At 71.2% G+C, this 57,369-nt stretch carries 50 protein-coding genes (1 of these 50 only partly in view); 31 read left to right on the top strand and 19 right to left on the bottom strand.

Annotated elements, in window-relative coordinates:
- A protein-coding gene (locus tag AC07FN_RS34650; protein ID WP_478399428.1) for an MFS transporter crosses the window boundary here: on the bottom strand, positions 1-31 show its 5' end (the start). 1,379 nt of this gene lie to the left of the window's left edge; the window shows 31 of its 1,410 coding nt (coding positions 1-31); the start codon lies at positions 29-31; the stop codon falls past the left edge of the window.
- Between the two features lie 161 nt (positions 32-192).
- Positions 193-1,161 (bottom strand): SDR family NAD(P)-dependent oxidoreductase, encoded by a 969-nt coding sequence (locus AC07FN_RS34645; protein ID WP_478399427.1) that lies wholly within the window; start codon positions 1,159-1,161, stop codon positions 193-195.
- A 124-nt stretch (positions 1,162-1,285) separates the two neighbouring features.
- On the opposite strand from AC07FN_RS34645, the gene AC07FN_RS34640 reads away from it, so the two are divergent.
- The 5 genes from AC07FN_RS34640 to AC07FN_RS34620 all read left to right on the top strand — a co-directional run bounded on the left by AC07FN_RS34640 (position 1,286) and on the right by AC07FN_RS34620 (position 7,024).
- Positions 1,286-1,879: a TetR/AcrR family transcriptional regulator gene (locus AC07FN_RS34640; RefSeq protein WP_478399426.1), complete on the top strand. Its 594-nt coding sequence runs from the start codon at positions 1,286-1,288 to the stop codon at positions 1,877-1,879.
- A 395-nt stretch (positions 1,880-2,274) separates the two neighbouring features.
- Positions 2,275-3,600 carry an MFS transporter gene (locus AC07FN_RS34635; protein WP_478399425.1) on the top strand — a complete coding sequence of 442 codons (1,326 nt, stop codon included), beginning with the start codon at positions 2,275-2,277 and terminating at the stop codon, positions 3,598-3,600.
- A complete protein-coding gene (locus AC07FN_RS34630; RefSeq protein ID WP_478399434.1) occupies positions 3,600-4,805 on the top strand; it encodes a CaiB/BaiF CoA transferase family protein in 1,206 nt (401 codons plus the stop codon). Before AC07FN_RS34635 ends, AC07FN_RS34630 begins: the two co-directional genes overlap by 1 nt.
- Entirely contained in the window at positions 4,802-5,989 is a 1,188-nt protein-coding gene (locus AC07FN_RS34625) for an acyl-CoA dehydrogenase family protein (protein ID WP_478399424.1), read from the top strand. The genes AC07FN_RS34630 and AC07FN_RS34625 overlap by 4 nt, the downstream gene beginning before the upstream one ends.
- A 48-nt stretch (positions 5,990-6,037) precedes the next feature.
- The gene (locus AC07FN_RS34620; protein ID WP_478399423.1) at positions 6,038-7,024 is read left to right on the top strand and encodes a LysR family transcriptional regulator; all 987 of its coding nucleotides are present in this window, start codon (positions 6,038-6,040) and stop codon (positions 7,022-7,024) included.
- On the opposite strand, the gene AC07FN_RS34615 is transcribed toward AC07FN_RS34620, so the two are convergent.
- The 4 genes from AC07FN_RS34615 to AC07FN_RS34600 form a co-directional block, all read right to left on the bottom strand.
- Positions 7,021-7,929 carry a MerR family transcriptional regulator gene (locus tag AC07FN_RS34615; protein WP_478399422.1) on the bottom strand — a complete coding sequence of 303 codons (909 nt, stop codon included), beginning with the start codon at positions 7,927-7,929 and terminating at the stop codon, positions 7,021-7,023. The genes AC07FN_RS34620 and AC07FN_RS34615 overlap by 4 nt on opposite strands.
- Positions 7,930-8,234: 305 nt before the next feature.
- Entirely contained in the window at positions 8,235-9,809 is a 1,575-nt protein-coding gene (locus AC07FN_RS34610; RefSeq protein ID WP_478399421.1) for an MFS transporter, read from the bottom strand.
- Between the two features lie 103 nt (positions 9,810-9,912).
- Complete coding sequence (locus AC07FN_RS34605; RefSeq protein ID WP_478399420.1) at positions 9,913-10,485, bottom strand: NADPH-dependent FMN reductase; 573 nt, start codon at positions 10,483-10,485, stop codon at positions 9,913-9,915.
- On the bottom strand, positions 10,482-11,381 hold the full coding sequence (locus AC07FN_RS34600) for an EamA family transporter (RefSeq protein WP_478399419.1): 900 nt from the start codon (positions 11,379-11,381) through the stop codon (positions 10,482-10,484). Before AC07FN_RS34600 ends, AC07FN_RS34605 begins: the two co-directional genes overlap by 4 nt.
- Before the next feature lie 99 nt (positions 11,382-11,480).
- Here AC07FN_RS34600 and AC07FN_RS34595 point away from each other — a divergent pair, with 99 nt between their 5' ends.
- Positions 11,481-12,020 carry a MarR family winged helix-turn-helix transcriptional regulator gene (locus AC07FN_RS34595; RefSeq protein WP_478399418.1) on the top strand — a complete coding sequence of 180 codons (540 nt, stop codon included), beginning with the start codon at positions 11,481-11,483 and terminating at the stop codon, positions 12,018-12,020.
- Between the two features lie 508 nt (positions 12,021-12,528).
- Positions 12,529-14,166, top strand: a complete 1,638-nt coding sequence (locus tag AC07FN_RS34590; protein ID WP_478399417.1) for an ABC-F family ATP-binding cassette domain-containing protein — start codon at positions 12,529-12,531, stop codon at positions 14,164-14,166.
- A gap of 182 nt (positions 14,167-14,348) precedes the next feature.
- Here the strand turns inward: AC07FN_RS34590 and AC07FN_RS34585 are convergent, their stop codons facing one another.
- Positions 14,349-14,924, bottom strand: coding sequence for an amidohydrolase family protein (locus tag AC07FN_RS34585; protein WP_478399416.1), 576 nt, complete (start codon positions 14,922-14,924; stop codon positions 14,349-14,351).
- Between AC07FN_RS34585 and AC07FN_RS34580 the strand changes: the two genes are divergently transcribed.
- The 4 genes from AC07FN_RS34580 to AC07FN_RS34565 all read left to right on the top strand — a co-directional run bounded on the left by AC07FN_RS34580 (position 14,905) and on the right by AC07FN_RS34565 (position 17,515).
- Complete coding sequence (locus AC07FN_RS34580; protein ID WP_478399415.1) at positions 14,905-15,162, top strand: hypothetical protein; 258 nt, start codon at positions 14,905-14,907, stop codon at positions 15,160-15,162. The two genes, AC07FN_RS34585 and AC07FN_RS34580, sit on opposite strands and share 20 nt — an antisense overlap.
- Positions 15,163-15,234: 72 nt before the next feature.
- Positions 15,235-15,669 (top strand): VOC family protein, encoded by a 435-nt coding sequence (locus AC07FN_RS34575; RefSeq protein ID WP_478399414.1) that lies wholly within the window; start codon positions 15,235-15,237, stop codon positions 15,667-15,669.
- 170 nt (positions 15,670-15,839) lie between these two features.
- Entirely contained in the window at positions 15,840-16,553 is a 714-nt protein-coding gene (locus tag AC07FN_RS34570) for a hypothetical protein (protein WP_478399413.1), read from the top strand.
- A gap of 428 nt (positions 16,554-16,981) precedes the next feature.
- Positions 16,982-17,515: a MarR family winged helix-turn-helix transcriptional regulator gene (locus AC07FN_RS34565; RefSeq protein WP_235883588.1), complete on the top strand. Its 534-nt coding sequence runs from the start codon at positions 16,982-16,984 to the stop codon at positions 17,513-17,515.
- Between the two features lie 107 nt (positions 17,516-17,622).
- On the opposite strand, the gene AC07FN_RS34560 is transcribed toward AC07FN_RS34565, so the two are convergent.
- On the bottom strand, positions 17,623-19,101 hold the full coding sequence (locus tag AC07FN_RS34560; protein WP_478399412.1) for an aldehyde dehydrogenase: 1,479 nt from the start codon (positions 19,099-19,101) through the stop codon (positions 17,623-17,625).
- Between the two features lie 222 nt (positions 19,102-19,323).
- Between AC07FN_RS34560 and AC07FN_RS34555 the strand changes: the two genes are divergently transcribed.
- The 13 genes from AC07FN_RS34555 to AC07FN_RS34495 all read left to right on the top strand — a co-directional run bounded on the left by AC07FN_RS34555 (position 19,324) and on the right by AC07FN_RS34495 (position 30,365).
- A complete protein-coding gene (locus AC07FN_RS34555) occupies positions 19,324-19,845 on the top strand; it encodes a cupin domain-containing protein (RefSeq protein WP_478399411.1) in 522 nt (173 codons plus the stop codon).
- Between the two features lie 76 nt (positions 19,846-19,921).
- Entirely contained in the window at positions 19,922-20,860 is a 939-nt protein-coding gene (locus tag AC07FN_RS34550; protein WP_478399410.1) for a PDR/VanB family oxidoreductase, read from the top strand.
- Between the two features lie 12 nt (positions 20,861-20,872).
- Entirely contained in the window at positions 20,873-21,115 is a 243-nt protein-coding gene (locus AC07FN_RS34545) for a hypothetical protein (RefSeq protein ID WP_478399409.1), read from the top strand.
- 216 nt (positions 21,116-21,331) lie between these two features.
- Complete coding sequence (locus tag AC07FN_RS34540) at positions 21,332-21,556, top strand: recombinase-like helix-turn-helix domain-containing protein (RefSeq protein WP_363902812.1); 225 nt, start codon at positions 21,332-21,334, stop codon at positions 21,554-21,556.
- Positions 21,557-21,558: 2 nt separating this feature from the next.
- Positions 21,559-22,593 (top strand): Rieske 2Fe-2S domain-containing protein, encoded by a 1,035-nt coding sequence (locus tag AC07FN_RS34535; RefSeq protein WP_478399408.1) that lies wholly within the window; start codon positions 21,559-21,561, stop codon positions 22,591-22,593.
- Positions 22,594-22,607: 14 nt separating this feature from the next.
- Complete coding sequence (locus tag AC07FN_RS34530; protein WP_478399407.1) at positions 22,608-23,543, top strand: VOC family protein; 936 nt, start codon at positions 22,608-22,610, stop codon at positions 23,541-23,543.
- Positions 23,540-24,322, top strand: coding sequence for an aspartate dehydrogenase domain-containing protein (locus AC07FN_RS34525; RefSeq protein WP_478399406.1), 783 nt, complete (start codon positions 23,540-23,542; stop codon positions 24,320-24,322). Before AC07FN_RS34530 ends, AC07FN_RS34525 begins: the two co-directional genes overlap by 4 nt.
- The gene (locus tag AC07FN_RS34520) at positions 24,319-25,116 is read left to right on the top strand and encodes an alpha/beta fold hydrolase (RefSeq protein ID WP_478399405.1); all 798 of its coding nucleotides are present in this window, start codon (positions 24,319-24,321) and stop codon (positions 25,114-25,116) included. The genes AC07FN_RS34525 and AC07FN_RS34520 overlap by 4 nt, the downstream gene beginning before the upstream one ends.
- Positions 25,113-25,862, top strand: a complete 750-nt coding sequence (locus AC07FN_RS34515; protein WP_478399404.1) for a 3-oxoacyl-ACP reductase family protein — start codon at positions 25,113-25,115, stop codon at positions 25,860-25,862. The genes AC07FN_RS34520 and AC07FN_RS34515 overlap by 4 nt, the downstream gene beginning before the upstream one ends.
- Positions 25,863-25,872: 10 nt before the next feature.
- Entirely contained in the window at positions 25,873-26,643 is a 771-nt protein-coding gene (locus tag AC07FN_RS34510; RefSeq protein ID WP_478399403.1) for an SDR family oxidoreductase, read from the top strand.
- 25 nt (positions 26,644-26,668) lie between these two features.
- Entirely contained in the window at positions 26,669-28,303 is a 1,635-nt protein-coding gene (locus tag AC07FN_RS34505) for a thiamine pyrophosphate-binding protein (protein WP_478399402.1), read from the top strand.
- 12 nt (positions 28,304-28,315) lie between these two features.
- Positions 28,316-28,846: a dienelactone hydrolase family protein gene (locus AC07FN_RS34500; protein WP_478399401.1), complete on the top strand. Its 531-nt coding sequence runs from the start codon at positions 28,316-28,318 to the stop codon at positions 28,844-28,846.
- 136 nt (positions 28,847-28,982) lie between these two features.
- Positions 28,983-30,365 (top strand): MFS transporter, encoded by a 1,383-nt coding sequence (locus AC07FN_RS34495; protein WP_478399400.1) that lies wholly within the window; start codon positions 28,983-28,985, stop codon positions 30,363-30,365.
- Positions 30,366-30,599: 234 nt separating this feature from the next.
- On the opposite strand, the gene AC07FN_RS34490 is transcribed toward AC07FN_RS34495, so the two are convergent.
- Both AC07FN_RS34490 and AC07FN_RS34485 read right to left on the bottom strand, forming a co-directional pair.
- Positions 30,600-32,579, bottom strand: coding sequence for a hydantoinase B/oxoprolinase family protein (locus AC07FN_RS34490; protein WP_478399399.1), 1,980 nt, complete (start codon positions 32,577-32,579; stop codon positions 30,600-30,602).
- Positions 32,580-32,582: 3 nt separating this feature from the next.
- A complete protein-coding gene (locus AC07FN_RS34485; protein WP_478399398.1) occupies positions 32,583-34,619 on the bottom strand; it encodes a hydantoinase/oxoprolinase family protein in 2,037 nt (678 codons plus the stop codon).
- A 167-nt stretch (positions 34,620-34,786) separates the two neighbouring features.
- Here AC07FN_RS34485 and AC07FN_RS34480 point away from each other — a divergent pair, with 167 nt between their 5' ends.
- The gene (locus AC07FN_RS34480; RefSeq protein ID WP_478399397.1) at positions 34,787-36,370 is read left to right on the top strand and encodes a helix-turn-helix domain-containing protein; all 1,584 of its coding nucleotides are present in this window, start codon (positions 34,787-34,789) and stop codon (positions 36,368-36,370) included.
- Positions 36,371-36,441: 71 nt separating this feature from the next.
- Here AC07FN_RS34480 and AC07FN_RS34475 read toward each other — a convergent pair whose 3' ends face one another.
- Genes AC07FN_RS34475 through AC07FN_RS34460 form a run of 4 tightly spaced genes read right to left on the bottom strand, consistent with a single transcriptional unit; the run spans position 36,442 to position 40,348 of the window.
- Complete coding sequence (locus AC07FN_RS34475; RefSeq protein WP_478399396.1) at positions 36,442-37,173, bottom strand: amino acid ABC transporter ATP-binding protein; 732 nt, start codon at positions 37,171-37,173, stop codon at positions 36,442-36,444.
- Positions 37,173-38,654, bottom strand: a complete 1,482-nt coding sequence (locus tag AC07FN_RS34470) for an ABC transporter substrate-binding protein/permease (RefSeq protein ID WP_478399395.1) — start codon at positions 38,652-38,654, stop codon at positions 37,173-37,175. The genes AC07FN_RS34475 and AC07FN_RS34470 overlap by 1 nt, the downstream gene beginning before the upstream one ends.
- Positions 38,655-39,608: a formimidoylglutamase gene (gene hutG / locus AC07FN_RS34465; RefSeq protein WP_478399394.1), complete on the bottom strand. Its 954-nt coding sequence runs from the start codon at positions 39,606-39,608 to the stop codon at positions 38,655-38,657.
- A complete protein-coding gene (locus AC07FN_RS34460) occupies positions 39,605-40,348 on the bottom strand; it encodes an IclR family transcriptional regulator (protein WP_478399393.1) in 744 nt (247 codons plus the stop codon). The genes hutG and AC07FN_RS34460 overlap by 4 nt, the downstream gene beginning before the upstream one ends.
- Positions 40,349-40,574: 226 nt before the next feature.
- On the opposite strand from AC07FN_RS34460, the gene AC07FN_RS34455 reads away from it, so the two are divergent.
- On the top strand, positions 40,575-44,120 hold the full coding sequence (locus AC07FN_RS34455) for an AAA family ATPase (RefSeq protein ID WP_478399392.1): 3,546 nt from the start codon (positions 40,575-40,577) through the stop codon (positions 44,118-44,120).
- Positions 44,121-44,286: 166 nt separating this feature from the next.
- Here the strand turns inward: AC07FN_RS34455 and aztD are convergent, their stop codons facing one another.
- The 4 genes from aztD to aztB form a co-directional block, all read right to left on the bottom strand.
- Positions 44,287-45,441: a zinc metallochaperone AztD gene (aztD, locus tag AC07FN_RS34450; protein WP_478399433.1), complete on the bottom strand. Its 1,155-nt coding sequence runs from the start codon at positions 45,439-45,441 to the stop codon at positions 44,287-44,289.
- Positions 45,442-45,508: 67 nt separating this feature from the next.
- The gene (gene aztC, locus AC07FN_RS34445) at positions 45,509-46,453 is read right to left on the bottom strand and encodes a zinc ABC transporter substrate-binding protein AztC (RefSeq protein ID WP_478399391.1); all 945 of its coding nucleotides are present in this window, start codon (positions 46,451-46,453) and stop codon (positions 45,509-45,511) included.
- Positions 46,450-47,658 (bottom strand): hypothetical protein, encoded by a 1,209-nt coding sequence (locus AC07FN_RS34440; protein WP_478399390.1) that lies wholly within the window; start codon positions 47,656-47,658, stop codon positions 46,450-46,452. Before AC07FN_RS34440 ends, aztC begins: the two co-directional genes overlap by 4 nt.
- Before the next feature lie 22 nt (positions 47,659-47,680).
- Positions 47,681-48,526 carry a zinc ABC transporter permease AztB gene (gene aztB / locus AC07FN_RS34435; protein WP_478399389.1) on the bottom strand — a complete coding sequence of 282 codons (846 nt, stop codon included), beginning with the start codon at positions 48,524-48,526 and terminating at the stop codon, positions 47,681-47,683.
- A gap of 77 nt (positions 48,527-48,603) precedes the next feature.
- Between aztB and aztA the strand changes: the two genes are divergently transcribed.
- A complete protein-coding gene (aztA, locus tag AC07FN_RS34430) occupies positions 48,604-49,314 on the top strand; it encodes a zinc ABC transporter ATP-binding protein AztA (RefSeq protein WP_478399388.1) in 711 nt (236 codons plus the stop codon).
- A gap of 101 nt (positions 49,315-49,415) precedes the next feature.
- Here aztA and AC07FN_RS34425 read toward each other — a convergent pair whose 3' ends face one another.
- Positions 49,416-50,633, bottom strand: coding sequence for a type VII secretion protein EccE (locus AC07FN_RS34425; protein ID WP_478399387.1), 1,218 nt, complete (start codon positions 50,631-50,633; stop codon positions 49,416-49,418).
- A gap of 133 nt (positions 50,634-50,766) precedes the next feature.
- On the opposite strand from AC07FN_RS34425, the gene AC07FN_RS34420 reads away from it, so the two are divergent.
- The 4 genes from AC07FN_RS34420 (at position 50,767) to AC07FN_RS34405 (ending at position 57,125) form a co-directional block, all read left to right on the top strand.
- Positions 50,767-52,794 carry a fibronectin type III domain-containing protein gene (locus AC07FN_RS34420; RefSeq protein WP_478399386.1) on the top strand — a complete coding sequence of 676 codons (2,028 nt, stop codon included), beginning with the start codon at positions 50,767-50,769 and terminating at the stop codon, positions 52,792-52,794.
- Positions 52,795-52,867: 73 nt separating this feature from the next.
- Positions 52,868-53,821: an AAA family ATPase gene (locus AC07FN_RS34415; protein ID WP_358303905.1), complete on the top strand. Its 954-nt coding sequence runs from the start codon at positions 52,868-52,870 to the stop codon at positions 53,819-53,821.
- Between the two features lie 2 nt (positions 53,822-53,823).
- On the top strand, positions 53,824-54,945 hold the full coding sequence (locus AC07FN_RS34410; protein WP_478399385.1) for a DUF58 domain-containing protein: 1,122 nt from the start codon (positions 53,824-53,826) through the stop codon (positions 54,943-54,945).
- On the top strand, positions 54,942-57,125 hold the full coding sequence (locus AC07FN_RS34405; protein ID WP_478399384.1) for a transglutaminase TgpA family protein: 2,184 nt from the start codon (positions 54,942-54,944) through the stop codon (positions 57,123-57,125). The genes AC07FN_RS34410 and AC07FN_RS34405 overlap by 4 nt, the downstream gene beginning before the upstream one ends.
- The last annotated feature ends 244 nt before the right edge of the window (positions 57,126-57,369 follow it).

The raw sequence follows: 57,369 nt of genomic DNA, 5'->3' as shown, positions 1-57,369 counted from the left end.
GCCACGACCCGGTATCCCGAGTGTTCCCCACGCGCTTTTCCTCACTGTTGAGCGATTGGCGCGTGCATCATGCCGGGCCGGGAACACCCGGTAAACGGACAAAACAGACGTGAAATGCATCACATCTTCTTGAGGTCGCTCGCGATGGGTGAGCATTCGCGAACTGTCCGATGTCGACGGACCAGGGCGGGCTTACCGCCCGTGCTTCGCCGGCCCCTGAACGGCTTCGAAGGGGTCGATGCCGGTGAGGTCCACGCTGGCGGCCCACACGCCTGCGGCGAGCGCGGCGTCGGCGAGCGGCCCCTGAACGGCTTCGCTGCGCGGCTCGCCGCGAAGCCCGAACATGCGAGGCCCCCACAGCTGGCCACCGCGAGCGGATGGATCCAGGGCCGCTCGAACGGCGGGCCATGCGCCGGCTTCCTTGCCCTGCAAGGCGAGACCGGCGGGCAGCCCCCGCAACCGCTGACCGGTGGTCCGGATGTGGACGGGCGGCCGGGAAGGGGTGAGGGAGTCGAGCGCGCCACCGGGGTGGTTCACCACGCTCAGCGCCGCCCCGCCGGTGGCGCGCAGGCGGCGGTCGAGCTCGAAGCCGAACAACATCTGGGCGAGCTTCGACCGCGCGTAGGCGCGTTTGGGTTCGTAGTCCCGTGTGCTCTGCAGGTCGGCGAGGTCCAGGCTCGCCGACTTCGCCACGAAGCTGCCGGTGGTGACCACGCGGCCCGCGCGCGCGGCCAGCAGCGGCGCCAGGTGGCCGACCAGCAGGAAGTGCCCGAGGTGGTTGGTGGCGAACGTCAGCTCGTGGCCGTCCTCGGTCACCTGGCGCTGCGGCCCGTCCAGCAGCATCCCGGCGTTGCAGACGACCGCGTCGAGCCCGTCCGCGTCGAGCTCGTCCGCGGCGGACTTGATCGAGGAGAGGTCGGAGAGGTCCAGGCGGAGGTGGCGCACGCGCGCATCGGGGATCCGGGACCGGATCGATGCCATCGCGGCGTTCGCCTTGGTGCCGTTGCGGCTGCCGAGGACGACGGTCGCCCCGGTGCCGGCCAGCTGCTCGGCGACGAAGTACCCGATCCCGGCGTTTCCGCCGGTCACCAGGAAGGTCTTCCCGTCGGCGCGCGGTGGTCGGCGGACGTCCCACGGCGCGGTCTGGGCGGTGGGCGGCATGGCGGCTCCGGTGGGCTCGGTTTCGGGGCGCGGTGTCGCGACCCTTTCCAGTAAATCGAAGTGGTTCCGACTTTGCAACGACTTCGAATTTGGAGTCGCTCCTGCTCGTCGGTAGCATCGAGGCATGGCACAGACTCCGGCGCGGGTGTCCGACCGGCGTGAACGCAAGAAGGCCGCCACCCGCCAGGCGCTCTCGGCGGCCGCGCGCCGGCTGTTCCTGGAACGGGGCTTCGACAAGGTCACCGTCGCCGAGATCGCCGACACCGCGGACACGGCGGTGTCGACGCTGTTCGCGCACTTCCCCGGTGGGAAGGAAGCGCTGGTCCTGGGCGACGCCGGAGAGCGCGAGGCGGCCCTGGCGGCGGCCGTTCGCAACCGCCCGGAGGGCGGTTCGGTCCTGGATGCCCTGCGCGATTTCCTCGCCACGCGAGGCCCTTTCGTCCCCGGCCCCGGACCCGAGGCCCGGCGAGTCGCCGAACTCGTGGTAGCCACCCCGGCTCTGCGCGCCTACGCCCGGACGTTGTGGACGAGCTGCGAAGCCGCGCTGGCCCGCGTCATCGCCGAGGAAACCGGCCGCGACGCCGACGACCTCGCCCTGCGCCTGCTGGCCCGCTACGTCCTGGAAATCCCCGATCTCGCGGGCACTGAACCCGACCCGCGAGCGGCCCTGGACATCGCGTTCGCCCACCTCGCGCGCGGCTGGCCCGACCTGCCCTGAGCCGAGCCGCGATAGGCGGCGAGCAGATCCGGTTTCCCCGCGGTACTCCGGTTTCTGCGTGTCTCGTCTCTTGTGGACGTCGTCTCGTTGCCGCTCGGCTGCTCTTGCGTCCTCGATGTCAGGGCGGCGTTCTGGAAAGGCTGCGGGCAAGCTCGTCCCCGGTCCCGGCACAGATGGCGATTTCGCGCGAAATCGCCGCCCTGCGTCCTCAGTGGCCACGTGCCCGCACCCCCGATGTCGAAGGTGCACGCGGGGGAGGCGTGCGCGTCGCGCGGATTATCGGCTCTGGCTATAAGCGTGACTCGGGATTCGGCCTTGTTGGTGCCGCCGATCGCCGGTGGAGTTGTTGCTGCGCAGCGCTTGTCAACGAGGTCAAGGCCGTGACGGAGGGTCACATGGCATCAGCCGAAACCGGGACGCCGGTGGTGTCACCGGTGCTCCCACGCCCGGACCGCAAGGCCTGGGGCATCGTCATCCTGCTCTTCGCCTTCTTCACGCTGAACTTCGCGGACAAGGCGGCGGTGGGGTTGGCGGCGCAGCAGATCCGCCACGACCTCGGCCTGACCGCCGGCGACTTCGGCCTGGTCGGCAGCGCGTTCTTCTGGTTGTTCGCCGTCGGAGCGGTGGGGTTGTCCGCCGCCATGCGCTGGATCTCCGCGAAGTGGGCGGCGGCCATCCTGATGTTCACCTGGATCGCCAGCATGCTGCCGCTCGCGGTGCCCACGACGTTCGGGGTGCTGCTGGTGTCCCGGATCGTGCTGGGCTTCTTCGAGGGGCCGGCGCACGCCCTGTGCCAGAGCGTCGTCGCCGACCGGTTCCCGAAGGAGAAGCGCGCGTTCGCCGGGTCGATCGTGAACGCGGGGTCCTCGGTCGGCCCGCTGATCTCCGCGCCGGTGCTGACGTGGGTGATCGTCTCGTACTCCTGGCACGCCGCGTTCCTCGTGCTGATCGCGGTCGGCGTCGTCTGGCTGGTCGTCTGGCTGTGCTACGTCGAGCGGCAGCCGCTGCGGAAGCGCCCGGCGGCTGCGGCGGCGGAGGCAGACCCGAACGGGCACATCGACGTGCCGTTCCTCCGGCTGCTGCGGCTGCGCAGCTTCTGGGGGCTCAGCCTGCTGTCGTTCGCGGGCTACCTCATCACCTCGCTGAAGGTCTCGTGGCTGCCCGCGTTCCTCGGCGAAGGCCTCGGCTACGCGCCGACCACCGTCGGATGGCTGGTCACCGCGCCCTACGCCACGGCGGTCGTCGTCCTCGTCGCCAGCGGATACCTGTCCGGCCGGCTCCTCGCGCGGGGCTGGAGCTCCCGGGCCGCGCGCGGTCACCTCAGCGGCGTCCTGATCGTCTTCGCGGGACTGAGCATGATCGCGTTCGCGCTGGTCGGGCCGGGGACGCTCCAGCTGGTGCTGGTGATCTGCACCTTCTCCATCAACAGCGTCGCGTTCTCGGTCGCCTTCGCGGGCGCCTCCGACTTCCTGCCGCAGCGCCAGCGGACCGCGTTCTTCGGGTGCGTGATCGGGTTCTACAGCATCGCGGGAATCGTCGCCCCCTACGCGCTGGGGCTCATCGTCCAAGCCGGACCGACGCCGTCCGAGGGCTACTCGAACGGGTTCCTCGTCGTCGGCATCGCCATCTGCGCGTGCGCCGTGATCGGCGCGCGGCTGCTGGACCCCGAGGCCGCCCGCCGGACCCTGGAGGCCGAGACCGCGATGAGGAGGGCTTCGTGATGGAGGCACCGCTGACCGGGATCCGGGTGGTGGACCTGGGCCAGTACATCGCCGCTCCCGGGGCCGGCCAGCAGCTGGCCGACCTGGGCGCCGAGGTGATCAAGGTGGAGAGCCCGAGCGGCGACCAGGCGCGATCCGTCGGCTCGTTCGGCCAAGCGATGCTGCACGCGAACAACCGCGGCAAGCGCAGCATCGCGATCGACCTGCGGCATCCCGAGGGGTTCCGAGTCCTCGACGAGCTGTGCGCCGGATCGGACGTGCTGCTGCACAACTTCCGGCACGGCTCGGCCGAACGCCTCGGCATCGGGCCGGAGCGGACGCGTTCGCGCCACCCGCACCTCGTCTACGGGTTCGTCACCGGATTCGGAACCCGTGGCCCCTCGGCGGGACGAGCGGGGCTGGACATCGCGGCCCAGGCCGAGTTCGGGATCATGCACACCACCGGCGACGCCGACGGCGAACCGCAGCGCGTCGGCTTCACCGTCGCCGACGTGCTGGCCGCGAACGCTCTGGCGGCCGGGGTGCTCGCCGCGCTGGTCCGGCGCGGCCGCACCGGGAACGGCGCGGTCGTCGAGACCTCGCTGATGGAAGCGGTGGTGGCGGCCCAGTCGACGCAGTGGACGGGCTACCGCCTCACCGGCGAGGCGCCCCGGCGGACGGGCAACGGCCAGCCCGCGGTGGCACCCGCCGCGGATCTCGTGCAGACCGTCGACGGCGCCGTCGTGGTCTCCGCCTACACCGCGACCAAGTGGGCCGCGCTGTGCTCGGCGATCGACAGGCCGGAGCTCACGACCGACCCGCGCTTCGCGGACAACGGGTCGAGGGTCGCGAACCGGTTGGCGCTGAAGGAAGTCCTGAGCTCCGCGCTCGGCCACCTCACCCGCGCCGAGGCCATCGCGCTGCTGACCTCGCGGGGGATCGTGTGCGGCTCGGTGCGGTCGTTCGACGAGCTCGTGAAGGACGCCGACCTCGCCGCATCAGGACTGCTCGTCGAGCTGGACGAGCTCGGGATCGACGCCCCGGCCGCGCCCTTCCGGGTCGACGGGGCGGCCCGCGGCCGGACGTCGGCCGCGCCCCGGCTGGGCGCCCACACCCGCGACGTGCTGCGCGAACTCGGGCGCAGCGAGGACGAGATCGACCGGCTGGCCGACGACGGCGTCGTCGCCCTGCCGGAGCAACCGCGACCAAGGATGGAGAAACGATGACCCGCGCCGCCGGCATGGCCGACTTCGACGCGTACTTGCGCACGATCGCCGCGTTCACCGACGACGAGCTGATCCCCGCCGAGGCCGAAATGGTCGCCGCGGGACGGGTTCCGGATGCGATCGTGCGGCGCATGGCCGAGCTCGGGCTTTTCGGCATCTCGATCCCGCCCGCCTACGGCGGGCTCGGCTGGACCATGGAGCAGCAGGTGCTGCTGACGCTCGAGTTCACCAGGGCGTCGTGCGTGTACCGGTCCCGCTTCTCGACCGTGATCGGGCTCTGCTCGCAGGCGATCCTCGACCACGGCACGGAGGAGCAGCGCCGCGAGATGCTGCCGGAGATGGCGGCCGGCCGGCGGGTGACCTCGTTCGCGCTGACCGAGCCGGAGGCCGGTTCCGACGCCACCAACGTGCAGACCGTCGCCCGGCGCACCGGCGACGGCTGGGTCCTGGACGGGTCGAAGCGCTACATCACCAACGCCCACTGGGCGGACGCGCTGCTCGTCTTCGCGCGCACCGACGGCGCCGAGGGCCCCGAGGTGTCCGCGTTCATCGTGGACCGGACCGCGCCCGGCGTGTCGACCCGGATCCCGGAGCTCATGAACGGCCACGCCGAGGGCCCCGTCGCCGAGATCGACCTGAAGTCGGTGGTCGTCGCCGAGGACCGGCTGCTCGGCGGGGTGCCCGGCACCGGGCTCGCGGCCGCGATGCGCGGGATCAACCACGCCCGGCTCCACGTCGCCGCGACCTGCGTCGGCCAGGCGACCCGGATGCTGGAGGAGGCCACCCGCCACGTCAGCGAGCGGCACCAGTTCGGCGCCCCGCTCGCCGATCTCGGCGTCGTGCAGGCCGAACTGGGCCGGTGCTACTCGGAGATGGAGGCCGGGCGGGCCCTCGCCCTGGACGCCGCCCGCGCGTTCGACGCCGGAACCGTTCCCCGGCAGCGGATTTCGGCGGCGAAGCTGTACTGCTCGGAGATGGTCGGCAGGGTCGCCGACCGGTGCGTGCAGCTGCTCGGCGGGGAGGGCATCGTCGGGCCGCATCCGGTGCCCCGGATGTGGCGCGACGTCCGCACCCTGCGCATCTACGAGGGCGCCTCCGCGATCCACGAGCGGAATCTGGGCCGCGCGATGATCCGGTCGGTCGCGGCGGACGGGGTGCTGCCGGACATCTACCGCGTACGTTAGGGCTCGTCATCGGGAGCGCGCCGGCCCCGGACGATCGGAGGAGGGACGATGGAGCTGCGCCAGATCGAGTACTTCCTGGCCGTGGTCGAGCACGAGGGCCTGAACCGGGCGGCGCAGCGCCTTTACGTCTCCCAGCCGGCGCTCTCCCAGGCGATCCAGGCGCTCGAACGCGAGCTCGGCGTGGAGTTGTTCCAGCGCGTGGGGCGGCGCAGCCTCGTCCTGACCCCGGCGGGAACGCTGCTGGTCCCGAAGGCGCGGGCGATCCTCGACGGCGTCGTGGCCGCCCGAGATGCGATGAGCCGGGCCCGGGATCTCAAGGCGGGCTCCGTTTCCATCGGCACGATGCCGGAGATGTCCAGCGACGCGGTCGCCTCCTGGATCACCTCGTTCCGGGCCCGGCATCCGGACGTGCGGCTGGACATCGCCGAGGCCGCCGGTGTCCGGGCGCTGTGCGGCGAGGTCGTCGCCGGCCGGTACGAGCTCGGGTTCACCACGCGGCCCGTCCCGACCGAGAGCCTGGACTTCGTCGAGCTCGGCGTGCAGCGGCTGCTGCTGGTGATGCCGTCGGGCTCGCCGGCGCCGCCGACCGGGCGGCTGCCGCTCGATGCCCTCGGTGACCTGCCGCTGACGATCTGCTCGCTGGCGCAGCGCGAGAACGACCGGGTCGCGACGGCGCTGCGGGATGTGGGGGTGGAGCCGCGGCTGATCGCGAGCATGCCCAATCGCCACGCGCAGCTCACGCTCGTGCTCGGCGGCGGCGTGCACGCCTTCCTCCCGCTGCGGATGGCCGTTCAGGCGCGGCGGCTCGGTGCCGTCGTGATCGAAACCGATCCGCTGGTGTCGGTGCCCTTCGGCGTGGTCCACCGGCGTGCCGCGCTGAGCCCGGCGGCGGCGGAGGTGGTCAGCCAGTGCAAGGCCACCCTCGACACCTGGTACGCCGCCATCGCCGGCCTCCAGGCCGAAGGGGCGAGCCTGATCGACGCGGCCGACGCCGCCTACGACGACGTGCACCGCCCGATGAATCCGGGCGGCTAGGCCGTGTTCTGGGTAGCGGGTGAGTCTTGGGCGGATAGCTCTTCGGCCAGTTCCATGCAGCGCAGGCGGGCTGGGGAGAAGTCGTAGGGCATCTTGCCGATGGCTTCGAACGCGCTCATGGAGTCAGCCTCCCGCCTGCCAGAGCTGAGGTCGGCCTCGTCCTCGCCGTCATCGGCGGTAGCAGGGTGCACAGTGTCCCAGGCGTCGAAGAGGGCATCGTCGTCCTTACCCAGGCCGGACTCCTCGATGACGGCCTGCAGGGCGCTTTCGAAGGCGTGCCGCTCGACGGCCACTTGAGCCACCCGTGGATCATCGACGGCGACGCTGTCATCGAGTGCCTCCTCGGCGTCATCGATGCGGTCGGAATCCTCCCGCAGAGCGGGATGCGTGGCCAGGACGACGAAGCGGGTGGCCTGGACGGCTGCGCCGAGCGGGCCGAAGATCCGCTCAGTGACCAGCAGGCTGTCGAGGTCCGCCTGACGCAGGGAGCCCTCGGGCAGGCTCTTGAGGCGTTCGGTGACGAAGTCGGAGAGCAGGCCCATCCGGCTGCCTTCGGTGCGCATCCGCTGCACGGCGGTCCGTTGCCGCCGCAATTCCGCCTCCTGCTCGGCGAGGGTTTCCTCCAACCGCTCCAGGATGCCCTCGATACCGTCTCCGCTGTCCGCACCGGCGGAAGCCGTGCCGGTGGTAAAGGCGTCACGTATGTCGTCCAGGGCGATCCCGGCGTCGGCCATCTTGCGAATCCACAGCAGGCGGATCATGTCCTCGTACCCGTAGCGGCGGCGGTCATCGCCGCCCCGCTCAGGCTCGGGGAGCAGGCCGATCTCGTGGTAATGGCGAATCGCCCGTGGCGTGCTGCCGGCGAAGGCCGCCGCGTCACCGATCTTGACCTGGCGGGGTGGCATGAAAGACGAATGCATGAGCAGGGACCTTTCCTCGAGGGATCGGGGCGTAAGTCCACAGGACCACATGCCGCTACGGAAGGTGCAACCCCATGCACACCGCTCCGCGCCAATGCCGGGAAATGCGCCCTTCCTCCGTAATGACCGCAGGGGCCGTCCTTCCCTGCCGGGGCATCCGCACGACGGCAGGCTGAGGGTTCACAGCCACTGATGAATCGCCGCGATCCTTATCGCCTCGCTCCCGCAGCGGGCGGCTTCTCGGCCGACCGACACCAGGCCAGGGCGCTGGCGTCCTTCATCGTCGCCTATCAGGCGGTCGGAAGGGAGTCCTTGGCTGCCCTTTCCTGTGATGCATCGTTGCCGGGCGGGGCGGGTCTGCGGCGGTTGCGCAGCATGGTGATCGCGATGATCGCGCTGATGGCGGTGAGGGCGGCGCAGGCGAGGCCGATCGTGTTGAGCCCGCTGGTGTACGCCTCCTTGGCGGCGGTCATCAAGTCCTCGGCGGCCTTGGCGGGCAGCTCCCGGGCGGCGGTGATGGCGCCCTCCATGCTTGCCCTGGCGGTGCCGGCCGGGATTCCGGTGGGAGGCGCGATCGATTCGCGGTAGACGGCGGCGCCGAGGCTGCCGAGCGTGGCGACGCCGAGCGCGTTGCCCAGGTCGCCGCTGATGGAGGAGAGGCCCGCTGCGGAGCCGCCCCGCTCGGGCGGGACGGACCCGACGACCAGATTGGTGCCGAGCGAGCCGAAGGTGCCGACGCCGATGAAGATGATCACGAATCCGGTCATCAGCAACGGCATCCCGCCGACCGGGTCGACGAAGACGAGCATCAGGTAGCCGGCCGTGCCGATGAGCAGGGCCACCCCGATCACGGTGCCGAGCTGGAAGTGCTTGGCGAAGATCGGCGCCACCTGCGCGGCGATGATCGAGGCGATGGCCGCGGGCAGCATCCACAGACCCGCCGCCATCGGCGAGAGGCCCTCGACCATCTGGAGGAACCCGGTGATGAAGAGGTAGCCGCCTCCGGTGCCGAGCATCGAGACCATCAGGATCAGCAGCGCGGCGGTGAACGCGCCGACCCTGAAGAGCTTCAGGTCGAGCAGCGGGTGGGCGAGCTTGCCCTGCCGCGACACGAAAGCCGCGCCGATTGCCAGGCCGACGACGATCGCGGCGACCGGCACCGCCGCGAAGCCGTAGCGCGCGAGCTCCTTCAGCCCGTAGATGATCGACAGGATCGACACCAGCGACAGCAGCACGCTCAGCAGGTCGATCCGGCCTGCATCGGGGTCCTTGTACTCCGGCAGCACGAGCGGGGCGGCGATCAGCAGCACCACCATGACGGGCACGCCGAGCAGGAACACCGAGCCCCACCAGAAGAACTCCAGCAGTGCGCCGCCGATGACCGGGCCGAGCGCCGTGCCTCCCATGAAGCAGCCGGCCCACACCGCGATGGCGCGACCGCGCTGGTGCGGGTCGTGGAACATGTTGCTTATGAGGGCGAGGGTGGACGGCATCAGCGTCGCGGCGGCGATGCCGAGCAGGGCGCGGGTGATGATCAGGGCCTCCGCGCTGGTGGAGAAGGCGGCGGCCACCGAGGTGATGCCGACGGCGACGGCGCCGATCATCAGTAGCTTGCGACGGCCGATCCGGTCGCCAAGGGTGCCCATGGTGATGAGGAAGCCGGCTATCAGGAAGCCGTAGATGTCCATGATCCACAGCGTCTGCGTGCCGGTGGGCTGCAGCTCTTCGGCGAGGTGGGGAAGTGCCAGGTACAGCACGCTCTGGTCGAGGGAGATCAGCAGGGTGGGCAGGGCGAGCACGGCGAGCCCCAGCCACTCCCGGGGCCCGGCCTTCCGGACAGGGCCCTCGGGGGCGTTCGACGGCATGGTTTTTCCCTAACTCGTAGCTTGAACCGGTGTCGTGACGTGCGCGCGAGCGAGGTGGCGTCCCGGCCGGGATCGATCGGGACGCTATGACCTCGACTTGACTTCAGGTCAAATCGCTTCGCCCGATTCGCCCGGCCAGTTCTGCCAGGAGGTCGACCAGGAGGTTCCGGGTGAATTCGTCGGTCAGGATCCCGTTTCCGTCGAACCGCTCGTGGGCGCGGAAGACGAGAACCTCCGGTTTGGCGAGCACATCGGCGCCGACGCTCCCGAGAATCTGGCGCAGGGCCAGCTGGGCGCGCACGGTTCCCAGTGCACCAGGCGAGGCGCCGACCACGGCGACCGGCTTGCCGGCCATGCCCGCCCCGTCGGGCATGCGGCTCATCCAGTCGATCGCGTTCTTCAGCGCGGCAGGGATCGACGCGTTGTGCTCCGGGGTCGCGATCAGCAGCCCGTCGGCCTGCGAGACGTACTGGTGCAGGTCGTGCACCGCGGCCGGCAGCGGGCCTCGTTCCAGGTCCTGGTCGTACAGCGGCAGATCGCCGAGGCCGTAGATCTGAATGGACATCGGACCGGGGTTGAACTTGTCGGCCGCGCGCAGCAGCGCGGTGTTGTAGGAGTCGGCGCGCAGGCTCCCGGAGAGGGCGAGAACGCGGTATTCCTTTGCCGGTGCGGTCATTTTGAGCTCCTGTTCATCGATTGGCCCACGACGAGCGCGACGAGGGCGATGGTGAATCCGGTGATCTGGCCGGGAGTGAGGGTCTGGCCGAGGAAGACGAATCCGGCCAGCGTGGCGACGAGCGGGTTCGCGGTCGACAGCAGCGATGTCGAGGTGGGCGCGAGGCGTTGCACGCCGCGGAGCCACAGCGTGTAGGCGAGCGCGGTTCCGATGAGCCCGACGTAGGCGAAGCCGAGCAGGTTCGCGGCGGTGAACGTCGCCGGCAGCCCTTCGGCCGCGAGCGTCAACGGCGTGAGCGCCAGCCCGCCGATGGTGAGTTGCCAGCCGGTCATGGTCAGCGCCGGAACCGGTGAACCCCACTTCTTGCCGAGCACGATCGCCAAGCCCATCAGCGAGGTCGCCGCGAGCATGGCGGCAATGCCGACCGGGTCCGGCATGGTCGCAGCCGCAGTGGTCATCAGTGCGACACCGGCCGCGACCGCGACGCACGCGAGCAGCACTGCGCGCGGAGTGCGGATCTTCAGCAGCGGCACCGCCAGCGCCGCGACGATGAGCGGCTGCAGCGCTCCGAAGGTGGCGGCGAGCCCGCCGGGCAGCCGGTAGACAGCCACGAACAGCAGCGGGAAGAACGCGCCGACGTTGAGCATCCCGAGCGCGGTCGTCTTCCACCACCACGCCCCCTGCGGCAGCGTCCGGGTAAAGGCCAGGATGAGCAGGCCCGCGGGCAGTGCACGGGCGGCGGCGGCCAGCAATGGCCGATCCGGCGGCAGCAGCAGAGTGGTTGCGGCGTAGACGGTTCCGAAGCTCACAGGCGCAATCGCGGTGAGCAGCGCGTCGCGCAGCGGCGTCGCTTCGCGGATGCGCGCCCCCGGCGCCAGGTCTGCGACGGCGACCATGTCACTGCCTCCTCGATCGGGTAATCTCGACGTCGAGATAAAACCAGGAGGACAATCTCGATGTCAAGTCTCTCGACATCGAGTTACCAAGGAGTGGATGTGGCCGACACCGTCGACATGATCATGGATCTCTGGCGCGACGAAGCGCCGGAGCTGGCAGAGGACCTGTGGCCCGTGGCGATCGTGGGGCGAGTGCAACGACTCGCCCGCATCCTCGACCGCGCTTTGAAGGACTTCTACGCCGAGCACGGTCTCGAGGTGTGGGAGTTCGACGTCCTCACCACCCTGCGCCGGTCCGGTCCGCCCTACGAGCTGACCCCCGGAGCGCTGCTCGAAGCGGCGATGATCACCTCGAGCACGGTCACCAACCGCATTGACCGCATGGAAGCGAAAGACCTCGTCGAACGGGTCCGGGACCCCGACGACCGCCGCTCGGTGCGCGTTCGCCTGACCGCACACGGAATCGAGGTCGTCGACCGCGTCTTCCGGCTCCACCTGGCCAACGAGGCACGGCTGCTCCCGGACTACGAACCCGCCGACTACCAACACCTCACCGGCGAGCTCCGCCGCCTGCTCGAGCACTTCGGGGACCGGCTCGACCGCGGCCGGGCCACCGGCAAACCGGCCGAAAACGCCTGAGTCCCGTCTCCGGCGAACCTCGGGGCTGCCCGATGAAAATGTCCCTTCTGGACGGTGGGCCCGCCCGGAAGGGGCGCTGTCGACGAGGAAGCAGGACACGACAGCGGTGCCGGACACCTATCGAGGCGCCGCGGGGAGGGCCTGTCGTCCTGGCGGGTCCTCCCCGTGGGTTCGATCCTGTCGATCGCGAGCCGGGCCTCGCTGCTCGTGCCGATGGAAGAAGGTTCGTTTTCTCCTTGACTTTCTTCCCGAGGTGTCCTTAAAGTAGCCGAGCTTCTGCTGCCGTCGATTGGAGAGGAACGTTGCTCATCTGAGGTCCTGAGACGCCGCGCGTCGCGCTCGTTCACGAAGCGCCGACCCGGTCGCGACCTCTGCGATGTGAGCCGTTCCTCCGCCTCCGTCCCGACAACGGGCCGTGAGTCGGCGTTTCCCGCTTCGCCTGCTGTCGCTCGCGGCGTCTCGAACGCGTTGCAACCACACCGCTACTTCGAGCAACTGCGAGGCCCTCATGTCTACTTCCACGCACCTGCCCGGCATCGCCGCCATCACCTGCACCGAGCTCGGCTACTCCTGGCCGGACGGCAGCCGGGTCTTCGACGGGCTGCAGGCGGCGTTCGGACCCGGCCGCACCGGCCTCATCGGGCTCAACGGGTCGGGCAAGTCCACCCTGCTGAAGCTGGTGGCGGGTGAGCTCGCGCCGACCGCCGGCGCGGTCCGCGTGTCCGGCGATGTCGGCTACCTGCCGCAGAACGTCGCGCTGGACACCAGGATGCGCGTCGACGAGGCCCTCGGCATAGCCGGGATCCGCGCCGCGCTCAACGCCATCGACGCCGGTGACGTGCGCGAGGAGCACTTCGCCACGATCGGCGACGACTGGGACGTCGAGGAGCGCGCCGCGGCCATGCTCGCCGGTCTCGGGCTGGGCCACATCGGTCTCGACCGCACCATCGGCGAGGTCTCCGGCGGCGAGTCGGTGCTGCTGCGGCTGGCCGCGCTGCTGCTGACGCGGCCGGACGTCCTGCTGCTCGACGAGCCGACCAACAACCTCGACCTGCATGCCAGGCGACGGCTGTACGAGGCGGTCGAGAACTGGTCGGGAGTGCTGGTCGTGGTCAGCCACGACCGCGAACTGCTGCAGCGGGTGGACCAGATCGCCGACCTCCGGGACGGCGAGATCGATTGGCACGGCGGCAACCTCGCCGCCTACGAGGAGGCGCTCGCCGTCGAGCAGGAGGCGGCGCAGCGGATGGTCCGCGTCGCCGAGACCGATCTGCGGCGGCAGAAGCGCGAACTCGCGGACGCGCACATCAAGCTGGCCCGCCGGAAGCGGTACGGCCAGAAGATGTGGGACACCAAGCGCGAGCCGAAGGTCGTGATGAGCGAGCGCAAGCGGCAGGCCCAGGTCTCCGCAGGCAAGCACCGCATCATGCACGAGGAGAAGCTCGCCGAGGCGAAGGAGCGGCTCGACGAGGCGGTGGAGGCGGTGCGCGACGACGACGAGATCCGGGTCGATCTGCCGCACACGGCGGTGCCGCTCGGCCGAACCGTCCTGACCCTGCGCGACCTGCGCCTGCGCTACGGGGCGCGGGTGCGGGGCGAGTTCGAACTGCGCGGGCCCGAACGGGTCGCGCTGTTGGGCCGGAACGGCTCGGGCAAGACGACGCTGCTGCGCACCATCGCCGGGAATCTGGATCCGATGGAGGGGGAGGCCACCGCGCACGTACCGCTGCGCTTCCTGCCCCAGCGGCTCGACGTCCTGCAGGAGGAGCTGAGTGTCGCCGAGAACGTGGCGCGATTCGCGCCGGGTTCGACCAACAACGAGATCCGGGCCCGCCTGGCCCGCTTCCTCTTCAAGGGGGCGCGGGCCGACCAGCGGGCGGCGACGCTGTCCGGCGGCGAGCGATTCCGCGCGGCCCTAGCCGCGCTCATGCTCGCGGAACCGGCGCCACAGCTGCTCATGCTGGACGAACCGACGAACAACCTCGACATGGCCAGCGCACGTCAGCTGGTCGCGGCGTTGAGGTCGTACGAAGGGGCGCTGATCGTGGCGAGCCACGACGTGCCGTTCCTCGAATCGATCGGCATCACCCGGTGGGTCCTGCTCGACGAGGAGCTGCGCACGATCCGGGAACCGGCCACGGCCTGATCGCGTCGTAGCCGAACTGTCCCTAGTGGACAAAAGGAGGGGTGGTGGGTCCGCCGGGACCCGCCGCCCCTCCGCACTGCCCGGCCCCAGTGCTCGACGACCTGCCACACCTGGACGCTGCCGTAGCGGCAGTCCCCGCGCCCCGAGCAATCGGACAGCGCCGGTTGCTCGGGGTGGTCGGGTCAGATCGTCTTGGCTGCCTTGATGATGTGCTTGAGGTTCTTGGTGGGGTTGGTCAGGACTGCTATGTCCTCCAGCGGGTTTCCTCCGACCACGAGCAGGCCGGCGTGGGCTCCCTCCGCGAGCGTGCCGATCTGGCTGGTCATGCCCAGCAGGCGTGCCGTCGTCGTCGCCGACCGGATCAGGTCTGCGTTGGGCTGGACCTCCGCGCGCAGTGTGAACTCGTCGAGCTGGTGGGCGTGCATCGGGCCGAGGAGGTCCGAACCGTAGACGATGTTCACCCCTGCTCGGTGCGCCTTCTCCAGCGCGTTGAGTCCCGCGTGCCGCACGTCGGAGATCTTGCGGTACGCGGCCTCGCTCATGCCGGCCTGCCTGCCCATCAGCGCGAGTTGTTCGTAGGTGACGAGCGTGGGGACGAGGAAGGCGTCCTTGGCCAGGAGCAGTTCGATGGTTTCGTCGTCGAGCAGGTTTCCGTGCTCCACGCAGCGCACGCCCGCGCGCAGGCCGCGATTGATGCCGCGCGGGTGGTAGGCGTGGATGGTGACGTAGCGGTTGTGGTTGTCCGCTTCCTGCACCACGGCGCGCGGCGCGACCGTCTGCGTCCTCACCGACCTGCGTTCTTCGCAGCTGGCCGACGACGCGCACCACCTGATCGCCACGCCGATCGAGGGCATCCAGGCGGGCCCGTCGCTCACCGCCATGGTCGCGGCGGTGCAGGCGATCCTCGCGGAGATGGCGGACGACGATTCCGCGCGCGTGTCCGGAGACGTCCAGAAGGTGTGGAGCGACCTCGACCTCATGGACGACCAGCCCTAGGGCGTGTCATCGACCCGCTCGGCGATGGCATCCGGGGCCTCGGCGCACAGCACGCGCCACTATGGTGGACCGATGGCGTCGATCAAGAAGTTCCAAGTCACCTTCGACTGCGCAGAACCCGAGCGCGTCGCTCGTTTCTGGTGCGATGTGTTGGGGTACGTCGTGCCGCCGCCACCGGAGGGGTTCGCCACTTGGGACGATTTCAATCGCTCGCTGCCGCCCGGGGACCGGGATTCCTCGTTCGTCTGCATGGATCCCTCAGGTGAGGGCCCGCGACTGTACTTCCAGCGGGTTCCCGAAAGCAAGGTCGTCAAGAATCGGGTGCACCTCTGCGTGCGGGCCGGCACCGGGCTCGTGGGCGAAGAGCGCCTCGCCGCGCTCGAGGCCGAATGCGCACGACTGGTCCCGCTCGGCGCGGTGCGCGTGCGACTGCTGCTTGCCGATGGCGAGAACGAGTCGTGCATCGTGATGCAGGACATCGAGGGCAACGAGTTCTGCCTCGACTGAGGGGTGTCTTCGTTCTGTCCCCGTGGGCCAGGACGAAGAACTTCTCTGGGCGCACGTCGTCGACGGTTGGGGAGTGCCGTGCGTGGAACCATCCGGTCCTGCGCCACGTCGCAGCAGTTGATCACCGGAACCGGAGTCCGGTGTGACACGCCACCAAGCCGGAGGAACCGATGACGAGCGAGCTGACCGCGTACGAGACGACGTGGCTCGGTGTGCTGGAAGAATTGCGCAGTTGCCCGGGGATCAGGCTGGAAAGCGCCGATCAGGGGCAGCTGGCCGACGCGGACGCCGACCGGGCGTTCGGTGAACTCGCCGACCGGGACGGCATCGTGCTGGACCCGTCGCTGAAGCCCTACCACCTGCGGTTCTCCGGCCTTGCGGCGGTGTGGGACGTGCCCGATCCCAACCCCGACTACGACGACTGCCTCATCGCAGGGGAGTTCCACCTGGACAACATCCACCGGGCGGTCCAGTCGGGTCCGCTGGTGGAGCGCTTGTACGACCCCACGCCCGAGGAGCTGCAGCTGTACTCCGGGTTCCGCTGCTTCGACGGAACCCCGCATGCCGGAGCCGGGCACCTGTCGATGCTGCGGATCCAGCCGGGCGTGGCCAACCCCGAGCTGTGGTTCGACGCGACGACCAAGGGCTACCACCGGATGGACCTCGACTTCCCCGGCTACCTCGAGGCGTTGCGCATCACGAAGGGCGCCTACGGGTGGCAGTTCCTGTTCACCGACGTCTCGCTGGACGACGACGGTGAGCACGAGGTCTCCGGGCAGTTCGCGGAGATCATGCTCGAGGTCTTCCCGACGTTGTTCCCCGATCACGACTACGCGCCGCTGCGCGCCCGGCTGGCCGAACGCCGCAGCGGTTTCCAAGCCTGATCGTCGCGTCCACTCGCACGGTCCAATCGATCTCGCCCTCGGCGTTCGCCTGCGCGAGCGGGAGCGTCGCGGTCTCAACCCTGCCGTCCCGGTGCTTCTCCCGAATTCGGTGGTCCTCAGAGGATGGACGGCTGCCCCGACACGCCGGAGGATGTGGACAACCCGGGGTACCTGTGGACAACTTCCGCAATTTCAATGGAAATCAGAGGTCCGATTTCCATTGAAATTGCGGAACCCTGGTGCAGGGGGTGAGGACGGGCGCATCGCGGCTGGGGGTTCAGGGGTGATCAGGACCGTCGCGTCGGCGGGGTTCGGCTCTGGTGGCACTGTTCTGCCGAACTGCGGTTCTGGTTGGCGCTGGGCGGGAAATTCTCTTAGCTCTGTTATTCTTAGTTCGTCTTGTTCTCGAGTTTCGGGTGGTGGGCGAAGTGGTCCGACGCAACCGGTCCCGGCCGGACGCGGTCGACTTCATGCTGGCGGAGTGGCGCCGCGAGGTTCCGGACGTCGACGCATCCGGCATGGCCGTTTTCGGCCGCCTGCACCGCGCCTACCACCGCTACCAGGACCAGCTGAACCGGATCTTCCAGTCCTTCGACCTGACCATGGCCGGGTTCAGCATCCTCGCGTCGCTGCGCCGGGCGGGCAGCCCGTACCGGCGCACCGCGGGCGAGCTCGCCGACGCCGCGTTGGTGACCACGGGCGGCATCACCCAGCGCGTCGACAAGCTCGAAGCCGCCGGCCTGGTGCGGCGGGAGCGCGACGCCGACGACCGGCGCACCGTTCACGTGCAGCTGACCGAGGAAGGCCTCGCCTTCACCGACAGGGTCAGCGAGGCCCACTTCGCCAACGAGCGCGAGATGCTCAGCGGCCTGTCCGCCACGGAGCAGGAGCGCCTCGCGGACCTGCTCAGCAGGCTCGAAGGCTCCCTCGACCATGCGGTGGCCAGGCGCGCCGGCGAGTGATCTTCCGGCAAGAGCCGGGGAGAGCACCGCGGCGCGCCTGGTGACCTCCGACCCCCCGGAGCCCGAGGTCTCCGCAGTTTCAATTGAAACTGCGGACCTCCGGTGGGTCAGGTGGCCCAGGGGAGCGGGGCTTCGTCGAGGCCCCAGTAGAGGCTCTTCTGCCGGGTGTACCGGAGGATCGCGTCGCGGCCCTTGTCCGTGCCCACGCCGCTGGCCTTCATCCCGCTGAACGGGGTGGCGATGCTGAACTGCTTGTAGGTGTTGATCCACACGGTGCCCGCGTCGATGCGCCGGGCCACCCGCCAGGCCCGCCGGTAGTCCCGGGTCCAGATCCCGCAGGCCAGGCCGAAGATCGTGTCGTTCGCCCGGGCGATCAGGTCGTCCTCGTCGCGGAAGGGCAGCACGACGCCGACCGGGCCGAAGATCTCCTCCTGGCACGTGCGGGCGTCGTTGGGCAGCCCGTCCAGCAGCGTCGGCAGGTAGTACGCGCCGCGCGCCAGCTCCGGATCGTCGGGGATCCCGCCGCCGCAGAGCACGTTGGCGCCTTCCTCGCGAGCGCGGTCGACCAGCGCGGCCACCCGGTCGCGGTGCGCGAAGGTGGCCAGCGGCCCGACCTGGCTGGCCGGGTCGGTGCCGGGGCCGACCCGCAGCCGCCGCGCCCCGGCGACCAGGCGCTCGACGAACTCGGCGTAGATCCGCTCCGGCACGAAGATCCGGGATCCGGCGATGCAGCTCTGCCCGCTGGAGGAGAAGATCCCGTACAGGATCCCGGCCACGGCCTGGTCCAGGTCGGCGTCGTCGAACACGATCGTCGGCGACTTGCCGCCGAGTTCGCTGGTCAGCGGCATGAACTTGGCCGCGGCGAGTTGGCCGATGGCGCGGCCGGTGTCGGTGCCGCCGGTGAAGGAGACCTTGCCCACCGCAGGGTGCCGGACGATCGCGTCGCCGACCACCGATCCCTTGCCGGGCAGCACCGAGAGCAGCGCCGGGGGCACCCCGGCCTCGACCACCAGCCGGGCGAGCGCCAGCGACACCAGCGGGGTGGCTTCGGCGGGCTTGAGCAGCACGGCGTTGCCCGCGGCCAGCGCCGGCGCGACCTTCTGCGCATCGCTCGCGATGGGGGAGTTCCACGGCGTGATCGCGCCGACCACGCCGATCGGCTCCGGCACGCTCATCGTCAGGTAGGGGCCGCGCTGCGGGGTCAGCGGGGTCTCGGTGGTCTCCAAAGCGGCGGCGTAGAACCGGAAAGTTCCTGCAGCGCTGCCCACCAGCGCGCGCGTCTCGGCCAGCGCCTTGCCGGTGTTGCGGGTCTGCAGGAGGGCGAGTTCGCCGGCGTGCTGCTCGATCAGGTCGCCGACCCGGGCGAGCAGCCGGGCGCGCTCGTGCGGGAGCAGGTCCCGCCAGGCCGGGTCCGCCGCGGCGACGGCCCCGGCGCGGGCGGCTTCGTCGACGTCCTCCGGTGCGGCGCCGGTGATCTTCGCGATGACCTCGCCGGTGGCCGGGTCGACGCACTCCAGCGGGTTGCCGCGGCCGGGCCGCCAGCGGCCCGCGACATGGATCTCGTCCGGCACCCCGGGACTCGTCATGCTGCACCTCCAGGTCTGAGCGACGTTGGCTGATTAGCTTAGAACTAAGATGAATGTGGCAACAAGGTGCGGCATGGGCGAGTTCGATCGACCGGCATCTAGCTGCGAAAACGAGATGATCTGGAAAGAAGTTTCGCACCGGGGGTTGCGGCGGTCACAGCCTCGTGCTCATACTGCTCACCACTCGCTCGCTTACTGCTAAGAGATTCTGGAGGTCGCCCGATGACCGCTGCAGACGCCAAGACCAACACCGGCCTGGAAGACCTGATCGACGCCTGCATCGCCTCGCGGGAGAGCCGGCACGAGGACTGGGACACCCTCGCGTTCCAGGCCAAGGCCGGCGACGAGTTCCGCCGCGCGCAGATCCGCTACATCGGTTCCGGCGCCACCGGCAACCATGAGGGCGACGGCCGCACGCTGCCGTCGGAGCACTTCACCTTCTCCAACATGCGCCTGCCGCTGGGCGCGATCGGCCCGGAGCACACCCACCACGACGTGGAGGAGGTGTTCTTCGTGCTGGAGGGGCAGCTCGAGGTCAGCGTCCACGACGTCGAGGACGGCACCAAGACCGCGACCCGCGTGCTCGGCTACCGCGACCTGATCCGGGTGCCCGCCGGGGTGCCGCGCAGCCTGAAGGCCATCGGCGACACCGACGCGCTGTTCTGCGTCGTCATCGGCGCCCAGAAGCCGCAGCTGCCGACTTACCCGGCCACCTCGCCGGTGTACGGCGTCACCCGCGACTGAACCGGGTCCACACCGCGAGCGGCCCCGCGCCGCATTGAGAACAGACGTCAGTCGAGGAAGGCCCGGGGTGAGGAGCATGGCGCACGAGGTTCGGGTGCACAGCACGACGTGGCTGGCATCCGGTGTGGTGCAGGTGGAATTCCGCGATCCGGCCGGGGCCGACCTCCCGGCGTGGGAACCGGGGGCGCACCTCGCACTGCGGTTGGCCAACGGGATGACGCGGGAGTACTCGCTGTGCGGCGACCCGGCCGACCGGCGCAGCTGGACGGTCGCGGTGCTGCGCGAGCCGGACTCGCGCGGCGGCAGCAGCTGGGTGCACGAGCGGCTGACCGCGGGCACCCTGCTGACGGTCGACGGGCCGCGCAACAATTTCCCGCTGGAACCCGCCGAGCGCCACCTCCTCATCGCGGGCGGCATCGGCGTGACTCCGATGCGGGCCATGGCCGGCGAACTCGCCGACCGCGGCGCCGACTGGCGGATGCTCTACTGCGGACGGTCCCGCGAGAGCATGGCCTTCCTGCCGCAGCTGCAGGAGATCGGTGGTGACCGGGTCCGCGTCCACGCCGACGACGAGCACGGCGGGCCGCCGGACCTCGGTGCCGAACTCGCCGGCCTGCCGCCCGGCGCGCTGGTGTACTGCTGCGGCCCCGAACCGCTGATCGGCGCGGTGGAAGCGGCGTTGCCCGACCCGTCGGTGCTGCGCGTCGAGCGGTTCCGGGCCCCGGAGGCGCCGACGTCCACTTCGGACGGAGGCTTCGAGGTGGCCTGCGAGGCGTCCGGCACGCGGGTGTTCGTCGGCCCGGACGTCTCGGTGCTCGACGCGCTGTCCGACGCCGGGGTGCCGGTGCCGAGCTCCTGCCAGGAAGGCGTGTGCGGCACCTGCGAGACCAAGGTGCTCGGCGGCGAGCCGGAGCACCGCGACTTCGTGCTCAGCCAGGCGGAGCGGGATGCCGGGGAAACGATGATGATCTGCGTGTCCCGCTGCCGTTCGGCCGAGCTGGTACTGGACTTGTGAACGAGTAGGACCATGACCGTCATCGCGGTGCTCAACCACCGGCAGCTGGCCATGCTGCGGGCCGTCGCCCGTGGCCGGGCCGAGATCACCTGCAGCTGCGAACCCGACCTGTACGTCGACGGGCTGCCGTGCTGCGACCCGTGCAGCGCCCGGGCGCTGGTGCAGACCGGCCTGCTGCGCGCGGCCCCGCCCGGCGCGAGCGGTGGGCGCGTGACCGCGGCCCTGACCGACCTCGGCCGGGCGGCACTGCACTAGGGGGCGTTCCGGAATGGCGTCCCCGCGCCCGACGCCAGTGGCGATTTCGCGCGAAATCGCCACCCTGCCCCCACGAAAAGCGCTGATTTCGCGCGAAATCGACGTCCTGCATCCCAGGCGGCCACGTCTCGCGCTTGCCCGTACCCCGCAATCCGGAACGACCCCGCGAAGATCCGGGTGCCGGTGTCCCGTTGGAAACACTGGAGGAGAACCGACATGTCGCTGACCTTGGAGCCGGTGCAGACCCGGCTCGGGCCCACCACGAGCTATGCGAATGCCTTCGCCGACGAGCTGGAGGCGATCTACGGCCGGGGCGTGCACGACCTGCCCGGCGTCGTGGCCGCGCTCAACGAGACCGGCGTCCGCCCGGCCGACGGCTCCGACTGGACCGAGCAGGCGTTCACCGCCGAGCTCGCCCGCCTCGGCGCGAAGGAGATCTGACGATGACCAGGCTGCGGAACGAGGAAGATCTCCTGCTGCTCGGGCTGCGGGACCGCTGGTACCCGCTGTGCCCGTCGAGCCAGGTCCGGGCGGGCGAACTGACCCGGCTGGAGCGCGCGGGCGAGGAATTGCTGCTGTGGCGCGACAGTTCCGGCGTCGTGCACGTGCAGGAGGACCGGTGCCCGCACCGCGCCGCGCGGCTGTCGCTGGGCGTGCACATGGGCGACCGGATCGCCTGCAACTACCACGGTGTGCAGCTCGACGGCGACGGTGTCGTGGCTTCGGTGCCGGGCAGCCCGGGTTGCGCGCTTGAAGGTCGCAGGGCGCTGCGCACCTTCCCGGCGCAGGAGCACGCCGGGGCGATCTTCGCCTGGTTCGGCGCGGACGAGGCTGCCGAGCCGACTCCGCTGCAGGTGCCCGCGCCGATCGCCGGCGGCGAGTGGGACAACTTCCTCTGCTACGTCGAGTGGGACGCCTCCTACCTGCTCTCGCTGGACAACCTGCTCGACCCGATGCACGGCGCGTTCCTGCACCGCAACAGCCACACCATGTACACCGGGAAGCGGGAGGCGGCGTTCCAGATCCGGGACACCGACACCGGTTTCGTGTTCGAGAAGACCGACCAGCGCGGCGTCAACTTCGACTGGTCGGAGTGGCTCGACACCGGCGGGCTGCAGTCGGTCACGCTGGACATCCCGTACCCGGACACCGCCGGGCCGGGCGGGCCGTTCACCATCGTCGCCTGCGTGACGGCGATCAACGAACGCCAGCACGCCGGGTTCTTCTGGCGCTGCCGCATGGTCAGCGGCTGGCAGCGGGACAGCTGGCGGTTCCTGTACAAGAACCGGATCGAGGCGCGGCACTGGCAGGTGCTGGAGCAGGACCGCGTCATGGCCGAGGCGATGCCCGACGACGCCTGGGCTCGGGAGAACCTCTACCAGCACGACATCGCCCTCGTCCGGCTGCGCCGGATGCTGCGCGCAGAAGCCAAGCGCCAAGCCGCCGCCCGCGGACCCGTCCGCGCGGCCGCCCGCTGATTGGAGTGCACACGATGCGAATCCCCGACGCCGAGCCGGTGGTGCGGCTCCGGTCGCTGCGGTCGGTCGGCCTGCGCACCGAGCGGTTCGCCGAGGCCGCCGAGTTCTACCACGAGGTCTGGGGCCTGACCCCGGTGGAGACCGACCGGGACGCCGCGTGGCTGCGCGGAACCGGCTCGGAACACCACATCGTCGAGCTGCGGCAGGCCGAGCAGAACGGACTGGGCAAGATCGCGTTCGCGGTCGGGACGCCCGCCGAGATCGACGAGGCCGGCCGGCGACTGGCCGCGTTCGGCGTCCCGTTGCTCGCCGAACCCGGCCCGCTGGACCAGATCGGCGGCGGCTACGGGCTGCGGTTCGTCGATCCCGAAGGCCGGCTGATCGAGCTGTCCTGCAACGTGGAAGCCGTCGTCGCGAAGGATCCCGACGGCCTGCCCGCGGTGCCGCGCAAGGTGGCGCACGTCGTGCTCAACACCGTCGACATCGACGCCGCCTGCGAGTTCTACACGCGCATGCTGGGGATGCGGATCTCGGACTGGTCGGAGCACCAGATGGCGTTCCTGCGGTGCAATTCCGACCACCACGTGATCGCGTTCAACCAGGCCCAGTGGACCTCGGTCAACCACGTGGCCTACGAGATGCCGTCGATGGACCACTTCATGCGCGGCATCGGACGGCTGAAGCACAACGGGATCACCCCGCTGTGGGGCCCGGGGCGGCACGGCCCGGGATCCAACACCTTCTCCTACTTCGCCGATCCGGCCGGACTGGTCTGCGAGTACACCTCCGACGTCGCGCAGGTCGAGGAGGACGCCTGGCTGTGCCGGGTGTGGCGGCGCACCGCCGAGCTCTCCGACCAGTGGGGCACCGCGGGCCCGCCGTCCAAGGACGCGCGTGCGCACATGGCTGGCAAGCCCGACGCCGGTTACCGGGAGCTGGTGCGGGCATGAAGGTGGCGATCCTCGGCTGCGGCGCGATCGGCGGCGTCGTGGCGTGCGCGGTGCGGGACGGCGAGGTCCCGGGAGCCGATCTGGTCGGCGTCGTGCACGCCGAGCGCACCGACCCGCCGGGACTGCCGGTGCTGGACGTCGAAGCCGCCATCGCGCAGGCGGACCTGATCGTCGAGTGCGCGGGCCAGCGCGCGCTCGCCGAGCTCGGGCCGTCCATCGTGGCCGCCGGCACGGACCTGCTGGCGGTGTCCATCGGCGCGCTGGCCGATGACGCGCTGCTGGCGAAGCTGCGCGACACCGGCCCCGGCCGGCTGCACCTGTGCAGCGGCGCGATCGGCGGCCTGGACGTGCTCGCGGCGGCCGCCCGGATGGGCGGGCTGTCTGCGGTGCGCATCGTGACCACGAAGAAGGCACCCACGCTGATCCAGAAGTGGATGGACGAGCCCACCGTGCAGCGGCTGCGCACCGCAGTCGAGCCGGTCGAGCTGATGCGCGCACCGGCCCGCGCGGTCACCGCCGCCTTCCCGGCCTCGGCCAACGTCGCGGCCTCGGTCGCGCTGGCGGTGGGGGACTGGGACCTGGTGGAGGCCGCCGTCGTCGCCGACCCGAAGGCCCCGCTGACCAGCCACGTGATCACCGCCGAGGGCAGCGCGGGCGACTACCGCTTCGAGATCCGCAACCACCCGTCCCCGGCGAACCCGGCCACCAGCGGCGTGGTTCCGCACGCGGTGCTGGCCGCCGTGGGCCGGCTCGCCGCGCCGACCGGAGCGTTCGCATGATCCGGACGAAGGTGTCCGATGTGGACTTCGTGGTGGCGGGCAGCGGCACGCCGCTGGTGCTGCTGCACGGCATCGGCGGAGCCGCCGATGCGTTCGACGCGCAGCTGTCCGGGCTGGCCGGCGATCACCGGGTCATCGCCTGGGACGCGCCCGGCTACGGCGGCTCGGCCGACCTGCCCGGCGAGCCGGACCTGGACGCGTACGCCGACGCGGTCGTGTCGGCGCTGCGCGGGCTGGACGCCGAACCGGCGCACCTGCTCGGGGTTTCCTGGGGCGGGGTGATCGCGACGCGGGTGGCGATCAGGGCACCGGAGGTGCTGCGGTCGCTGATCCTCGCCGACTCCTCGCGCGGCTCGGGCCGGACGGCCGACGGCCGGAAGGCGATGGCGGCGCGGGCCCGGGAGCTCACCACCCGCGGCGCGGACGCGTTCGCGGCCGCCCGCGGACCGCGCCTGGTGGCGCCCGGTGCGGACCCGGTGGTGCGGGAGCGGGTCGTGGCGCTGATGTCGCGGGTCCGGCCGCGCGGCTACCGCAACGCCGCCCGGGTGATGGCGGCGACCGACCATTCCGCGCAGCTGGCGGTGATCACCACGCCGACGCTGGTGGTCGTCGGCGGCGAGGACGCCGTGACCGGCGTGGTCGAAAGCCGGGTGCTGGCCGAGCAGATCCCCGACGCCCGGCTGGTCGAGATCCCCGGCGCCGGGCATGCCGCCAACCAGGAGCGCCCCGCCGAGTTCAACGCGGCGGTGCGGGCGTTCCTGGCCGAACTCGACGTCAGGGGAGGAGTGCTGTGACGCTCACCGGACGACTGGTCGTGGTCACCGGCGCCGGCCGCGGCCTGGGGCTCGCGATCGCCCATGATCTCGCCGCCGCCGGGGCGCACCTCGTGATCGCCGAGCGGAATCCCGGCTTCGCCGCCGCGGCGGCCGCCGAACTCGCCGGGCACGGCGTTCCGGTGCACCGCGTGGACACCGACGTGTCCGACCCCGGCTCGGTGCAGCGGCTCGCCGACCGGGTAGCCGAGCTCGGCGGCGCCTACGGGGTGGTCAACAACGCGGCGCTGGCCGACGGCGTCGGCGGGAAGTACTTCTACGACATCGAACCCGACGAGTTCGACCGGATCATGTCGGTCAACCTGCGCGGCACCTGGCTGGTTTCGAAGGCGCTCTACCCGCAGCTGCGGGCCAGGGGAGACGGCCGGATCCTCAACATCGCCTCGGACGTCGCGTTCTACGGCCCGCCCCGGCTGATGCACTACGTGGCCTCCAAGGGCGCGATCGTGGCCATGACGCGCGCGATGGCCCGCGACGCCGGGCCCGACGGGATCACCGTGAACGCCGTCGCCCCGGGCATCACCGAATGCGAGGCCACCCAGGCCGTTCCGGCCGAACGGCACGAGCTGTACCGGGTCAACCGCGCGCTCGCCCGGCCGCAGCAACCCGAGGACCTCGTGGGCGCGGTGCGGTTCCTGCTGTCCGACGCGGCCGCGTACATCACCGGCCAGACGCTGCTCGTAGACGGCGGCTTCGTCTGCCGATGAGGAGGAAACGATGGATCTTGGGTTGACCGGCCGCACCGTGGTGGTGACCGGCGCGAGTTCCGGCGTCGGCCTGGCCACCACCAAGATGCTGCTCGCGGAGGGGGCCAACGTCGCCGCTTGCGCACGCGACGCGGACCGGCTGAAGGCCGCGCTGGACGGGCTGCCGGTGCACATCGGCGCCTGCGACGTCCTGGACGAATCGGCCGTGCAGGAGTTCGTCGCGCGGACTGCCGAGGTTTTCGGCGGGATCGACGGCGTGGTCAACAACGCCGGGCGTTCCCTGATGGCGCGGCTGTCCGAAACCGCCGACCGGCAGTGGCGCGACGAGCTGGAGCTGAAGATCTTCAGCGTCCTGCACGTGATCCGGGCCGCGCAGCCGTGGCTGCGCGCGTCCGACGCCGCATCGGTGGTCAACATCAACGCGATCCTGGCGCGGCAGCCCGAAGCGCGCCTGGCGGCCACCTCGGCGGCGCGGGCCGCGCTGCTCAACCTCACCAAGACGCTCGCCGGTGAGCTCGCCGCCGACGGGATCCGGGTCAACTCGGTGTGCCTCGGCCTGATCGACACGGGGCAGTGGCGCCGCCGCTACGAGCAGTCCGGCTCCGCATCGGGCTTCGCCGCGTGGAGCGCGGAACTGGCCGCCGACCGCGGCATCCCGCTGGGGCGGCTGGGCACCGCCGACGAGGTCGCCTTCCCGATCGCGTCGCTGCTCTCCCCGCGCGCCTCCTACATCACCGGCTCCGCCGTCGACGTCGGCGGCGGCATCGCCCGCTACCTCTGAGCCATACCTGAAAGGTAGGACTGTCATGCCCAGTACCAACGGCGGCGATCTGCTCGTCCAGGTCATGCGCGACAACGGCGTCGACACCGCCTTCGGCGTGGTCAGCGTGCACAACCTGCCCCTGGTGGCGGCGGTGAGCCGGGAACTGCGCTTCGTCCCGGTGCGCCACGAAGCGGCGGCGGTCAACGCCGCCGACGGCTACGCCCGGGCGACCGGCGGCCTCGGGGTGGCGATCACCAGCACCGGCACCGGCGCGGGCAACGCGGCCGGCGCGATGGTCGAGGCGCTGACCGCCGGAAGCCGGGTGCTGCACGTGACCGGCCAGATCGACTCGCCGTTCCTCGGGCAGGGCCGCGGCGTCATCCACGAGACCAAGGACCAGGCCGCGATGCTCGCCGCCGTGTCCAAGCAGGCCGCCACGGTGACCTCGTCCGATGCGGCGGAATCCGTGCTCCGCCAAGCGGTTCGCAGTGCCTTGTCGCTCCCTTGTGGACCATCGAGCGTGGAATGGCCGATCGACCTCCAGTACGCCGAGCAGCGTCCCCGGCCCGCTCCGGCGGAACAGGGCGAGGCCGCGCCGCCGGTCGATCCGGGGGCGGTGCGCCGCTGCGCCGAGATCATCCGGAGCGCCGAGCGGCCGATCCTGTGGGTCGGCGGCGGAGGCACCGGCGCCGGCGAGCGCGTTCGCGAGCTGGCGGAGCTGCTCGGGGCAGGAGTGCTGACCAGCAATTCCGGCCGCGGCAGCGTGCCGGAGGACCACGAGCTGGTGATCGGCAACTTCGCCGCCAACCCCGAGGCCGGGCCGCTGCTCGCCGAGGCCGACCTGCTGATCTCCATCGGAACGCACTTCCGCTCCAACGAAACCAGGCACTACGCGCTGGAACTGCCCCGCAACCACGTGCAGATCGACGTCGACCCGGCGGCGATCGGCCGCGTCCACCCGGCCGGGGCCGGCTTGACCGGCGCCGCGGAGCAGGTGCTCCCGCAGCTGCTCACCGAGCTGACCGGTGCGGTGGGCGCCGGGCCCGGCTGGCGCGAGAAGGTCACCGGTACCCGCGAGCGGGTGCGCGCGCACCTGCGCGCGGCGATCGGCAAGTACGGGCTGATCTGCGATGCGATGCGGCAGGAGCTGCCCGCCGAGTCGGTGATCGCGCGGGACGTGACGATCCCGTCCAGCCAGTGGGGCAACAGGCTGCTGGAGATCTACCGGCCGAACACCAACGTCTTCCCGGTCGGCGGCGGCATCGGGCAGGGCTTGGCCACCGGCATCGGCGCGGCGATCGGCGCGCCGCAGGCGCCGACCGTGGTGTTCGCCGGGGACGGCGGCCTCGCGGTGCACCTCGGCGAGCTCGCCACGCTGGCCCAGGAGCGGCCGTGGCTGGTGCTGGTGGTGTTCAACGACGGCGGCTACGGCGTGCTGCGCAACATGCAGGACAGGCACGCGGGCCGGCGCTCCGGCGTCGACCTGTTCACGCCGAACTTCGGGGGCCTGGCCGACGCGCTGGACCTGCCGTACGCGCTGGTCAACAGGGCGGAATCGTTCGCCGAGGCGTTCGCCAAGGCGGTGGCGGAGCACCGCCCGTTCCTGCTCGAGGTCGACGTCACCGCGCTCGAACCGACGCCGTCGCCGTTCGTTCCTCCGGTCCACGTGCCCAGCTGAACAGGATCCGAGATGCCTGCCGAACCGGCCAGCCACGACCACCACCACGCGCACGGGCCCGCTAACCGGGGCCGCCGGGTGCTGCGCACCGCAGCACCGCTGTTCGTGCGGTTCCCGCGAACCCGGCCGCGCACGGCCGTGGTCGTGCTGCACGACGCCTACGGGCTGACCGAGCCGATCGAGCACTGCTGCCGGGCGCTGGCCCGCAGCGGGCACGTCGCGGTCGCCCCCTACCTGTACTACGAGACCGGCGGCAAGGAATTCCGCCCGAAGAACGAGGAAACCGCGCGGGCCGCGATGTCGCTGCTGGCGGCCGACGACCTCGCCGCGGACATCGCCGGGGCCCTCGACCACCTGGCCTCCCGGCTCGGCATCCCCGCCCGCGCGACCGGCGTGCTCGGGGTGGGGGAGACCGGCCCGCTCGCGACCCGGGCCGCCGCCGAACACGACCTGGCCGCGGCGGTCGAGTGCGATCCGCTCGACGAGTCCCCGGCCGCCGACCCCGCCCGGGCGATCCGGCTCCTCGACGCCCGGCTGCCCTGACCACATCGGCCCCACCGGTCGCCTCCCGACCCAGGGAGGCGCGAAACGCGAGTCCACCGCGCTCGCCGAACCTCCCGGCAACTACCGTTCCATGCCACGCCCTCGTGGCATGCGTGTCCCAACGAAGGAGGGACGCATGAGCATCACGGCCCCCGACCACACCGTCCAGCAGGACGTCGCCGCCCGCCTGGAGCGGCTGCCGATGTCGCGCTGGCACGTCAGCGTGCGGCTGATCATCGGCGTCGTCACGTTCTTCGAGGCGTTCGACCAACTGCTCATCGCCTTCTCGCTGCCCGAGATCTCCCGCGAGTGGGGCCTGTCCACGGCAGGCGCCACCGCGACCCTGACCATCGGCTCGATCGGCATGCTGCTCGGGGCGCTGGCCTCCGGCTGGCTCGCCGACCGCATCGGCCGGGTCCGGGTGATCACGCTGTGCCTGGTGATCACCGCGCTCGGCAACCTGGGCATGGCGCTGAGCCCGGCGCTGCTGCCGTTCCTGGTCCTGCGGTTCATCCAGGGACTGGCCATCGGCGGCGAGGTGCCCACCGCGGCGTCCTACATCGCCGAGCTCAGCCGGGCCAAGCGCCGCGGCCGGTTCGTGCTGATGTACGAGGTGGTTTTCCCGGCCGGGCTGACCGTCGGCGCGCTGGCGTCGGCGTGGATCGTGCCGAACTGGGGCTGGCGCACGCTGTTCCTGATCGCCGCGATCCCCGGCGTCGCCGCGTTCTTCCTGCAGCGCAGGGTGCCCGAGTCGCCTCGCTGGCTGGCGGCCCGCGGCAGGTCCGCCGAGGCGCAGGAGGTGGTGGCGCGGATCGAGGAGAACGTCCGCCGCTCCACCGGGCGGGACCTGCCGCCGCCCGCGCCGGCTCCCGCGGTCGCCGGCGCGGAATCCGCGCGCACCGGCGCGCTGCGCGACCTGTTCACCGGTCGCTACCGGCGCCGCACCCTGGTGGTCTGGACGGTCTGGTTCGTCGGCTACCTGGCCAACTACGGGCTCACCTCGTGGCTGCCGACGCTCTACAAGCAGGTGTTCGGCCTGCCGACCGACGTCTCGCTCTGGTACAGCACCCTGGCGTCGGTGGCCGGGCTGGCCGGCTGCGTGCTGGCGGCGCTGACCATCGACCGGCTCGGCCGGCGGATGGTGCTGAGCATCGGGCTCGGCGGCACCACGGTGGCGATGGGCGTGCTGGCGGTGCTCGGCGCGAGCTCCGCAGGGCAGCTGGCGGTGTTCTCCGCGTTCGCGGCGATGTTCAGCTTCGCGGCCAACATCAGCCTCTACCTCTACACACCGGAGCTCTACCCGACCCGCAGCCGGGCGCTCGGTTGCAGCCTGGGCGGCGTCCTCAACCGGCTGGGCATCATCACCGGCCCGATCCTGGTCGCCCTGGTCTACGCGGGCGGTACGGGTCTGTCGACGGTGTTCCTGATGATCGGCGGCATCACCCTCGTCGGCACGCTCGTCACCGCGGTCTTCGCCGAGGAGACGAAGGGGCGCACGCTCGAAGAGCTTTCGCCGTGACGACGCCGACCGGCCGGTGGTAGGTCGTTCCAAGGCCGATCCGGCGGGTGGTTCGCGAACGGCCCTGCCGCGCTCGCGGGGCAGGGCCGTTCACACCGATCGCGCGCAATCCGAACAGGGTCAGGACTCGGGATCCCCGACTTGTGTATGACCAAATGGATACCGCCAGCACAACCGCGCCCGGACCGTCCTTTGTGGAGCACCGTTCCGGGGCTGCTGCGCTCTGCGTGTCGGTCAGGTCCAGTGGTCCGCGGTGCGCTTCTGGAGCAGTTCGCGGTACTGGCGGGTCGTGTTCTCGTGGAGCTCGCCCGTGCCCCAGTCGACGATCACGCCGTGGCGCCTGATCGAATCCAGCATGTCGATCTCGCCTGCGCGGTATCGGCGGGCGACGTCGTGCGGATCCTCCGCCAGCCAGCCCCGGCGTCGTGCCGCGATGTCGCGGCGGAGCTCGGCCGTCGCTGCGGCGTCCACTTCGTACTGGTCGAGCTCAGGGTCTAACGGGATGATCACTACGCCGTAGTCCTTGGCCGCGCGTTCGACGGTGACGTAGCCGTCGATCACGTCCTCCACCACCAGCGCCGGGTCCCTGGTCAGCGGGTCGCCGTAGCCGCCACCACCGGCCGACGGGCGGGTGAAGGAGTCGCCGGGTTCGATCGCGACGTTCGAGAACGTCGCGCCAAGGAAGCGCTCCTCGGCGGTTCCCCGGTTCAGCCAGACCCCGTGCGGCAGCGAGGGCAGGCCGCCGGCGATGCCCCAGGTGACCGATCGGGCCCGGTCGCAGCAGTAGGACATCACGGTGCTCTCGCAGTCGGTGAGCACTCCGCCCTTCTCCAGACCGCAGCCGCCGCGGTGGCGTCCGGGTCCGCCGGAGTCGGCGACGATGGTGTGCTCGGTGGTCAGCACGGGCGACAGCCGTTCCTGGCCCTCGACCGGTTGAACGGCCAGCCCCGGGCCGAAAACCGGTGCGGTGGCGCCCGATCCGTCCTTGCTGGCCCGGCCGCCCCAGCCGCCAGCCATCCAGTCGTACCACATGAAGTAGGGGCGGTCCCCGGTGCGGCCGTCCCTACCGCCGACCAGCAGGTATTCGAGGTTGAAGGCGCATGCCATGGCGCGGTCGGGCATCACCTGCGACCAGATCTCGAACAACGCGCTCATCAGCTTCTCGTAGGGGCCGGAGCAGAACCCGGTGACCGCGGTCGGCCAGGCGGCGTTGACCACCGTGCCCTCCGGGCCGAGCTCGGCGTGCACCACGCGGTACAGCCCGGAGTTCAGCGGCACGTCCGGGAAGAACGTCTTGGTCCCGGCGTACAGGGCGGAATGTGTTGTGCCGTAACCGGAATTGAGGAAGGTGGACACGGCCGGCGCGCTGCCGGACAGGTCGTAGTGGATGCCTTCGTCGTCGATCCGCATCTTCACCGACACCGGGATCAGCCCCTCGGGCTTGCTGGGATCGGCGTCGAGGTAGTCGACGGTCTCCCATTCCCCGTGGGGGAGTTCGGCCAGCTTGTGGCGGACGATCCGTTCGACGTAGTCCTGGACGCCGCCTATGGCCGCGACCACGGCGTCCTTGCCGTAGCGGTCGACCAGCCGGAGGATCTCGCGTTCGCAGACCGCCGTGGCCTCGGCCTGCGCGTTCAGGTCTCCCATGCAGCTGTACGGCGACCGGGTGTTGGAGACCAGCAGCTGTGCCACGTCCCGAAGCTGCCGGCCCCGGTGCCACACCCGGACCGGGGTGATGCGGAGGCCTTCGCTGAAGTGCTCCTTGGCGTTGACGTCGAAGGAACCGGGGACGTTGCCGCCGATGTCGGCCCAATGCCCCTTGTTCTGGGCGAACCCGATGATCTGCGAGCCGACGAAGATCGGCCGGATGAAGCTGACGTCGTTGAAGTGCGTGCCACCGCGGTAGGGGTCGTTCACAGCGAACACGTCGCCCGGGTTGATGTCGTCGCCGAACTCCGCCAGCACCGCCTTGCACTGGAAGTGCAGCGTGCCCACGTGCACCGCGATGTCCGCGCTGCCCTGCATCACCGTGTTGCCGTCCGCGTCGCACAACGCCGAGGAGAAGTCGCGCGCGTAGATCACGAACGAGTAGCAGGTGCGCATGATCTGCTCGCTCATCAGGTCGACGGCGGTGACGAAGGCGTTCTTCAGTACCTCGAAGGTCACCGGGTCGAGGCCGGCCGGGGTCGACCGCTCGCGTTCGGGGTTCGTCATCGGTCAGGCCTCCGTCAGGTGGATGCGGATGTTCAGCCATTCGTCGATCTCGGCGCGCGAGTCCGGCGGCACGATCGTGGTGGCGTCCAGCTGCTCGATGACCGCGGGGCCGTCGAGCCGGCACCCGGCGGGCAGCGCCGCCCGGTCGTGGACCGGCGTGTCGACCCACCCCGGGCCGTCGAAGAAGACCTTGCGGTTCTGCCGCGCGGCGGGCGCCGCACCGGGCGCCACCTCGTACGGGGCGACGACGGGCTTGGGCGTGACGCCGATGGCGGTCAATCCCAGCTGGTAGATCTGCACCGGGGTCTCGTCCCGGCGGAACGAGTACTCCCGCTCGTGCTGCTCGTGAAACAGCTCGATCGCCTCGCTCAGCGAACCGGGGCCGCTGCCGCACTTGACGGTCAAGGACCGCCATTGGCCGAGGTAGCGCATGGAGACGGTGCGTTGCATCAGCGCGTTCTCGGCGCGGACGCCCTCGTGCTGCAGGCGGGCCAAGGCTTCGGCCTCCAGACCGGCGAAGGCGTTCTCGAACTCCTCGACGTCGGCCTGGTCGCCGACGGCGTCGAACATCGCGGACAGGTCGTGGCGGATGTCGACCAACAGGCAGCCGAGCGCGGAGGTCACTCCCGGGTTCGGCGGCACGACCACGGTCGGGATGTTGAGCTCGCGCGCCACCTCGGCGCCGTGCAGCGCTCCCGCCCCGCCGAAGGCGATCAGCGCGAAGTCCCGCGGGTCGTAGCCGCGTCGGACCGAGATCAGCCGGACCGCGTCGGCCATGTTGGCGTTGGCCACCTGCAGGACGGCGCTCGCCGCGTCTTCGAGCGCGAGGCCGAGCGGCTGGGCCACCCGGTCGAGGATGGCCCGCTCGGCCGGTTCCGGCGACAGCAGCTTGGCGCCGCCGGCCAACGACGTGCCCAGTCGGTTGAGGACCAGGTTCGCGTCCGAATTGGTGGGTTCGGTGCCGCCGGCGCTGTAGCAGGCCGGGCCGGGGGAGGCACCCGCCGACTGCGGTCCGTTGCGCAGCGAGCCCGCCTCGTCGATGTGGGCGATGGACCCGCCGCCCGCGCCGATCGTGAGCACCTCGATGGACGGGAAGATGATCGGATACCCGTACTCGACCGACCACTCCTTGGTCACCCGCAGCTCGCCGCCGTGGACCATCGCGATGTCGGTGCTGGTGCCGCCCATGTCCAAGCCGATGGCGTTGGCGTAGCCGCACTGGGCGGCCACGTGCCGGGCGGCGATGGCGCCGGCGGCGATGCCGGAGGCCGCGAGCCGGACCGGGTAGCGCTCGACCATGCGCGGCGTCATGGACCCGCCGCCGGAGTGCAGCAGCAGGAGGTCGCCGCGGTACCCGCCAGCGGCCAGCTCCTTGGCCAGCCGGTTGACGTAGCCGCTGACCAGCGGTGCGAGCACGGTGTTCGCGACGGTGGTGTTGAACCGGTCGTGCTCGAAGATCTCCGGGAGGATCTCCGCGCTGGTGGAGACCGCGACCCCCGGGAGTTCCTCTTCGAGGATCTCGCGCATCCGGATCTCGTGCGCCGGGTTGGCGTAGGAGTTGACGAAGCACACGGCCACGGTTCGCGCACCCCGCTTGCGCAGCAGCACCGCGGTACGCCGCGCCGCCGCCTCGTCGAGCGGCGTCACGACGCGCCCGGCGTAGTCGATGCGTTCGGTGACCTCGAAGCGGTCCCGGCGGCGGATGTAGGGCGGGGCCACGTCGTGGTAGGCGTCCCACAGGTCGTCCTTGGTGCCGTCGCGGATCTCGATCACGTCGCGGAAACCGGTGGTGGTCACCATCGCCGCCGGCTGGAAGTTCCGGGTGATCAGCGCGTTGGTGGCGACGGTGGTGCCGTGCGAGAACAGCGACACCTCCGCGAGGTCGATGCCGCCGCGTTCGACGCCGTCGAGCACGGCGCGCATCGGATCGTCGGGGGTGGATGGGACCTTGGTGACTCGGATGCTCCGTGTGTCCTCGTCGAACACGCAAACGTCGGTGAACGTGCCACCGACGTCGACGGCCACACGCTGCTTCGCCATGCGGGTGCCTCCTAGGGAAGTGGTGCTGGTCGGTTCAGACCCGCCGCCGGCTGCGGTGCCAAGAAGGTTGCATCACGCTGTGCGCGCTGTCACTGTGAGAATCACAAACACCGCGCAGTTGATCTGTTCGGTCGGACAACTCACGCCTCCGGGTCGGAAGGGCACCGATGAACGTCGACAGCCGCGTCGAAGGGCCATCGTTGACCTTGCGGCACGTCGTTGATGAACCGAGCCTGCAGCTGACCGCTGTGGAACCGGGCGACCTTTCCGCGGTGGTCCGCTCCGCGCACTCGACCGACCTCGCCGACGCCGCGAGCAGGCTCCGCCCGCGCTCGATCATGCTCACCACGGGAGGGCAGTTCGCGGCCGCGCCGGACGACCCGGTCCCGCAGGAGCGGCTGATCGCCGACCTCGTCGCGGCCGACGCGGCCGCCCTGCTGTTCGGCACCGGCATCCACTTCGACGCGGTTCCGCGAGGGTTGCGCAACGCCGCCAGGGAGCGGAACTTCCCGCTGCTGAGCGTGGATTCGCAGATCCCGTTCGCCGCCATCGAGGACTTCGTCAACCGGGGCTCGCTGTCCGCGGAGGCCTACCTGCTGAAGCGGACGGTCTGGCTGCAGAAGGACCTGCTGCACGCGTTGTCGGCGTCCGACCCGGTGAGCGCGCTGGTGATCCGGCTCGGCGCGCTGTGCAAGGGGGCCGCGGTGCTGTACGAGGGCGCGGGGCGGATCGTGGCCTCCACCGGGCACGGCCCGCTGCGGCTGATGTGGGAGGAGATTGGCGCGCAGGGGCCGGGGCCGCAGCGCTTCGAGGTGGGGCAGTGGGTGGTCGCCACCCGTCCCTTCCGCGTGCGCGGCTCGGGTTTCCAGCTGGCGGTCGCATCGCGCAACGGGGCCCTGCTGGACGACATCAGCCCGGAACTGCTGGAAACCGCGGAGCGGGTGCTGGCGGCGGCCAACGCGTCGCGGTCGCTGGTGATCAGCCAGGAGCGGGCGGAGGCCGCGCGGTTGGTGTCGGCGCTGCGCGGTGGGGTGACCAGTTCCCGCGTGCGGGAGACGTGGGACCGGTTGCGCGTGTTCGGTTTCCGGGTCGGCGACGACCTCCGCGTGGTTGTCGCGAGCCCGGTCGGGGCCGAACGACCGGCGTCATCTGAGGCACTGCTGGAGGAGGCCCAGGTCGAGGACCTGGCGCTGATCCTGTCCGAGGACGGTGACGGCGACGACCGGGCGAGCGGGTCGTTGACCGCGGTCGTCGCGGAGAGCGACACCGCGGATGCCTGGTTCGAACTGCTCGCGCGGACCCGGGTGGTCGGGGTCAGTGGTCCGTTCCAGGACCTCACGGTCGCGCCCCGGTACGCGCAGGAGGCGGCCACCGCCTGGCACCTGGCGGGGCGTCGGCACGGTCGGGGGAGCGCGGCGACCATCGTCCGGCTCGACGAGGTCGATTTCGCCACCTGGTTGCTCACCCGCCGCGACGACACCCAGGTCGCCGACCGGCTCGACCGGCACTTCGGGGAGCTGATCAGATCGCCGGAGCTGGTCGAGACGGTGGTGCTCTACCTGGCCTGCGATCAGGATGTGAAGCGCACCGCCCAGTTGCTGTTCATCCACCCGAACACGGTTCGGTACCGCCTGCGCAAGGTCGAGCAGCTGGTCGGCGGCCGGATCGCGTCGGCGAAGGTCGTCGCGAACCTCTACCTCGCGTTCCAGGACGACATCCTCGCCCGGGTCAAGCCCGATCCGCTCGGCTGAGGATCGCGTGGCGCGGCAAGGGGTTCTCCCCGGACGCGCCTTGCGCAGGCGCGTCCGGGCGGCCGATCCGGTCAGAGCACCTTGTCGAGGAAGGTGCGGATGCGGGGATTCGCGTTGCCGTCCGAGAAGAAGTCCTCCGGCGGGAGGTCGGCGGCGATCTTCCCGCCGTCGACGAACACGACGCGGTCGGCGACCTTGCGGGCGAAGCCCATCTCATGGGTGACGACGACCATGGTCATGCCGTCGCGGGCGAGCTCGGACATGATGTCGAGAACGTCCTGGACGACCTCGGGGTCCAGCGCGGACGTCGGTTCGTCGAAGAGCATCAGCTTCGGGTCCATCGCGGCGGCGCGGACGATCGCGACGCGCTGCTTCTGCCCGCCGGACAACCTGTTCGGGTAAGCGTCCGCGCGTTCGAGCATGCCGACGCGCTGCAGCAGGCCGCGCGCCTTCGCCTCGGCCTCGGCCTTCGACCGCTTGAGCACGTTCACCTGGGGTAGCACGACGTTGCGCAGCACGGTCATGTTGGGGAACAGGTTGAAGTGCTGGAACACCATGCCCATCCGGGACCGCAGGCGGTCCAGGTCGACACCGCGCCCGGTCAGCTCGTCGCCGTCGAACCGCACGCTGCCGGAGGTCGGGGTCTCCAGCAGGTTGAGGCAGCGCAGGAAGGTGGACTTCCCGCCGCCGCTGGGGCCGATCACCGCGACCACCTCGCCGGGCTCGATCGTGAAGTCGACCCCGTCGAGCACCTTGACGTCGCCGTAGACCTTGGTCAGGTCGCGGACTTCCAGTAGTGCCATCAGATGTACACCGCCATCTTCTTCTCGATGGTGCTCGTCGCGAAACCGATGAGGTTGGTCATCAGGTAGTAGAGGAGGCCGATGAACAGGTAGACCGTCAGCGCGTCGAAGGTGCGGGAGATGATGGTCTGCCCCACGAGGAACAACTCGTGGATGGTCACGAAGGACACCAGCGCCGAGTTCTTCGTCATCGAGACGAACTCGTTGCCCAGCGGCGGGAGCATGCGCAGGAAGGCCTGCGGGATGATCACGTGGCGCATCGCCGAGGCGTGCGACATCCCGCACGACCGCGACGCTTCCAGCTGACCGCGGTCGACGGACTGCACGGCACCGCGGAAGATCTCGGTCACGTACGAGCCGCTGTAGAGCCCGAGCGCGATGATCCCGGCGGCCATGGGCGGGAGTTGCAGGCCGAGCTGGGGGAGTCCGAAGTAGATGAAGAACAGCTGCACCACGAACGGCGTCCCGCGGATGACCGAGACGTAGGCGTTGCCGAGCCACCGCAGCGGCGCGATCCGGCTGAGCTTGGCGAAACCGCCGATGGTGCCGAGCAGCAGGCTGAGCACCAGGGCACTCAGGATGACCTGGATGCTGACGAGGAAGCCCTGCCAGATCTGCCCCGCGGACTCGATGATGGTGGCCACGTTGAACAGGGGGTGCCCGCCCGGCTTGGCCGCCGTGGTCTCCGCGCCGAACCACTTCTCGGTGATCTGCGAGTAGGAGCCGTCGTCGTGCATCTGCTTGAGCGAGGTGTTGAACGCGTCCCGCAGGGCCGGATCGGCCTTCTGGAAGGCGTAGCCGTAGTTCTCCTCGGTCAGCCGGTCACCGATCTGCTTGAGGCCGCCCTGCTGGGCGATGAAGTACTTCCCGGCGGGCGCGCCGGTCACGACGGCGTCCGCCTGTCCCAGCCGCACCGACGAGAACATCTGCTCGTTGGTCTGCACCGTGATCAGCTCTGCGGCGGGCTGGTGCTGCTTGAGCCACTCGACGGACTTCGTGCCCACCTGGACGGCGACCCGCTTGCCCGCGAGGTCCCCGAGCGACGCGATGGAGCCGTCCTTCTCGTTCGCGAAGATCGCGAGGCCGCCGGGGTAGTAGATGTCGGAGAAGTCAACGGCTTTGGCGCGTTCGGTGCTGATGTAGATCGCCGAGGCGCCCACGTCGATCTGGTTCGCCTGCAGCGCGGGAACGATGTTGCCGAACGGCATCTGGACGAACTCGACGTTCTTGATGCCTGCCCGCGAGGCCAGCGCCCGGACCAGGTCGATGTCGAAACCGAGCTGGTTTCCCTGGGCGTCGGTGAACTCGAACGGCGGGAAGGTCGCGTCGGTGCCGACCCGGAGCGTGGCCTGCCCGGAACGCAGCGCGTCGAGCTTGGCGGTGGGCGGTTCTGCCGCGGACGCCGCGCTCGTGGGCACGAGCACGAGCAGGCAGGCGACGAGCGCGGTCGCGAGCCGCGCCCAGGTTCGCTGACGGGGCATTCAGTGTCCTTCCGGGACAGACCGGTCGGCGGCGCTCGTCACGATCGTGTGCACGAGGCGGGCCGCGATCCGAGCGGTGCGGTTGTCGATGTCGTGGGAGGGGTTCAGTTCGGTGATGTCGGCCAGGGCGAGCTTCGGGTCGCTGCCGACCAGCCGGCACACCTCGATGACGACACCGGCGGGTACGCCGAGGGTCGAAGGAGCGCTGACTCCCGGCGCCTGTGCGGCGGGGAGCACGTCGAGATCGATCGACAGGTACAGCGCGTCGACGTCCGCGATGAAGGCCCGGACGAATTCGAGGACGTCCTCGATGTGCCGTTCCTGGCAGTCGAGGTCCTGGCGGTGGCGGACGCCGAGCTCGGTCGCGGTGGCGAACAGCGCGGCGGTGTTGCTGGGCTGGCTGATTCCGAGCACCGCGTAGGTGAATTCGGCGCCGCGCCCGGTTTCTGCCACGGCGATCTGCCGGAACGGGGTGCCGGACGACGCGCGATCGGCCTCCCGCAGGTCGAAGTGCGCATCGAGGTTGAGCACGCCCAGCCGCCGGCCGTCCAGCAGGCCGCTGCGGGCGAGCCCGAGGTAGGAGCCGTAGGCGGTCTCGTGCCCGCCGCCGAGCACGACCGGGAGGTTTCCGCCGCGGAGCTGTTCTGCGACCGCCTCGGCGAGGTCGTCCTGCGCCGCTTCGAGGGCGTCACCGGCGACCGCGACGTCGCCGGCGTCGTGCACGACGACCTCCGGCTGGATCGCAAAACTCCCCAGGGCCGCGCGGATCGCGCCCGGGCCCGCCTGCGCCCCTGGGCGACCGCCGTTGCGGCGGACGCCGATGTCGCAGGGAAAACCGATCAGCGAAACGCCGGTGACGCCGGGTGATTCGTCGATCGCGTTGTGCCACCTGCGATGTTCCGGCCCAGGGCCGTCGACGCGTCCGGTCCAATCGGCGGGAACGGATGTGCTCACGCGTACTCCTCCAGTCTGCTGATGTCCTGCGCTGCGGCGTGCGTGAGCGTGACGAGGGAGTCGTGCCGAGGCCGGACCCGGAAGTCCGGGGCCATCGTGCTGACCACGCCGACGAGGTTCTGCTTCCGGTCCAGCACGGGCACGCTCACGCCCCACACGCCCGGATCGACCTGCCCGACGCTCACCGCGAAGCCCTGGCCCCGGACGCGCCGCAGGTCGATCTCCAACTTGTGGATCTGCGGTGGGGTCAGCCCGTGCGCCGCGGCGGCGCGCGCGACCCGGTCCTCGGGCAGGTGCGCCAGCAGGGCCTGGGCGCTGGCGCCGAAGGTGAGCGGCTTGCTCAGCCCGGGGGAGAAGCTGCACCGGACGACGCGCGTCCCCTCGGCCGCTTCGACGCAGAGCACGTCGTTGTCGCGGGCGATGAGGAACGCGGCGAGCTCGTCGGTGTCGGCCGCCAGCCGCCGGAGGCGGCGCTTCACCCCGCCCTGGCTGAGCACCTCGCGCCGGTAGTTCTCGGCCATCTGCACCGTCAGCGACCCCGCGCAGTAGCGGCCGCGCGTGCGCGCCTGGTGCACCAGCCCGATTTCGACGAACGTCGTCAGGTGCCGGTACACGGCGCTCGACGGGATCCCGGTGCTGGCGGAGATCTCCTCCGCCGTCGCGCTCTCGCGTTCGGCGAGCACGGCAAGGATCCGCGCTGCTCGCGTACCGGCTTTCCGGTTGGTTTCCGGGCTTGTCACGGCGGGCACGCTACGTCGGCGGTGACCTGCTGCCCAGCAATTCTTCCCAGTGACTGGGAATGTTATTCCCAGTGCTCGGTCGTGTGCGGAGAGGAGCGGTCGCAGCGCCGGAACCGGACCGACGGCGACGCCTCGACTACTGGTGGTAGTCCGCTTCAGAGCGCGGGTGATCGGTGGTCTTCGCCTGGAATCGGGTGGCCGGCGGGCGGAAGTAAGGTGGCCGACCGTGGACCGACCCCTGCTGCCCGAGCACCTCCAGCTGCTGCTGTCCGACGAGCCCGTGCTGGACGTGTACTCCCACGGTCCGTGGCGGGTGCCGGACGGGCTGTACGAGGAGATCGGGGAGCGCGCGGTCGAGCTCAACCGCGACCCGGCCGCGGAGGCGCTGGCCGTGGAACTGCCGGAGTTCTTCGCCGAGGACACCACCGTCATCGGCGCCGAGCTGTGGTTCCTGCTGGAGTTCCTGGTCGGCACGGCGGCGGTGCGCGGCGGCAACGCCGCCGACCTGCAGCGGGAGACCATGGGCGGCTTCGCGGCCCAGCCCTGGCGGCCCAACCGCACCTGGTCCTGGAGCGCGAGCGCGTCGCGGTTCCGGCCGCCGGTGGAATGGCTGCTCGACGGTGCCGGTGACGACCCCGAGCTGCGGGAGCTGGCGTTCGGCGTCGCCCGCCGCTGCCTGGACGTGTTCGCCGGGATCGAACCGCTCGAACCGCGCCGCCAGGCGCTGATCGCGCTGCACGACATGCGCGCGGCGGACCCGGCGCTGGCCAAGCAGGACCTCGTCGCGCCGGTCGGGAGGCTGGCGGACCTGTGGGCGCAGCGCGCCGACGAGTCGATCCTGGCGGCGTTGCCCGAGCTCAGCGGCCCGGCCGGCTACCTGGACTGGGCGTGCTCGGGGTTCCTGGCCGCGCACCAGCGGTTGCTGGAGCGGTCCCCGGGCGTCGCGGGCGCCGGCCCGATCCCCGACATCGACTACTCGGTGGAGCACGAGATCGCGCTGGCCGGCCTGATGCTGCAGGCCGAGCTGGCGGAGGTGCCGGTCGAACTGGCGCTCACCACGGGCCACGCGATGTTCGAGGTCGTGCAGGCCATGTTCGTCCGGCTCAAGGAGAACTTCGACGGCGACAGCTGGCACAACCTCGTGCTGGCGTGGCTCGGGCGCGCGGTGCTGGCGGGCGAGGTGGACGTCTGCCGAGCCTGGCTGGACATGGCGATGCGGATCAGCGGCGTGGTGCAGGGCCTGCCGGACGGCATCGTGACGCCGAGCTGCTTCGTCCCGGTGCGGGACTTCCAGCGACAACTGCGGGTGCTGGCCCGGCCGCGCAGGGTGCTCAACCCGCTGGTGCCGAAGCTGGTCGGCGGCGAGGAACTGCACTCGGCGGCCGCGGATCCGGCGGCGGCCCTGGTGGGCCAGCCGGAGCTGGCCGCGGCGGTCCGCGCCGAGCTGGCGGATTTCCGGCACGGCCGCACCAGGGTGGTGCGGATGTTGTTGACCGGCCCGGAAAGCACGGGGCGGGGCACGGCGGCGGGAGTGCTGCGCGGCATGCTGCTCAAGGCGGGCGGCAACCGCACCGAGGCCTGGGTTTCCGAGGCCGAGTTCGCCAGCCTCGACGTCAGCAACGCCGTGGTGCACCTGCAGCAGAAGACGCAGGGCCTCGGCGCCCACGACGTGCTGGTGGTGAACGGCCTCGACCAGCTGGCGAGCCTGGAGAGGTCTGGGACCGCGCTGCTGGAGGAGTTGCGGCGGCTGGTGAAGCGGCTGCCGGAGCTGCACGTCATCGCGGTGTGCCGGGCCGGGGGAGACGACCGGGTGGGCGCGGTGAATCCGGCGCTGCTCCAGCAGTTCCGGGTCGCCAGGACCGCCGACTTCGCGCCGGAGGACCTCGCCGAGCTGTTCCGGCGCGCGGTGGCCCGGCGGGGCGCCACCGCCGGGGACGAGGCCGCGCGGTCGGCTGCCCGGCTGGCGGCGGTGGGGCCGCAGAACATGCGCGGCGCCCGGCTGATCGAGGACCTGGCGCGGCGCGGCGTCGACGCGGCCCGCGCCCGCAACAGCGGGGGACAGGTGGAGGTGCTCGGCCGCGACCTGCCGGAGCACTCGGCCGGCACCGACCTGGCGGACTGCGTCGGCCTGGACTCGGTCCGCCGCGAACTGGACCTGGTCCTCGCCGAGGTCCGGGCCGCGAAGTTGCGCCGGGAGGCCGGGATGCCGGGCGAGGTGCGCCCGCGGCACCTGGTGTTCACCGGTGCGCCGGGGACCGGGAAGACGACCGTGGCCGGGGTCCTGGGCCGGACCTGCGCGGATCTCGGCCTGCTGTCGGCCGGGCACCTGGTGGTGGTCGACTGCGCGGACCTAGCCGGGCGGCACGTGGCGGAGGCGGCCATCGGGGTGCAGCGCGCGCTCGACAGGGCCATGGGCGGCGTGCTGTGCATCGAGGACGCGGGCACGCTCGCCCGGCCGGGCATCGACGTCGACCGGGCCCGCAACCAGGGCGTGATCGACGCGCTGCTGGCGGGCCTGCAGTCGCGCTCGGCGGATCTGCTGGTGGTCCTGTGCGGGCCGGACGCCGCGGTGAACGGCCTGCTCAAGGCGACCCCGGAACTGGCGGCCTGCTTCCCGAAGGTGGTGCGCTTCCCGGACCTGACCGACGAGCAGGTCGTGGAGCTGTTCGAGCGCAAGGCCGCGGCGGCGGGCTTCGCGCTCGGCGACGGGGTGCCGGAGAAGGCCCGGGCAGTGGTCCGCACGGCCCGCCGCGACGCGGCGATGACCAACGGCCGCCTCGCGGTGAGCCTGCTGGAACGCGCGGTCTCGTTGCAGTCCAGGCGAATCCTCGCGGACGGCGTGGTGAGCGCGGACGAGTCGCTGCACCGGATCGAGGCCGTGGACGTGCCGGACACCCCGGTCGAACCGGTGCACGCGGACCTCCCGGCGGACCCGCTGGCGGCGATCGACGGCCTGATCGGGCTGGAGTCGGTGAAGCGCGAAGTGCGCTTGCTGGTCGCCGAAGCGGAAGCGGACCGGCTGCGCCGCGGCGCCGGGCTGCCGCTCGCGGCCCGCACCAGGCACCTGGTGTTCACCGGCAATCCGGGCACGGCGAAGACGACGGTGGCCAGGCTGGTCGCGGCGGTGTACGCGAAGCTCGGCCTGCTGTCCTCCGGCCACCTGGTGGAGGTTTCGCACGCGGACCTGATCGCCGAGTACATCGGCCAGACCGCGCCGAAGGTCCGCGCCGCGGTGGAGCGAGCGCGGGGCGGTGTCCTGTTCATCGACGAGGCGTACGCGCTGACGCCGCCGGACGGCAGGCACTCCTACGGCCCGGAGGCGATCGCGGAACTGCTGCGGCTGATGGAGGAGCACCGCGACGACCTGGTGGTGATCGCGGCCGGGTACGAGAGCCGGATGACGGAGTTCCTGCGCACCAACCCCGGCCTGGCCTCGCGCTTCCCCTCGGTGGTGCACTTCCCGGACTACGACGAGGCGGAGCTCGTCGAGATCTTCGAGAGCCTGGCGAGCACGGCGGGGTTCACCGTCCACGAAGGAGTCCGCGCGGAGGTCCGCCGGATCCTGCGGGCGACGAGCCGGGACGAGTCGTTCGGCAACGGCCGGGTCGTCCGGAACCTCCTGGACCGGGCGATCGCGTTGCAGGGCGAGCGGATCACGGCCTCCGAACGGCAGGACCCGGCGGAAGTCGGCCTCCTCCGCCCGGCGGACCTGTCCGGAGTCCACATCAACCACCTGGCAACCAGAACCGACCAGTTCGGCCAGTACCTCTGACGGCCTGCTGCGCCGCCATTCCTCCGGGTTCCGGACTGCGCCCGGTGGAGGAGGGGCGGTAAGAGCGGCTGCCCGCCCGGCGGCGGCCCGGCTCGTCGTGAGCCGTGGCCACCGCCGGGCGGGCTCGGCGGCGCAACGAGGCGTCGGAGATCGCGTCGGCCAGGTGTCAGGGGCGGACGCCGCTGAGTTCGTTCGGGGTGGCGGGCAGGTCGCCGGTGGCGAGGTTGTTCCCCGACGCCAGGTCGATCGCGTGGATCTTCTTCTGCGCCGGATCCGTGACGTAGGCCGTGCCGCCGCGGACGAAGATCGCGGGCCGCGGCTGCTGCCATTCCAGCGGCTCCTGCCACGGGTCCAGGACCGGAATCGCCCGCGTGACCTGGGCGGTCGCCGGGTCGATCTGGTGGATCCGGCCGTCGGTGCCCAGGACGAGGGCCTCGCCCTGCGGCCCCCTGGCGAGGGAGCGGAAGGTGTAGCTGGCGCCGATGTCGACCAGCCGCAGGGTTCCGGTGGTGGTGTCGATGAGCGAAACCTGCTGGGGGCGCTCCAGTTCGGCGTGCTCGTCCTTCTTGTAGTCGCCCAGCACGACCGGCGACGCGGCGGAGCCGGCCTGGTTGCCGATCCGGCCGTACTCGGTGGGGCTCGCGACCTTCGTGATGGTGCCGCCGCGGTAGATCAGCACACCGTTCTCGCAGCCGATCACGACGGCCTCGCCCTGCGCGGTCGCTTCGCCGTGCACGCCGGGGCAGTCCTCGCTGCGCGCGATCTCCTCGCGCGCAGCGTCGAGCACCGCGATGCCGACCCGATCCTCCTCGTTTCCGACCGTGACCACGAGCTCGTCGTTGGCCAGTTCGATCGCCACGCCGTGGTGCGGTTCGGGCGTCCGGTACACCTCGGTCGGCGGCATGCCGGAGCCGAGCGCTCCGGGATCGAAGACCGTGACTTCGCCGGTGCCGTCGGAGAAGAGCACGGTCTTGCCGGCGTGCGGCACGACGTGACCGGGCTTGGCGCCCTTGAACTCGACGTCGGTCAGGTTCGCGCCGGCCGCGTCGAGCACGCGGAAACCCGTCGCGGTGGAAACCAGGACGTGGCGGTCGTCGCCGGCCGGGTTGAGGCGGTTGAAGCCTGGCAGCGGCAGGTCCTTGACGACTTCCAAGGTCCTGCCGTCGAGGACGTAGACGCCACCGTCGTAGGTGACGGTGACCGGATCGGCCACCGCGTTCTCCCGGGACGGCGCCTGCGCGGTGCCGCAGGCGCCCAGCACGGCGGTGAGGGACAACGCGGCGGACGCCGCGGCGATCTTCTTGCGCGAACCGGTGTTCATCATCATTTCCCATTCCACTTCGGACGGACGGATCCAGCAGGTGCCCGAGGCTCCGGGCGCGCGCGGTTCAGCCCCGGCCGAGTCCCCGTGCGATGGACTCGGCGTTGGACCGCATCATTTCCAGGTAGTCGTCGGCGCCCCGGCCCGGTCGGCTCAGCGATTCGGAGAACAGCGGCACGACCTCGACGTCCAGTCCGGCCTGGTCGGCGAGGACCCGCGCGAGGCGGTCCGGCTGGGAGGAGTCGGCGAAGATCGCCGGGACGCCGGCCGCGCGAACCGTGTCCGCGAGGGCCTGCAGGTCTGACGCGCTGGGCGAGGCGAGCGTTGTTCCGCTGGGAATCACCGCGCCGACGACCTCGAAGTCGTACCGCTGCGCGAGGTACCCGAACACGTGGTGGTTGGTCACCAGCTTGCGGCGTTCGGCCGGGATGCCGGCGAACTGACCGCCCATTTCCGCATCGAGCCGGTCGACCGCTTCCCGGTACCGCGCCGCGTTGGCGCGCACGGCCTGCGGATCCACGCCCTCGACGTGCGTGATGACCTGCTCGGCGATCACGTCGACCGCCCGGCTCACGCGCTGCGGGTCGGTCCAGAAGTGCGGGTCGAGGCGGCCGTCGGTGCCCGCCGCGGTGTAGCGGACGGGATCCACCTCGGAGCCCACGGCCAGGGTCGGGATCCCGGCGGCTTCCGCCGCCTGGACGTTGCGCGCGACACCTTCTTCCAGGCCCAATCCATTGTGGACGACGAGGCCGGCCTGCTCCAGCTTCGCCGCCTGCTGCGCCGAGATCCCGAAGGAGTGCGGGTCCGCGTCGGGTTTCATCAGCACCGTCACGTCGGCTTCGTCGCCGACGATCTGCCGGGTGATGTCGCCGAGGATGTTGGTCGTGACGACCACGCCCGAGCGGTCCTGCTCCCCGGCGGCGCAGCCGGTGAGCGCGAGCAGGAATGCGATCCCCGAGGCGATGAGGAGCCGGGCGGAGTGCCGGCCGCTGTTTCGTGTTCCAGCGCTCATCGTCCCGTCTCCACCAGGTGAGTGGCCCGGCCGCCGAGCTCGAAGGTGCGAGCGCGGCGGAGGGCGTCGTTGTAGTCGATCTCGTGGATGACGCCCGCGGTCGCGTCGTTGATGTAGGCGCGGCTCGTGTCGATCTCGATCGTCGGTTCGGCTCCACCCGCCGCCGGATCGCTCAGCAGCGGGACGACCGCCGTCTCGTGGCCGGTTTCGCCGTCGAACGCGTGCAGCGCCCCATCCGCCGTGAGGGCCAGAAGGGGCCCGCCGGCGCCGACCGCGCTGGCCGCAAGCACCGGCCCGGTGGGGACGTACGTCCACTTGCGATGCGCGACATCGAGCGACCAGACGCCGGTTTCACCGGCTTTCGCCGCGAGGGTGTCGCTGCCCGGCCGGTGGTCGAACTCCTGCGCGCGCTCGTCCTCCGAGACCGGTCGCGGGTACGGAATCTTCTCGCCGCTGAACCTGCCGTCCTTCGAACCGACCAGGAGAGCGCCGTCGGCGCAACCGAACACGACGCCTCGCCGGGTGACAGCGGCACCGGACGGGCCGGGGCAGGGCTGGTCGATGGTCGTGACCGGCTGCCCGTCCCGGCTCCGGACCTGCACCGCGCCGGCCCGGCCGGGCTGCTCGACCGGCACGAGGACGTGGCCGTCGAAGGGCAGCACCGCCGCGCCGCGCGCCACGTCCTCGATCTTGCCCGTCTCGGCGATCGTGCCCGCATCCAGCTCGGCGCGATCCAGCAGGCTGGCCGTGCCGTCGCCGAACGACACCGCGACGACCGCTGGATCGCGATGCGCGCGCACCGGCCCGGTTCCCGCGATCGTGCCGACCTCGCGAACGGCGGCGCGGTAGTAATGCACGTGATCGCCGTGGTCGACCATCCAGGAGCCGCTGTCGACGATCCGGACCGACCGGCCCGATGCCAGGTAGGCGAACCGCCCGTCACCGACGACCTCCTCGACGCCGTGCACCTGACCGGCTTCCGCGACATCGCCGGTGATCAGGTCCAGCACGCGCACGGTTCCGGCATCCGCGTCGGCGACCACCAGGCGCGACTGCGCCTCGGCCGCCTCCTCCGCGCCTTCGACGTAGCCGTGCGGTAGCTCTTCGACCGGCGTCGGCGCGTCCGGCCCGGCGCATCCCGCGAGGACCACCGCGGCGGCCGACAATCCCGCCACGGCGGCGGATTTCTTTCTGATGTGGCTCACGATCACCTCTGGATTCCGGCTTCTACTCGCCTGACGTGGTTGAGATCCGCTGCATGCGGTGGCGGATTTCCGCACCGAGCGCGGAGAGGAAGAACAGCGCGACCGCGGCCGCCGAGATCGTCGCTCCGGCCGCGGTGCCCCAGTGCCACGAGCCGACCAGCCCGATGACCGTCGCGGCGGTCCCGATCAACGCCGCGACGAGCATGATCGCGGGAATCCTGTCGACCCAGAGGACCGCTGCGGCGGGCGGCGCGATGAGAAGGCTGAACACCAGCAACGTTCCGACGACGTGGAACGACGCGACGATCGCCAGCGTGATCAGGCCGAGCAGGCAGGCGTGCGCCAAACGCGGCCGCAGGCCGAGCGTGTGCGCCTTCCGCGGATCGAAGGCGAGCGCGACGAACGAGCGGTGGCCGAGCACGGACACCGTCGCGGCGACGACCAGCGCCGCCGCGAGGTAGCCGAGGTCTTGCCCGCGCACTGCCAGGACGTCACCGAAGAGGAAGCCGGTCAGGTCGACCGCGAAGGACTGCGAGTGCGAAACGATGATCACGCCCAGCGACAGCATCCCGACGAACAGCAGCCCGATGGCGGTGTCCTGCGACAGCCGTGACGACCTGCCGAGCGCGGTGACGCCGAGCGTCATCGCGCCTGCGCTGAGCGCCGCTCCGAGCAGCAGGTTCCCGCCCAGCAGCGACGCCAGCGCGACACCGGGGAGCATCCCGTGCGACATGGCGTCGCCGAGGAACGCCATGCCGCGCAGGACGACCCAGGTGCCGACCAGCGCGCAGATCAACGAGACGAGCGTCCCGGCCCACAGCGCCCGCGCCACGAACGACACCTCGAACGGGACGAAAAGCCAATCCATGAGCACGCATCCTATGATGAAAATGATTATCATTGTAGATCCAGTTCGGTGACGCCGAACACTGTGCGAGGAGTGCTGTGACGATCACCAGCGATCAACCGGAGATCACCGTCCGCGACCTGACGGTCGGCTACACGCGCGAACCGGTGCTGCGCGGTTTCAGCGCCACGTTCCCGAGCGGGCGGATGACAGCCGTCGTCGGTCCCAACGGCTCCGGGAAGTCGACGTTGCTCGGCGTGCTCGCGGGGGTGCTCCGGCCTGCCGCGGGTTCGGTCGAGCGGGACCGGGAGCCCGCGTTCGTCGCACAACGAAGCGCGGTGTCCGATTCGCTGCCGATCAGCGTCCGCGACGCGGTTTCCATGGGGCGATGGGCGCACCGCGGCGCGTGGCGGCGCCTGACCGCCCACGACCGGGCCGTCGTCGAGGAATGCCTGGCCGGCCTGGAGCTCCTCCCGGTGGCGGCCCGCCGGCTCGGTTCGTTGTCGGGTGGCCAGCGCCAGCGCGCCCTGCTCGCGCAGGGGCTCGCCCAGGAGTCCGGTCTGCTCCTGCTCGACGAACCGGGTTCCGGACTGGACGCCGAAGCGCGGCGCCTGATCTCAGCGGCCCTCGAGAACGCCAAAGCGCAAGGGGCGACAGTGGTTCAAGTGACCCACGACTTCGCCGAAGCGATGCGTGCGGATCACTGCCTGGTGCTCGACGGCGGAAAGCTGATCGCCGCGGGCGCACCCGGCGCCGTCCTGACCCCGCGGGTGCTCGAAGAGGTCTGGGGCATCCGGTCGCTGGGCTGACCTGTCCATCGAATGCGGTCCCATGGGGACGGTTTCCGCTGGTAATGGGAAACAGCGACGCCTTCGGCCGCAGTGTCCGATGAGGACGTCGACGCCCGTTGTCACCAGTCCTGCTGTGCGTCCGAGCGGCCGATCGGCAGGGTGGCTGCCACTCCCCGGGCGTGCCGCCCGTCGAGGCGTTCCACGCCGATGCCCCAGCCGCGGGCCAGCCCGGTCAGCACCTGCGCCGTGTGCTCCAGTGCCTGGAGGTTCGCCGCCGCCATGCGCATCGTCGCGCTCACGCGGGGCTCGGTGTCGGTCGTCGACCGGTGTGCCGTGACGGCGATCGTCACCGCCGCGTGCGGCGCGGCCGCGAGCAGCCGGTGCAATGCCTGCGTTGCGACCGCCGGGGAAAGGCCCGACCAGCCTTCGAGCTCGAAGGTCGCCTGCGAGACCGGGCCGGTGTGCCAGAGCCGCCACTGCTCCCGGATGCGGCTGCGGTCGGCCGTGACGTGGGCGAGCGAGGAGATGGTGCCGAGGACTTCCTGCTCGGTGAGCCCTCTGGTGGGCGTGCCGTCGCGGCGGAGCTGGCGCTTCACCCGCCGGACGGCGTTGCCGAGCGCCTGCCGGACTTCCGCGTCCCGATGCACTTCTACCGTGCGCAGCACTTGCAGGGTCAGCCAGACACGTGGTGCGTGCGCCTGGCTGAACCCGGCGTGGTGCACCACCTGCACGGCGAAGGCCGGTGCCTGCTCGCTCAGCGGTGGCAGCATCGTCTCCGGCGGCGGCACCGGTTTCGGGGCACGGGCGGTCGTTCTCGGTTGCAGCACCGCTGAGATCCCGGCGGCCCGGCTGAGCATCGACACCACGTCGTCGCCGACGTCGTCCACGAGCCACACCGATTCCGGCGAGATCAGGCGCAGCAGAGCGCGCCCGGCCTCGTCCGCGCTCCGCAGATCCCGGTCGCGCTTGCGCAGCAAGTACTTCCACGACAACGCGAGCCATTCGTACAGCCAGCGGTCGCGGGTGCGAACCGCGGTCAGCGCCAGGACGATCGCGGCCGCGAGCACGACCGCGGCGATCGCGGGCCACGGCCGGCCGATGACCAGCACGACCGCGATCAGCACGAGCTGCCAGCAGATGATCTGCAGGACGCCGATCCCGCCGAGCGGACGTGCTTGAGCGGGCCTCGTTTCCGGCCCGGCGGCAGGGCGAGCAGGTGGCTCGGGTGCCGAGCCGGCGACCGGGTGCACCGGCTGCCACGCCGGAGTCGGTCGCGGTTGCGGGATCGCCGGTGCGTTGATTCGCACGCCGGCTCGGGTCGCGCCTGGATCGGTCACCGTGCTGCCTCCTCGTGCCTTCCCCGGGTCCAGTGTCCGCAGGGAAAATGAGGATTCGGTGACAGCGGGACGCTCTCGCCCGAAGTTGGCGATTATCATCAAATCTTCATCGACCGCTTGTTAATGTCATCGGGTGACTGACGACTCGTCCGGCTCGAAATCCCCGGCCTTGCAGCGGCTTCGCGCCGTTGCGCGCGGCCGCGCGGCGATCGCGCTGCTGGTCGCCGGCTGCGTCGGACTGGTCGGTCTGGCCGTGACCGGACAGGCGTCCGTTCCGCCCGGCCTGCAGTTCGTCCAGGTCGGCCACTGGGTCTACAACAACGCTTCGCAGTCGGCGTTCCACGTCGACGGGTCGACCGGCCAGGTGGATGCGCGGGCGAGCGTGCCCGGCGCGGAGCTGGGCAGCCAGGTCGTGCAGGGCGAGCGCTCCGGATACGTCGTCGAGCGGTCGCGGATCACGGAGTTCAGCAAGTCGACGCTGAGCGTCGAGAACAGCGTCGCCCCACCCGCCGCCGAGCGGCCGGTCGTGCTGGAGGTCGCGGGCGGTCCGTACCTGGTCTACCGCAACGCGGGCCGGGTAGCGCGCCTCGGCGACCCGACGGCCACCGTCCCGGCGGGCGGCCCGCTGTCCATGCCGGTGGCGACCTCCGACGGAACGGTGTGGCTGCACCGGATCGACACCGGTTCGATCTGCCAGCTGCCGCGAGACGCCACCCGGCTCGCCTGTCCCGCGGAACTGCCCAAGGGGCACGGCGGCGCGCTGGCCGTCGTCGGAGACCGGGTGGTGGTGATCGACACCACGGCGGACACGCTGCACACCATCAGCGGCGACGGGCTCGGCGGATCCGCCGAGATCGGGCTGAAACTGCCGCCCACGGCGCAGGTCGCCAACAGCGCCGTCGACGGGCGGCTCGCCGTCGTCGACCCGGACCGCAAGCAGCTGCACCTGATCGACACCGCCGGGCTGGAGAAGAACGGCCCGACCGCCCGGCCCGTCTCGGTGGACTTGCCCGGGGAAGGCAAGATCGCCGGACCCGTCGCGGCCTCGCACGTCGTCATGGTCGTCGACGAGACCCGGCACGAAGTGCTCACCTACGACAGCAAGGGCCAGCTGAAGAGCTCCAAGAAGCTCCCGGAGAACGGCGAACCGCCGCGACCGGCGCTGGGCGAGGACAACCGGATCTACGTCGACACCTCGGACGGCTCGCGGGTGCTGGTGGTCGACGGTGAGGACGGATCGGCGGCCGAGGTGTCCATCGACGACGCCGCCCGCAACGGGACGGCCGACGAGCCGACCACCGAGGAGCCGCCGGACTCGGAGCCGCTGGTGCCCGGCGTGCTGTCGGATGTCGTCGCGGCCGCGACGCCGCCCGGCGCGCCCCGCAACGTCAAGGCGGTCGCCGGCGACGGCTCGGCCACGGTGAGCTGGGGCGCCGCCGCGAACAACGGCGCGCGGATCACCAGGTACCGGCTGAGCTGGTCGGGCGGGTCGACCACGGTCGACGGCTCGGCGTCGAGCGCCACCGTGAGCGGGCTGACCAACGGCAAGTCCTACGTGATCACCGTGACCGCGGAGAACTCGGCGGGCCGCGGCTCGGGCGCCAGCGCCAAGGCGGTGGTGCCGGGACGCGCGGCCGAAGCGCCGAAGGTCACCGCGAAGGCGGGCGCCGACGGACGGGTCTCGGTGACGTGGACCGAGCCAGACCTTCACGGCGCGAACCTGGTGCACTACCTGGTGAGCGCGTCCGGGAAGGGCGAGCGCGAAGTTTCCGGCCAGAGCACGGAATTCCAGGGGATCACGGGCACCACCACCATCACGGTCCGCGCGGTCACCAGATTCGGCCCGGCCGGTTCTCCCGTGCTCAAGGGGAATCCCGGCAAGCAGAGCGTCACCGTGCCGTCGGGCCCGCCCACCGTGGAGATCACCCGGGTGCGGGGCGAGAACGGCAGGCTGATCGTGAGCGTCAACGCCGACGCCAAGGGCTCGTCGGGGACCTGCGAGGCGCGCTTCATCAACTTCCTGTCGGCTTCCGCGTCCTGCGACGGGCCTTCCGAGATCGTCTTCAACAACGTCTTCTGGGCCGGCAGCATCAAGATCACGGTCAACATGACGACCCCGGCGGGCCAGGCCACGGACAGCTGGACGGGAACGCCGGGATAGCCGGGCGGATCCGGGGCGTCGTGCTCTGGACCGGGCCGGCGGGTTTGCGTCGAGGAAAGGACGAGGAACTGCTGTGACACCCACCCCCAAGGTCGCCTACGACCTCATCGCCGAGAACGTGCAGGTGGTGATGCGCGGCAAGGAGGACGTCGTCCGGCTCGCGGTGGCCGCCCTGTTCGCCGAGGGGCACCTGCTGATCGAGGACGTGCCCGGGGTCGGGAAGACCACCATGGCGCGGTGCATCGCGGCCAGCATCGGCGGCGGGTGGAGCCGCATCCAGTTCACCCCCGACCTGCTGCCCGGCGACATCACCGGCGTGATGGTGTACCACCAGAACGCCGAGCGGTTCCAGTTCCACCCCGGCGCGATCTTCGCCAACGTGGTGCTGGCGGACGAGATCAACCGGGGCACGCCGAAGACCCAGGCCGCGCTGCTGGAGGTGATGGCCGAACGCCGGGTGACCGTCGACTCGGTCAGCCAGGACGTGCCCCGGCCGTTCCTCGTCGTGGCCACGCAGAACCCGATCGAGATGGAGGGCACCTACCGGTTGCCCGAGGCGCAGCTGGACCGGTTCCTGATGCGCCTGTCCGTCGGCTACCCGGAGCACGACGCCGAGGTGCGCGTGGTGATGGGCGACTGCGCCGGGGTGAGCCCGGACGAGCTGCAGCCGGTGATCGACATCAGCGGCGTGCAGCAGGTGATCGCCGAGGTGCGGAAGTCGCGCCTGGCCCCCGAGGTCATCTCCTACGCGGTGCGGCTGGCCGCGGCGAGCCGGACCCATCCGGCGGTCCGCTACGGCGCCAGCCCGCGCGGCAGCATCGCCCTGATCCGGGCGGCCCAGGCGCTCGCCGCCACCCACGGCCGCGACTTCGTGACGCCGGACGACGTGAAGGACGTGGCGGTCCCGGTGCTCGCCCACCGCCTCGTGCTCACCCCCGACGCGGAGCTGAGCCAGCGGCAGGCGAGCGACGTGGTGGCGGAGCTGCTGGCGGACACCGCCGTGCCGACGGACCCGGCGAGGAGGTAGGGGTGCGGCTCACCCGCCGCGGCATCCTCGTTCTCCTCGGGGCCGCACTCTGTTTCGCCTTCGGCGAGGTGGCCGGGTACCCGCTGTTCCGGGCCCTGGCAGGGGTCGCGGTCGGCGCGGTGCTGGCCGCCGTGGCCACCACCTTCGTCCAGCCGAAGGTGGAGGTCATCCGCTCCGTCACGCCGGACCGGGTCGAGCGGGGCAAGCCCGCGCTGGCGTCGCTGGTGGTGCGCAACGGCACCACTCGCCGGCACGGCGGCTTCGCCGCGGCCGACCGGGTCGGCACCGAGGCGAACGAGGTGCAGGTCCGCCCGCTCGCGCCCGGCGCGGAGGCCACTTACCACTACGAGCTGCTCACCACGGCGCGCGGCCGGCTCCAGGTCGGCCCGCTCGTGCTGAGCCGGTTCGATCCCTTCGGGCTCGCCCACGGCGACCGGACCGCGGGCGGCACCGCGCACCTGTGGGCGCATCCGCGCCGGCACCAGGTCCGTCCCGCGCGGGCCGGCTATCCGCGGCACCACCACGACGGGCCGATCACCGATCCGCCGCTGCGCGGTTCGGCGGACCTGCGCGCCGTCCGGCCGTACGTGATCGGCGACGAAGTGCGCTTCCTGCACTGGAAAGCGACGGCCCGGACCGGTCAGCTCATGGTGCGCGAGTACGCCGACCCGGCGCAGCTGCGGTTCACGGCGGTGCTCGACACCCGGCCCGCCGCGATGAGCCCGGCCGTTTTCGAGGAAGCCGTCGAGGTGGCGGCCTCGCTGCTCTACGCGTCGGCGTCGGCCGGGCAGCACTGCCGGCTGATCACCTCCCACGGCATCGACACGCCGGTCGGCAGCGGCCTGCGAGCGGCCAGGTCGCTGCTGGACGAGTTGTGCCTGGTCGGCCAGGACGCGGCGGCGGATGCGCCGCTGGTGCCGACCGCGCTCGCCGCGACGCGTCCCGGCGGCATCCTGGCCGTGATCACCGGGCCGGACGCCGATGTGGCCGCGCACCGCTGGCGGCCGGACGTGCTGGTCCGGCTCGGCGCCCGGCAGTCGTCGGCGGGCAACGGGCTGATCGCCGCGTCGGACGCGGCCGATGCCGCGGCGAAGTGGAACGCCTTGCAGGCGGGTCCGGCATGACCGCGCGCAGCCGGCTGGCGGTCGCCGGATTGCTCTGCGCCGCAGCGGTTTCCGGGTTCCTGTTCGCCCCGGTCTTCGGCTTGGCGCCGCTGGTCGTCCCGGTGCTCGTCGTGGTGCTTATCGCCTACGGCTGCGTCGAACTGGCCGCGCGGTGGTCGGAACTCGCGCCGTGGCGTCCGGTTCTGGTGCTGCTGGGGGCACTTCTCGGGCTGATCGAATCGGTCCTGTTCCCGACCACCGTGGTGGGCCTGCCCACCGGGGAGACGCTGCGGGTGCTGGAACGAGGGTTGACCGAGGGCTGGCTGCTCACCCTGCAGTCGACCTGGCCCGCCAGGCCGGATGCCGAGCAGCTGCTGTTCGTCCCGCTGGCGGTGCTGCTCGCCGTCGCGCTCGGCCTGGAATTGTTGCTGCGCCTGCGAAAGCCGATGGTGGCGTTGCTGCCGGGCCTGGCCGTGGTCGCGCTCGCCCAGGCGTACGAGGCGCTGACCGGGCTCGCGGCGCTGCTTGCCGCGATCGCCTACGCGGTCCCGGCCGGAGTGGTGCTCTGGGCGGAGCGCCCCGGGCGTCCGGCCGCCCGCCCTCGCGGTGGGCTCCAACCGGTGCCCCGGTCGTCCAAGGCGCGGATTCTGCTCGTGGTGCCGACGATCGTGGGCGTGGTCGCCGGTTCCGTCCTCATCGGTGGCTTCGATCCGGTCGGCGGCGATCCGTACCGCCTGGCGGACGGCCGCCTGGCGCCGTTGCAGCAGAACCGGCTCAGCAATCCGCTGGACCAGATCGCGGCGCGGCTGGGCGACCGCGAGCGGGAGGCGTTCCGCTACCGCAGCGATGCGCCGGTCGACCGGTGGCGCCTGGTGGTGCTGGACGGCTTCGACGGAACCAACTGGTCGACCGGCGCTCAGCTGCGCCGGATGGGAACCGGCCTCGACGGGGTGCCGGGCGGCACCACGGGCGCGGCCGACCTGCGGGTGCGGGGCGGGCTCGGGCCCTGGTTGCCGAGCCAGCCGGTTCCGGTGGGCGTGACCGGGCTCGCGCCGCTGGTGGACCAGTCCTCGGGCGCGCTGCTGGTGGATCCGCCGGTGCCCGCCGGGCAGGAGGTGTCCTACCGGCTGAGCTGGTCGACGCCTCAGGTCGACGCGGCGCGGCTCGGAGTCGCCCCGGTGGATCCGCACGCGGCGGGCGGGCTCGGCGGACTCGGCGTGGTGCCACCGGAAATCGGGCGGCTGGCCAGGGATTCGATGCACGGGCTGCGCCCGACGTTCCAGGCGGCCCTGCAGCTCGACCGGTTCCTCAGCGAGAACTACCAGGTCGCGGTGGGCGAAGACCTGCCGACCGGGCACGGCTGGCCGCAGCTGCGGCACTTCCTCGTCGAGAGCAAGCGCGGGACGAGCGAGCAGTTCGCCGCCGCGTACGTGCTCCTGGCGAGGCTGAACGGCATCCCGGCCCGGCTGGTCGTCGGGTTCCGCGGCACGAACAAGACCGAGGGCGACTTCACGGTGGTGCGCAACGGCGACGTGCTGGCGTGGCCGGAGGTGGCGGTCGAGGGAATCGGCTGGGTGCCGCTGGACCCGACCGCGACCGCGACCCAGTCGGGCCGGGAGCGGTCCGGCCTGGCGATGGCGGCAGCGCAGGCCCGGCAGCAGCTACCGCCGGAGAACCAACTGCGCCCGCCCCAGCTCCCGCCGGGGCAGCAGGAGGACGCGGGCGAACAGGAATCCGGCGCCGCCCCGATGCTGTGGGCAGTGGTGGTTCCGGTTGCCGGGGCCCTGCTCCTGCTTGCCTGCTGGCTGGTCGGAGTGCCGTTGGCGAAGTCCGTGCGGGCCCGCCGCAGGAGGCGCCTGGCCGGCGCCGATGGCGTGATGGGTGCATGGGCGGAGGCCCGTGACCGGATCCGAGCCCACGGCGTGCCGTACCGGATCGGGATGACACCGCGAGATCTGGCTGAGTCGGCGGGCTCGATGATCGGAGTGCGAACGGCGGAGCCGGTGGTAAGGCTGGCGAAAGTGCTGGACATGGCGCTGTGGTCAGGAGTCCCGGTGGCGGACGGCCAACCCCGACGAGCCTGGGAAGAGGTCCGAGAGGTCCGGCGAGCACTAGCGACCCGCCCACTGCCCACGAGACTGAGAGCGGCACTGGAACTCCGCACACTGCTGCCCACCGGCCGCCAGCAAGACCGACCCTGAAGGAGCGGCTGAGAGGTCATCTCGACTTCCGCTGGCTCGCGGCTGCGCGCTGCGCTGCGGTGGCGTGCAGCCACCCACGTGCCTTCTGGTCCAGGTCGCGGATGTCGTCCCAGCTGTGATCGACCGGGATCGGCGCGACCCGTTGGTGGTTCTATGTCAAGCGGTGTGTTCGTAGCGGGTGACGTGGTGTTTCCAGGACGCTTGATCGGTGGTCATGGCTCGGTGGATGACGTCGATGAGGTGG

The organism is Saccharopolyspora sp. NPDC045941, from assembly GCF_056431445.1.
Note: the sequence above shows the minus strand (reverse complement) of the source record. Positions and strands in the feature narration are given on the sequence as shown.

Bases quoted from the DNA above. Each gene is read 5' to 3' on its own strand.
- AC07FN_RS34645 (WP_478399427.1), bottom strand. From the start codon at position 1,161: ATGCCGCCCACCGCCCAGACCGCGCCGTGGGACGTCCGCCGACCACCG.
- AC07FN_RS34640 (WP_478399426.1), top strand. From the start codon at position 1,286: ATGGCACAGACTCCGGCGCGGGTGTCCGACCGGCGTGAACGCAAGAAG.
- AC07FN_RS34635 (WP_478399425.1), top strand. From the start codon at position 2,275: ATGGCATCAGCCGAAACCGGGACGCCGGTGGTGTCACCGGTGCTCCCA.
- AC07FN_RS34630 (WP_478399434.1), top strand. From the start codon at position 3,600: ATGGAGGCACCGCTGACCGGGATCCGGGTGGTGGACCTGGGCCAGTAC.
- AC07FN_RS34625 (WP_478399424.1), top strand. From the start codon at position 4,802: ATGACCCGCGCCGCCGGCATGGCCGACTTCGACGCGTACTTGCGCACG.
- AC07FN_RS34620 (WP_478399423.1), top strand. From the start codon at position 6,038: ATGGAGCTGCGCCAGATCGAGTACTTCCTGGCCGTGGTCGAGCACGAG.
- AC07FN_RS34615 (WP_478399422.1), bottom strand. From the start codon at position 7,929: ATGCCACCCCGCCAGGTCAAGATCGGTGACGCGGCGGCCTTCGCCGGC.
- AC07FN_RS34610 (WP_478399421.1), bottom strand. From the start codon at position 9,809: ATGCCGTCGAACGCCCCCGAGGGCCCTGTCCGGAAGGCCGGGCCCCGG.
- AC07FN_RS34605 (WP_478399420.1), bottom strand. From the start codon at position 10,485: ATGACCGCACCGGCAAAGGAATACCGCGTTCTCGCCCTCTCCGGGAGC.
- AC07FN_RS34600 (WP_478399419.1), bottom strand. From the start codon at position 11,381: ATGGTCGCCGTCGCAGACCTGGCGCCGGGGGCGCGCATCCGCGAAGCG.
- AC07FN_RS34590 (WP_478399417.1), top strand. From the start codon at position 12,529: ATGTCTACTTCCACGCACCTGCCCGGCATCGCCGCCATCACCTGCACC.
- AC07FN_RS34575 (WP_478399414.1), top strand. From the start codon at position 15,235: ATGGCGTCGATCAAGAAGTTCCAAGTCACCTTCGACTGCGCAGAACCC.
- AC07FN_RS34570 (WP_478399413.1), top strand. From the start codon at position 15,840: ATGACGAGCGAGCTGACCGCGTACGAGACGACGTGGCTCGGTGTGCTG.
- AC07FN_RS34560 (WP_478399412.1), bottom strand. From the start codon at position 19,101: ATGACGAGTCCCGGGGTGCCGGACGAGATCCATGTCGCGGGCCGCTGG.
- AC07FN_RS34555 (WP_478399411.1), top strand. From the start codon at position 19,324: ATGACCGCTGCAGACGCCAAGACCAACACCGGCCTGGAAGACCTGATC.
- AC07FN_RS34550 (WP_478399410.1), top strand. From the start codon at position 19,922: ATGGCGCACGAGGTTCGGGTGCACAGCACGACGTGGCTGGCATCCGGT.
- AC07FN_RS34545 (WP_478399409.1), top strand. From the start codon at position 20,873: ATGACCGTCATCGCGGTGCTCAACCACCGGCAGCTGGCCATGCTGCGG.
- AC07FN_RS34540 (WP_363902812.1), top strand. From the start codon at position 21,332: ATGTCGCTGACCTTGGAGCCGGTGCAGACCCGGCTCGGGCCCACCACG.
- AC07FN_RS34535 (WP_478399408.1), top strand. From the start codon at position 21,559: ATGACCAGGCTGCGGAACGAGGAAGATCTCCTGCTGCTCGGGCTGCGG.
- AC07FN_RS34530 (WP_478399407.1), top strand. From the start codon at position 22,608: ATGCGAATCCCCGACGCCGAGCCGGTGGTGCGGCTCCGGTCGCTGCGG.
- AC07FN_RS34525 (WP_478399406.1), top strand. From the start codon at position 23,540: ATGAAGGTGGCGATCCTCGGCTGCGGCGCGATCGGCGGCGTCGTGGCG.
- AC07FN_RS34520 (WP_478399405.1), top strand. From the start codon at position 24,319: ATGATCCGGACGAAGGTGTCCGATGTGGACTTCGTGGTGGCGGGCAGC.
- AC07FN_RS34510 (WP_478399403.1), top strand. From the start codon at position 25,873: ATGGATCTTGGGTTGACCGGCCGCACCGTGGTGGTGACCGGCGCGAGT.
- AC07FN_RS34505 (WP_478399402.1), top strand. From the start codon at position 26,669: ATGCCCAGTACCAACGGCGGCGATCTGCTCGTCCAGGTCATGCGCGAC.
- AC07FN_RS34500 (WP_478399401.1), top strand. From the start codon at position 28,316: ATGCCTGCCGAACCGGCCAGCCACGACCACCACCACGCGCACGGGCCC.
- AC07FN_RS34495 (WP_478399400.1), top strand. From the start codon at position 28,983: ATGAGCATCACGGCCCCCGACCACACCGTCCAGCAGGACGTCGCCGCC.
- AC07FN_RS34490 (WP_478399399.1), bottom strand. From the start codon at position 32,579: ATGACGAACCCCGAACGCGAGCGGTCGACCCCGGCCGGCCTCGACCCG.
- AC07FN_RS34485 (WP_478399398.1), bottom strand. From the start codon at position 34,619: ATGGCGAAGCAGCGTGTGGCCGTCGACGTCGGTGGCACGTTCACCGAC.
- AC07FN_RS34480 (WP_478399397.1), top strand. From the start codon at position 34,787: ATGAACGTCGACAGCCGCGTCGAAGGGCCATCGTTGACCTTGCGGCAC.
- AC07FN_RS34475 (WP_478399396.1), bottom strand. From the start codon at position 37,173: ATGGCACTACTGGAAGTCCGCGACCTGACCAAGGTCTACGGCGACGTC.
- AC07FN_RS34470 (WP_478399395.1), bottom strand. From the start codon at position 38,654: ATGCCCCGTCAGCGAACCTGGGCGCGGCTCGCGACCGCGCTCGTCGCC.
- aztD (WP_478399433.1), bottom strand. From the start codon at position 45,441: ATGAACACCGGTTCGCGCAAGAAGATCGCCGCGGCGTCCGCCGCGTTG.
- aztC (WP_478399391.1), bottom strand. From the start codon at position 46,453: ATGAGCGCTGGAACACGAAACAGCGGCCGGCACTCCGCCCGGCTCCTC.
- aztB (WP_478399389.1), bottom strand. From the start codon at position 48,526: ATGGATTGGCTTTTCGTCCCGTTCGAGGTGTCGTTCGTGGCGCGGGCG.
- AC07FN_RS34405 (WP_478399384.1), top strand. From the start codon at position 54,942: ATGACCGCGCGCAGCCGGCTGGCGGTCGCCGGATTGCTCTGCGCCGCA.